Below are 54382 nucleotides of genomic sequence, written 5' to 3'. Positions count from 1 at the left end.
ATGCATCAGCCGAAACGGCGCAGAAACCGCACCACCGCGCGTACCAGAGGCTTGCGTGTCGTCTCCGTGAAATACGTGATCGCGGCCCGTTTGCCAATCTCGGTCATGGTCGGGTAGGGGGAGACATAGCCAGCGATGTCGCGCACGCCGAGTTTTCGGGAGATGGCGAGCGCCCAGAAATTGATCATCTCGCCCGCATTGGCACCGGCGATGGATGCGCCAAGAATGCGGCCCTTGCGGTCGGTTACGAGCTTGATCAGGCCCTCGGTTTTGCGCTCGGCCTGCGCGCGGTCGTTTTCGCAATAGGGCCAGCGCAGAATGCTGATTTTCCGATGGCTTTTGCGGGCCTCTTCCTCATTCAGTCCCACATGCGCGATTTCGGGGTCCGTATAGGTTGCCCAGGGAATGATGTTCCGGTCCTCGCGTGCGGGCAGGCGGAAGAGCAGGGCGCGTATCACCAGCCCGGCATGATACCCCGCCACATGGGTGAACTGCAGCCCGCCCGCCACGTCGCCGATCGCATAGACGCGGCGATTGCTGGTGCGCAGCTTGTCGGAAACCTTAATGCCGCGCCGGTCGTGCTGGATTCCGGCCCTGTCGAGCTCCAGCGATGCGGTATTGGGCGTGCGGCCCGCGGCAATCAAAAGGTGAGAGCCGTCGATGCTGCGGGTCCCATCGGTGTCTTCCACATGAACACGCACGCCCGAACGGCCACGCTTTTCCACCTGTGTGACCTTCGTGTGTTCCAGCACATTCACGCCTTCGGAGCGGATGTTTCGGAGTGCGAAGGCGGTCAGTTCGGGGTCGTCCTTGCCGAGCGCGGCCAGTGCTTCCACCACCGTGACCTCACTGCCCAGGCGGCGGTGCGCCTGCGCCAGCTCCATGCCGATGGGGCCGCCACCGACGACGATCAGATGCGCAGGCCTGCGGGTTTGTGAGAAAATCGTCTCATTGGTGAGGTAAGGAACATCTTCAACGCCCTGTATCGGCGGAACAAGAGGCGATGACCCTGTTGCAATGACGAAGCGGCGGGCGCGGATCTCATAATCTCCGGCGATCACCGTGCGCCCGTCTTTGAAACGCGCTTCCTCCTGGATGACCTGCACGCCGAGCGCGGTAAAGCGTTCGACGGAATCGTTGGGCGCAATGGCTGCAATGGTCGCTTCCACATGCTTCATCACCTGGCGGAAATTGACCTCCGCTTCCGCAGGGGCGATGCCAAAGGCGGCACCGCCCTGCATCAGATGGGCTTGTTTGCCGGCGGCGATCAACGCCTTGGAAGGCACACAGCCATAATTGAGGCAGTCGCCGCCCATCTTGCCGCGCTCGACAAGCACGACGGGAACACCGAAGGCGGCAGCGGCGGCTGCGACGCTTAGGCCGCCGGAGCCGGCGCCAATGACGCAGATGTCGGGAGTTAGAAGGGTCATTGAGGCAGTCTCGCGCTTGTTCGGCAATCAGGTGTCGGGCGACCGGCGCAGTTTCTTCACCGCGACCGGGATGGCGGCAACCAGCGCCAGCGCAGCAAAGGCGAGGGTGAGCTGCGGCGTTATGAGATCGCCGAGCGTCACCGCGCGCCCGGCTTCGGCTGCGGCAACAAGCACGCTGTCCAGCCCGTGGCCGAGATAGGCGTAGGCGAAGGTGCCTGGCAGAATGCCGAGAAAGGTGGCTGTTGCATAGGTACGCAACGGTACATTGAACAGTGCCGGCGCGATGTTGACGACCCAGAACGGAAAAATCGGAGCGAGCCTCAGCACCAGAAGATAGTTGAAGGCATCCTCCTCGAAGCCCTTCGCCATGCGCGAAACGCGCCCGCCGATCTTTTGTGCCAGAACACCTGAAAGCGCGCCGCGTGCCGCCAGAAAGACGGCGGACGCACCGACGGTGGCAGCGACTGCCACGAGCGCACCGCCGAGAAGCCAGCCGAAGAGAAAGCCAGCAAACAGCGTCAATATGGAAGCGGCGGGAAAGGAAAAGGCGACGGCCATGGCGTAGAGAACCGCAAAGCCAAGCGGAGCAAGAAAGGGGTTTTCCGCAACGAAGCCTCGTAAAACATCGCGGCTTTCGGAAAGGAACTCGAGCGACAGATACTGATGCAGTCCGAGCGCATAGCCACCGGCCAGGCCCGCAAGCACGATAAGCAGCGGAAGAAAGCGCTTCAGAGGCGAGCGCCTTGTGTTTTCGAGGCTGCCATTTTCGGTCGTCTGCATCATCATCATCATCTTTCGGGTCTCCGCCGCCAGAGGCTCCATATTGTGCGGCAACAGGCCCGTACATGCGTGTTGCGACCCGTCCGCGCAACGAAAGATATGCGGTCTCACCGCCTTTTGAGAGGCGGTCGCATGGATATCACCGATCCGTGAAGCGCAGGGAGAACGAAAAAAGCCCGCTCGAAAGCGGGCTTTTCGGAGGGATCAGGCGTCTGCGTCAGGCTTTTGCCCGCTCCAGCGAGAGTGCGCCGGGGCCAAAGGCGGCGAGTACGAGAAGGCCGCCGGCCATGGAGATGTTCTTCATGAACATGATGCTCTGCATCTGATCGGCAAAGTCGAAATGGGCGATCAGGCCGGAGGCGACGCTGAACAGCGCCAGAAGCAGCGCGGCAATGCGTGTCTGAAAGCCAACGACGATGGCAAGGCCGCCGACGAGCTCGAGCAGGGCGACGATCCAGGCCGTCACGACCGGCAGGGGCAGGCCCATGCTGCCGAAATAGCCGGCGGTACCGCCAATATTGGTGATTTTTCCGAAACCGGAAACGATGAAGATGACCGCGATCAGAATCCGGCCGATGAGAACGAGTGCATTCTGGGACATTGCTGGGTTTCCTGTGAGAAGTGATATTCTTCGATCAGGCATATACGCCAGTGGATTGTGCAGAAAAACTGCCCCATTGGTTACGCTGTGTTGTCAAGACGAGCGACAATGAGCCGATACTCCCGGCCTGAAGTCAATCCGCTTCAGGCCGGTTGGGTGTGATAGGCGGCGATCAGGCCGGTGCGATCATCTTTTCGGGGCGCACAAGCCGCTTGTAATCTTCTTCGGAGACGAGACCGCTCTTGAGCGCTTCCTCACGCAGCGTGGTGCCATTCTTGTGCGCTGCCTTGGCAATGGCCGCCGCATTGTCGTAACCGATCGCCGGCGCGAGCGCTGTAACCAGCATGAGCGAACGCTGCATCAGGTCCGCGATGCGCGTTTCGTCGGCTTCGATGCCTGTTACGCAATTGTCGGCGAAGGAGCGCATTGCATCGGTGAGGATGCGGATCGACTGCAGCACGGCGTTTGCAACGACCGGCTTGAAAACGTTGAGCTCGAAATGGCCCTGGCTGGCGGCGATGCTGACGGTGGTCTGGTTGCCCATGACCTGTGTGGCGACCATGGTCAGCGCCTCGGCCTGGGTCGGGTTCACCTTGCCCGGCATGATGGAAGAGCCCGGCTCGTTTTCCGGCAGCTTCAGCTCACCCAGGCCCGAGCGCGGGCCGGAGCCTAGGAAGCGGATGTCGTTGGCGATCTTGAAGAGATCGGCGGCGAGCGCGTTCAGCATGCCGTGGAAGGCGTTCAGCGCTCCATGGCTCGCCAGCGCCTCAAACTTGTTCTCAGCGGTGCGGAAGGGCAAGCCGGTGATGGCGGCCACTTTTGCCGCGAACGCCTTGTCGAAGCCGATCGGAGCGTTGAGGCCCGTGCCGACGGCCGTGCCGCCCTGTGCCAGCGCATAGACATCGTTCAGGCTCTCCTCGATGCGCCTGGCACCAAGCTGGAGAGCCGCCACATAGCCGGAAAACTCCTGACCGAGCGTGAGCGGGGTGGCATCCTGCGTATGGGTGCGGCCGATCTTGACGATACCGTCGAATGCCCGGGCTTTCTCTTCGAGCGCTTCGGTCAGATATTGCAGCGCGGGCAGAAGCTCGGCTGCCGCCTCGCGGCCGGCTGCAATATGCATCGCCGTGGGGAAAGTATCGTTCGAGGATTGCCCCATATTGACGTGATCATTGGGGTGGACCGGCTTTTTGGAACCCATCTCGCCGCCCAGGATTTCGATGGCGCGGTTGGAGATCACCTCATTGGTGTTCATGTTCGACTGCGTGCCGGAGCCGGTCTGCCAGACGGAGAGCGGAAAGTGATCGTCGAGCTTGCCCGCGACGACTTCCCTGGCCGCCTCGATCATCGCCTCGCCGATCTTCCGGTCGAGCTTGCCGTTTTCGAGGTTCGCCTCGGCGGCAGCCTGCTTGACGATGCCAAGCGCCCGCACGAGGGGATGGGCATTTTCTCCGTACCGATCTTGAAATTGCCCAGAGACCGTTGTGTTTGCGCGCCCCAGTAACGGTCTGCGGCAACCTCCAGCGGGCCGAATGTATCTGTCTCGGTGCGGGTCTTGGACATGCGATCGTGCTCCATTGTCATTTCGCGCGTCGGGCGGGCGGGTGCGGCTCTACGAGCCCTGCTGCCTCTACCCCAAAAGTGCTGCCGTTTAATGGCGCGGGCGAAGGGATTTGGCAATAGCCCGTGCGGCCCGCGCTACGGTCGCGTCCGCGACTGCCGGCAAACTGTTCATTGCGCTCCTTTCCGGCATTGGATTATCACAGGCGATGTCGCGCGCCGTCAGCCAGACGGCTCTCGTATGCATTGAAGGTTTCTGGGGGGAATGTGTTTAGACATATTGCGAATGCGCAGGCGATGCGGACCTCCGGTCCCCCTTTTGCCGCGGCCCTGCTGATCGCGGCAGAGCATCTTGGGTTTCTTGAAGAAACCGGCATTGTCTTTTCTGTCCTGGCTGGGCTGTTCCTGGTCGCCACCGTCTTTTCATCGGTTCATTTTGCCGAGGTCATATCCGTTCGCATCGGGCAGCCTTTCGGCTCGGTTCTGCTGGCAATTGCCGTCACCGTGATCGAGGCCTCGCTGATCATTTCCATGATGCTGTCGCCATCGGAAGGAGATCCGACCGTGGCGCGCGACACGGTGTTTGCCACGGTCATGCTGGTTCTGAACGGCGTGGTCGGACTTTGCCTGCTGGCCGGAGGTCTGCGCCATCGCGAGCAGTCTTTTCAGAGCCATGGCGCTGTGGCGGCATTCAGTGTGCTTGGCACGCTGGCAACGCTCACACTGATCCTGCCCAACTTCACGCTGGCCGTTGAGGGGCCGTACTATTCGATCGTGCAGCTGGTCTTCGTGACGGTTGTATCGCTTCTGCTCTACGGGCTGTTCCTGTTTGTGCAGACCGTGCGTCACCGTGGCGACTTTCTCGACATTGCAGCAGCCGATGCGGCCGTCCATGTGAAACCCGGCGGGGGAGAAACGGCGTGGAGCGGCCTGATGCTCGCCGTGTCGCTTCTCATGGTCATCGTTCTGGCGGAAGCACTGGCGCCTGCCATAGAGGAGGGGGTGTCCGTCCTCGGGCTGGCGGAATCCTTTGTCGGACTGATCATCGCGGCTGTGGTCTTGCTGCCGGAGGGCATGACGGCCCTGCGTGCTGCAGCCTCGAACCGTCTCCAGACGAGCATGAATGTGGCCACCGGCTCGGCACTTGCCAGTGTCGGCCTGTCGATCCCGACCATCGCCATTGCATCGCTGCTTCTTGGTGAACCGATCACGCTCGGGCTCGATCCGGAACACATCGTGCTTCTGGTCCTGTCGCTCTTCGTTGGCATGCTCACCCTGGCGACGGGGCGCACCACGATCATGCAGGGCGCGGTGCATCTGGTCGTGTTTTTCTGCTTTCTTCTGCTGGCCGCGGTGCATGATCATTCGCTGAACCGCCCATGAAAAAGGGCGCTCCAAAAAGGAGCGCCCTCGATATTCAAGCGATGCGTGGCTGGCTTAGAAGCCCATGCCACCCATACCGCCCATGCCGCCCATGTCGCCGCCGGGCATGGCCGGAGCAGCGTCCTTCTTGGGCAGTTCGGCAACCATTGCCTCGGTGGTGACGAGCAGGCCGGCAACCGAAGCGGCGTCCTGCAGCGCGGTGCGGACAACCTTCATCGGGTCGACGATGCCCATGGCGATCATGTCGCCATACTCACCGGTCTGGGCGTTGTAGCCGAAGGTGACGCCTTCGTTCTCCAGAATCTTGCCCGCAACGATGGAGGATTCTGCACCAGCGTTTGCGGCGATCTGGCGAACCGGAGCCTGAACGGCACGGCGCACGATGTTGATGCCGGCTTCCTGGTCGGCATTGTCGCCCTTCGCCTTGATCTGCGTGGAAGCGCGCAGAAGCGCGGTGCCGCCGCCGGGAACGATGCCCTCTTCAACAGCGGCGCGGGTCGCGTTGAGCGCGTCGTCGACGCGGTCCTTGCGCTCCTTCACCTCGACCTCGGTCGAGCCGCCAACGCGGATCACGGCAACACCGCCTGCGAGCTTTGCAAGGCGCTCCTGCAGCTTCTCGCGGTCGTAATCGGAAGAGGTCTCTTCGATCTGCTGCTTGATCTGGGCAACGCGGCCCTCGATCTCGGACTTCTGACCGGCACCGTCGACGATGGTCGTGTTCTCCTTGGAGATCGCAACCTTCTTCGCACGGCCCAGCATGTCGAGCGTGACATTCTCAAGCTTGATGCCGAGGTCTTCGGAGATGACCTGGCCGCCGGTGAGGATCGCGATGTCCTCGAGCATGGCCTTGCGGCGGTCGCCGAAGCCCGGAGCCTTGACGGCAGCGATCTTCAGACCACCGCGCAGCTTGTTGACGACGAGCGTGGCCAGAGCCTCGCCTTCCACGTCCTCGGCAATGATGAGGAGCGGCTTGGAGGACTGAACGACCGATTCCAGAACCGGCAGCATGGCCTGCAGGTTGGAGAGCTTCTTCTCGTGGAGCAGGATGTAAGCATCCTCGAGCTCGGCAACCATCTTCTCCGGGTTCGTTACGAAATACGGGGAGAGGTAGCCGCGATCAAACTGCATGCCCTCGACCACTTCGAGCTCGGTCTCGGCGGTCTTGGCTTCCTCGACGGTGATGACACCCTCGTTGCCGACCTTCTGCATGGCCTCGGCGATCATGTCGCCGATTTCCTTCTCACCATTCGCGGAGATCGTGCCGACCTGGGCAACCTCTGCGGAGGTGTTGATCTTCTTGGTCGAGTTGCCGAGATAGTCGATGACGTCGGCAACGGCCTTGTCGATGCCGCGCTTCAGGTCCATCGGGTTCATGCCGGCGGCAACTGCCTTGGCGCCTTCCTGAACGATCGCCTGAGCGAGGACCGTGGCGGTCGTCGTGCCGTCACCAGCGATGTCGTTGGTCTTGGAAGCGACCTCACGCACCATCTGTGCGCCCATGTTCTCGAACTTGTCCTCAAGCTCGATTTCCTTGGCAACCGTCACGCCGTCCTTGGTGATGCGCGGTGCGCCGAAGGACTTGTCGATGACGACGTTGCGGCCTTTCGGGCCGAGGGTCACCTTCACCGCGTCGGCGAGGATGTTAACGCCGCGCAGCATGCGCTCGCGTGCGTCGCGGGAGAATTTTACGTCTTTTGCAGCCATATTTCTCTAGCTCCTGAGCTTCTTCGAGAAACTCTGTTACCGTTTTGATGTGGTGGCGTGGATTAGCCGATGACGCCCATGATGTCGGATTCCTTCATGATCAGGAGATCCTCGCCATTGAGCTTGACTTCGGTGCCCGACCACTTGCCGAAGAGCACGCGGTCGCCAGCCTTGACGTCCAGCGGGACAAGCTTGCCCGCCTCGTCGCGCGCGCCGGAACCGACTGCAACGATTTCGCCTTCCTGCGGCTTCTCCTTGGCGGTGTCGGGAATGATGATGCCACCTGCCGTCTTTTCTTCAGACTCGACCCGGCGGACGACCACGCGGTCATGAAGCGGGCGAAAGTTCGTGTTGGCCATGTTCTCTGAACCCTTGATTCGGATGATGAATTAGGCTTTTCCTCCGTCCGGCGGACGCCGGACCTCTCGTTAGCACTCCCTTGGTAAGAGTGCTAACGCGGCTTTGAGATAGTAAGCCCCAAATTCGGAGTCAAGATTTTCGTGCGCGGAATCTGGTACAAATTTCGCAGCCGCCGACCGGTTTTTCGATCTGGTGCGGAAAACCCTGCCCGGCTCAGGCGGGTCTCTTGAACGCTTCGCGCTTCCTCTCCACCGCTGCCCGGCAGCAGCACCCCTCGATATGATCATTGACCAGCCCCATGGCCTGCATGAAGGCATAGACGGTGGTGGGGCCGACAAAGGACCAGCCACGTTTTTTCAGGTCCTTTGAGATGCGGGTGGATATCTCCGTCGTCGGATTGGCCGTCAGCGTTTTGTAGTCGACGGGATCAGGGCGTTCATGCGGCTGTGGCTCGTGGCGCCAGAAATAGTGGGCAAGAGACCCTTCCTGCTCGCACAGTTCGATCGCGCGCTGCGCATTGTTGATGGTGGAGCGGATCTTGCCGCCGTGACGAACGATGCCGGCATTGCCCAGGAGGCGCTCCACATCCATTTTGGTAAAGCGCGCGACGCGCTCGAAGTCGAAACCCTCGAAGGCTTCACGAAAATTCTCGCGCTTGCGCAGGATCGTCAGCCATGAAAGCCCGGACTGAAACCCTTCCAGGCAGATTTTCTCGAACAGCCGGTGATCGTCGGAAACGGGGTGCCCCCATTCATTGTCGTGATAGTCGAGATAGTCCGGCAGGTCGCCCGGCCAGAAGCATCGGGTCTTGCCGTCGGCGCCAAGGATCAGGCCGGTCTTTTCTTCGCTCATGTGTGTGGAATTCCCTGGTTAATGTGAAATCAGCCCGGTTTAGCGATATGTTCACCAGCTTTTTGAACGCGCCGGTAACCATGCCAAATGGTATTTTCAATACATCGCATTTTACGAGTATCGATTCACCATTCGGTTGCAGCTTCGAGTCAGCATCCTGACACGGACAGGCGCATAGGGTGCGTTTGCCCTTCGCCGCCACCCGTTTTCGAGCCTATTTTCGAGGACGCGTGGTCTGTTTAATCTGTGACGAATGGTAGAGAGAAGTTTGTCATGAAGTCGATGTTGTTTGCGGCCGGCCTTGCGACCGTGCTGCTATTTTCCTGGGGGGCGCAGGCCCAGGATCGATATGTGGAGCCGCCGCCGGTTCTCGTCAGTCCTGATCTTTCCGCTCCCTGGGTGATGCAGCTACGCAGTTCGCCCGTGCTGGCGCAGCAACGCACCGAGCAGGCTGTGGAGTACCGCACCTACCAGCGTGCCCGCAATGCACGTGAACGCAACAGCGCGCGCCGCGATTACCGGCCGCGTCATCAAATGCCGGTCAGTGGCACCCAACCGGCAAAGCCCCCGCAGAGGGTGGCGTTTATACCACGTGCGAGCGAGCCCTTTCCCCTGAACGAACGCTCCTGGCGGATGAGCGATCCCAAATGGCTGCCACAGGTCGTGGAGTACGAGACCGACCAGTCTCCAGGAACCATTGTTGTCGACACCAGGCAGCGTTTCCTCTTCCTGGTGCTGAAGGGTGGCAAGGCGAAACGCTATGGCGTTGGCGTCGGCAAGGAAGGTTTCAACTGGACTGGTACTGAAAAGATATCCAACAAGCGCAAATGGCCGGACTGGCATCCGCCGGCTGAGATGATCGAACGCGAAAAAGCGAAGGGCAGGATCCTGCCGGTGAAAATGGAAGGCGGCCCGGCCAATCCCCTCGGCGCGCGCGCGCTGTATCTCGGGTCGACGCTGTATCGCATTCACGGCACCAACGCGCCCTGGACCATCGGCCGTGCGGTGTCTTCCGGCTGCATCCGCATGCGCAACGAGGATGTGGTCGACCTTTATAACCGCATTCCGGTCGGCACCAATGTGGTGGTGAAGTGACTGGATAAGCGGGGGATGCCCGGCAAGGGGACTGCCGGGTAGATGGAGAAGGGCGATGCTTGGGGGAGCATCGCCCTTTTCTCATTCCGCTGCAGTCAGCGCCGCCTCTCGTTGTTCCCGGCTCACGATTGCGTCGGGCAGAGCTGCCGGCTTCGGCCCGCCATAGGCCCAGTCGAGGAGCTCCACTGTGTGCACGACCGGCATTTCCGTGCCCGAACCGATCTGGGTCATGCAGCCGATATTTCCGGTGGCGATGAGCGCCGCACCCGTCGCTTCGATGTTCCGGACCTTGCGGTCGCGCAATCGCGCGGCGATGTCTGGCTGGAGAATGTTGTATGTGCCGGCGGAGCCACAGCACAGATGTCCTTCGCGCGGTTCCTGGACCACGAAGCCCGCCCTGCGCAGGAGCGCGCGGGGTTCGCGGCTGATCTTCTGCCCGTGCTGCATGGAGCACGCGGAGTGATAGGCGACGGTGAGACCGGGTTCGACAATCGGCTCGGGGAGGCTCAGCGTTTCCAGATATTCGGTGATGTCTCTGGCAAGCGCCGCCACGCGGGCAGCCTTTTCGGCATAGGCAGGGTCGAGCCGCAGCATGTGCCCGTAATCCTTGACGGTCGTACCGCAGCCGGACGCCGTGATGACGATCGCGTCGAGCCCGCCGGTCTCGATTTCACGTGTCCAGGCATCCACATTGCGCCGCGCGGCGGCCAGAGCATCCTCTTCGCGGCCCATGTGATGCACCAGCGCGCCGCAGCACCCTTCACCTTCCGGGTGCTGCACCACTTCCACGCCGAGCCGCGCAAGCAGCCGGACGGTCGCGGCGTTGATACCAGGATCGAGAACCGATTGCGCGCAGCCTGTCAGAAGCGCGACACGTCCACGCTTTTCCACCGAAAGGCGCTGGCTGTCTTCAGGCTTTCTAGGCAATGTTCGCGGGGCGAGGTCCAGCATGGCTGCGACGGGCTTCATGCCCGGCAGATTTCGGAAGAGCCCCGCGAAGGGCCGGCCGAAGCGGGCTAGCTTCAAGGCGGCGCGAAAACGCGACGGATAGGGCAGGATCTGCGCCAGGACCGACCGCATCAGCCGGTCGAGCACCGGCCTGCGATAGGTTTTTTCGATGTGCGCGCGGGCGTGATCCACCAGGTGCATGTAGTTCACGCCCGAGGGGCAGGTGGTCATGCAGGCAAGGCAGGAAAGGCAGCGATCGATATGGGTGACGATTTCCCTGTCGGCCGGCCTGCCGTTCTCCAGCATGTCCTTGATCAGATAAATGCGCCCGCGCGGGCTGTCGAGCTCGTTGCCGAGCGTGACATAGGTCGGGCAGGTGGCCGTGCAGAAGCCGCAATGCACGCATTTGCGCAGGATCGATTCCGCCTCCGCGACATGCGGATCGGAAAGCTGCTCGGGAGTGAAATTGGTCTGCACGGCGCTTCTTCTATATCAGCCAGCTTTGCGGGTTCTTGATCGGCTCGTTCCGGCCCACGGCCTGCAGGCCGATCACGCAGCGCACCACGACCCAGATCGCAACCGCAATCATCAAAAGAAAACCGATGCCGACGACCATCAAGAGGGCCGAGACGAAACCGAACAGAACACCGATCCAGAATGTGCGAATGGCCCAGGTGTAGTGCGTTTCGAGCCACCCGCTGGCCTTGCCGCGGTTCATATAGGCAATCACGATGCCCACCAGAGCCGAAATACCAATGACGAAGCCGACCAGATAAAGAATATAGATGACCTGAATGTTGGTTGGTCCGGGTTCCAGCCAGCGGTCCGTCTTGCGGGTTTCATCTGGGGTCTGCTGCATGTCACTCATGGGTTCGCCCTCCATTGTTTCGGCGGCAATCTATCACGGCTTCAGGTGAACGCCATGCGTCCCGGATTGAGGATGCCCTTGGGGTCGAACTGCTCCTTCAGGCGGGCGGAGAGGGCGGCAAGGGCCGGCGATTGCGGCTCGAAGACGGGCGTCGCCGCACGCACCGCGAGCGGTGCACGCACCAGCGTGGCGTGCCCGCCACCGAAATGTGCAATCATTTTCCGCAGAATATCCGCCTCGGGATCGGCCTCCATGCGCATCCAGATCAGGCCGCCCTGCCAGTCGTAATAGACATTGGCACCGGCGGCTCGGCGGTAGGCGTCAACCAGTTCGTGACCGCGCGACGGCGTGACGGAAACACGCCAGACGGGCGCGGGCGTCCCGTCCGCAAAAGGCTGGCAATCGCGGACTTCGCGCCACAGCCGGCGTGAGGCATCTCCTTCCAGCGTGCCGATGGTGCCATACCCACCCAGAAGCCGGGCTAGAAGGTCAATCCGATAGGCAACGGAAGGTCCAAATCCTTCCACCCGCAGCACGGTCTGCCCGCCGCCCGAAAACGCACCGTCAATGAAACGGCCGACCACCCCTTCGGCAGATGCGCTGCGCCCGAAACCTCGGCACTCGACCCCATGGCGGTCGCCATGGCTTCGGTCGCAACTGCGTCTTCCAGCCCGGCAATGCACAATGTGGTCTCGGTTTCCGCCGCCGGCAGAACCTTCATCGTAATGTCGGTGGCAACGGCAAGTGTGCCCCAGGAGCCGGCAAGCCCCTTGGAAAGGTCGTACCCGGTCACGTTCTTCACAACGCGCCCACCCGACTTGAAGCCTTCGCCACGGCCTGAAACCGCGTGAACGCCGGGCACATGGTCGCGCGCGGCCCCTGCCTTCAGCCGGCGTGGGCCCGAGAGATTGGCCGCAAGCAGCCCGCCCAGCGTGCCGCGTCCGGCCTCGCCGCCGAGAAGCGGGCCGTAGTCCATCGGCTCGAAGGCGAGTTCCTGATTGTGCTCGCGCAGCGCCGCCTCGATCTCGGCAACCGGTGTGCCGGCTTTCGCTGAAAGCACCAGTTCCTCCGGTTCATAAAGTGTGATGCCGGCCAGTCTCGACAGATCGAGCGTGTGCTCGCTCTGGAGTGGTTGACCGATGCCGCGCTTCGAACCATGGCCGAGAATTTCGAGCGGGGATTCTTCAGAAACCGCCCACTGGATGGTTTCCAGAACCTCTTCGGCACTGTTGGGAAGGAATTCGGTCACGATGTCTCATTCTCATTAAGGAAGCTGTGCCCGCGCGGGGAGAGCCGGTATCCGACATCCAGGCTTTCGGTAAGGCCAAGTTCTTTCAGTTTGCGTACATCACGCTTGAAGCTGAGCTTCTCCATATCCAGTTTGGCGGCGAGCGCGGCGGCTGCAGTCGCGGGGTTTTCTGCGATCAGGGAGAGGACGTGAAGATGATACCCTTCGTGCCGGGCGGCCCGGTCCCAGCGCCGGAACCGATCCTGAATGGCCTGGCGTTCGTGGGCAGAGATTTTGGACGCGGTGCGCAGTGCAACTCTGCGGTCGGCCTCGATCCCGTTAAGCTCAATGCGGAAAAGCAGGCGTTCCGCGCTGCCGTGCAAGCTGCCCTTCAGTTCGGAAAGCGAGGTGAAGCCGGCACGGCGTGCGCTTTCATCATCTAGCGAGGCTTCATCGAAAGCTTCGACGCGCCCGATCGAGAGTTCGCCGAGAGCCGTGCGCAGGCGGGTTCCAGCTTTCACCGTGGGGCGCTTCCAGCGGCGAAAGGCGAGGGTAACCTCACCTCGCGCGATGCCTTCGAGTATGGCGCGTTTGAACAGCACGCTCAAAACCGCTCCAGTTCCGGGAAGGGCACCTGCCCGCGGTGAATATGCATGCGGCCAAGCTCGGCGCAGCGGTGCAATTGCGGAAAAACCTTGCCGGGATTCAGAAGATGGCCCGGATCGAACGCGCATTTGACGCGGATCTGCTGGTTCAGATCGTCCTCGGTGAACATTTCGGGCATCAGGTCGCGTTTCTCCACGCCGACACCGTGCTCCCCGGTCAGAACGCCGCCCACCTCCACACACAGACGCAGAATGTCGGCGCCGAAATCCTCGGCTTTCTCCAGTTCGCCCGGCTTGTTGGCGTCATAAAGAATGAGCGGGTGGAGGTTGCCGTCGCCCGCATGAAATACATTGGCGACTCGCAGCCCGTATTTTTCAGACAGTGCGCGCATGCCTGCCAGAACCCGCGGCAACTGCTTGCGGGGGATCGTGCCGTCCATACAGTAATAATCGGGCGAAATGCGGCCTACGGCGGGGAAAGCGGCCTTACGCCCGGCCCAGAACACCGCGCGTTCCTCATCTGATGTCGAGGCGCGGCTCGTGGTCGCGCCGTTCTCTCTGGCAATCGCTTCCACCCGGTCGATCAGATGGTCGACCTCCGCCTGCGGCCCATCGAGCTCGACGATCAGAAGCGCTTCCACGTCCAGTGGATAGCCCGCATGAACGAAATCCTCCGCAGCCCGGATCGCAGGCCCGTCCATCATTTCCATGCCGCCTGGAATGATGCCCGCACCGATGATCTCGGCCACGCACTGGCCCGCCTGTTCACTTGATGGAAAGCCGATCAGAAGCGCGCGCGCCGTTTCCGGCTTCTGCAAAATGCGAACCGTCACCTCGGTCACGACGCCGAGCAGGCCCTCCGAGCCCGTCATGAGGCCGAGCAGGTCATAGCCCTCGGCATCAAGATGCCTGCCGCCGAGCCGGATGACATCGCCGTTCATCAGCACCATTTCGATGCCCAGCACATTGTTGGCTGTCAGCCCGTATTTCAGGCAATGCACACCGCCGGAGTTCTCCGCCACATTGCCGCCGATGGAGCAGGCGATCTGCGATGAGGGGTCCGGCGCATAATAAAAGCCCTCTTCCTCGACCGCATGCGTGATGCCCAGATTGGTGACCCCGGGCTGCGCGACAACCGCACGGTTGGGAAAATCGATGTCGAGAATGCGGTTGAAGCGGCTCATCACCAGAAGCACCGCATCCTCAAGCGGCAGCGCCCCGCCGGAAAGCGAGGTGCCGGAGCCGCGCGGCACGACACGAATGTCGCGCTCGTGGCAATATTTCAGGATGCGCGACACCTGCGCGGTCGTTTCCGGCAGCACCACCACGAGCGGCATCTGGCGATAGGCGGTCAGCCCATCGCTTTCAAAGGCGCGCATCTCGTTTTCCGTGTCCACCACGCCCTCACCGGGCACGATGATGCGCATGTCGGCGACGATTTCCGCGCGCTTCTTCAGGGTTGCCGCATTGGCCTGCGGCATTTTCAGGCCGGACATCAGAACTCCCTCACTGGTTCATTCAATTTACCAGTGTGTTGACGGTTCTGTAAATGCTGCGTGGAAAGCGTGCCTGCGTCAATCCGCCCCGGTGCCGATATTGGCATCTTCGCGGGCGTGGTGGCGGCGTATGCGCCGCACCAGAAGCCAGATGCACAAAACGGCCATGGGAACGGAGGCGGCGGTGATCATTTCGCTCGACAGGCCGGGCAGGGCGGGTTTTGCGCCCTTGGCAACATAGCCCACCAGCCCCACCACATAGTAGGAGATGGCGGCAACGGAGAGGCCTTCGACTGTCTGCTGCAGGCGCAATTGCAACTGCGCACGACGGTTCATGGAGGCCAGCAGGTCGCGGTTCTGTCGCTCCACTTCAACATCCACCCAGCTTCTCAGCAGGTTTGCCGCACGCGTAAGCTTGCGCGAAAGATTGGCCTGGCGCTCTTCCACCGAGCGACAGGTGCGCATGGCGGGTGCCACACGCCGTTGCAGGAAGGCGGCCCAGGTCTCGTAGCCGGCCATCGGTGCTTCGTTCAGCGTTTCCAGCCGCTCCTCGACTATGCCGTGGTAGGCGCGGCTAGCGCCAAAGCGGTAGAGGCTGGCGGCGGCATCGGCTTCCAGATCAGCGGCAAGCTCCGTCAGCTCGCTCAAAAGCGCGTGGCTGTCGTGCTTTTCACGCTGGCGCATGCGTGCCGTCAGGGCCGCGAGCTGATCCTCCATGCGCCGCAGGCGCGGAGAAAGCGACTGCGCCAGCGGCAGGCCCAGCATGGCAAGCGTGCGGTAGGTTTCGATGTCGATCAGGCGCTGCGAAAGCGCGCCGATGCGGGCCGGCGCCAGATCCTTTTCAAGGATGAGGATGCGGGTCAGCCCGTCGCCATCCTGCCGGAAATCCGTGGCGACGGCGGCGCGTCCGCCCTCCACCACCGAATAGCCGAGGCTTGCCGGATCGAACGCACCGACCAGCTTTTCCGTCGCGCTCGTCCATTTGCGGATTTCCACCCGCGTGCCCGATATGGCGGTGCCGGGCGGGCTGAAGCCGTTTCCAAACGGAGATTCCTCAAGCGGCTTTCCGGTGCGCGGCGAGATCGGACAGTCCCACTGATAGCTCGAAAATTCCGTGTGCCGCTCCCAGCGCAGCGTGCCCTTGCCCCACTTCATCGCGTGGTGGCGCGCATTGGTTTGTGGCGGGGCGACACCAAGGCGGCGCGAAAGATCGGCCAACACTGCCTGATCCACAGCAGAGCCACCCTCGGTCATGAAGGAGAGCTGTATGATGAGGCGCGGCGCTTCAAGCAGCGCGTGCGGTCGCGCATGCACTTCGCCCAGCGCCCCGGCGCGCCCGCCATGGGCGGGAAGCCAGAACGCTGCCTGTCACCAGTGTCTCCGTGGATGAAGCCTCGGGCCTGTCGGTGCCGATTACGACCAGCTGTTCCCCGTCTTGTTGGCTCATTGTGCTTTGCCGTCTGTCTCAGGATGGACCTTCTGCAAGTATGCTATTGCCTTTGTGCGGGGCGCAATGCGTGTCTGCCAGCGCCCGTCGACGGCGGAATTGGGCAAATTAATTGACCAGTCGTGTTCGGTCGCGTTAATCTGGGCCAACAAAGCGAGTGGATAGCGAGACGGCGAAGCCGGTGGACGCGGTTTTTTCCAGAATTGAGCATGCCCGCACGGCGGATGGCGTCATCCGGCAGATCGAGACGCTGATTCTCGAGGGCGTGCTGCGCGATGGCGACCGGCTGCCGGGCGAGCGCGAGCTTGCGCGCCAGCTCGATGTATCCCGTCCGATCCTGCGCGACGCACTGAAAACGCTGGAAGAGCGGGGCCTGATCCTCACGCGCCACGGCGGCGGCACCTATGTGGCCGACATTATCGGCCAGGTGTTCACAAAGCCGGTGCGTGAACTGATCGCCACGCATCACAAGGCAACCGCCGATTATCTGGAATACCGCCGCGAGATGGAGGCCGTCGCCGCCGAATTCGCGGCAAAACGCGCAACGCCCGAAGACCTGGTGCTCCTTGCGGCGATCATGACGCGGATGGATGAAGCGCATGCCGCAGAGGATTTCGAGGCGGAAGCAGCCTGCGACGTGGAGTTTCACAATGCAGTGGGCGAATGCGCGCACAACATTGTGCTCCTGCACACGCTGCGCGCCTGCTACCGGCTCCTCGCCGATGGCGTTTTCCTGAACCGCGCCCGCATCTATGAACTGCCCGATGCGCGCGACACGCTCCTTGCTCAGCACCGCGCGATCCATGCGGCAATCGCCGCCGGCGATCCTGAAGCGGCACGGGCGGCTGCGATTGCGCATATCGATTTCGTCGAGAAGGCCACCTTTCACGCCGAACGCACGGATGACTGGCAGCGCATATCGCGGCTCCGGCTCCAGCAGCGCGGCGGCGAGGCGGCACAAGCATGAGCAAGCGAACCTGAGCCAGCGAAAGAAGAACCATTGAAAGAAGACAAGACCCAACCGAAGCGCGTCGGCCTTTTCGTCACCTGCCTGGTGGACCTGTTCCGGCCCACCGTCGGGTTTGCCGCCGTCAAGCTTCTGGAAGAGGCAGGCTGCACCGTCGAGGTGCCCATGGCGCAGACCTGCTGCGGCCAGCCGGCCTATAATTCCGGCGATCGGGAAGATGCCGCGGCCATCGCGCGCCAGACCATCGAGGCCTTCGAGGAGTTCGATTATGTCGTTGCGCCATCGGGCTCCTGCGCGGGCATGCTCAAAAAGCATTACCCGTCGCTTCTCAAGGGCACGCCCCATGAAGCGCGCGCCGAGGCCTTTTCCGGTCGTGTGCACGAGCTGGTGAGCTTTCTGGTCGATGTGCTAGGCGTCAGGCAAGTGCCGGCCCGCCACGAGGGGAGTGTCACCTATCACGATTCCTGCTCGGGCCTGCGTGAGCTCGGCATCCAGCAACAGCCACGCGCGCTCCTGTCTTCAGTTGAGGGGCTGGAGCTCAAGGAAATGCAGAATTCCGATGTCTGCTGCGGCTTCGGCGGCACGTTCTGTGTCAAATATCCCGACATTTCCAACAAGATCGTCGAGGAAAAGACGGCGAGTATCGAGGGTGCCGGCGCCGATACGCTGCTTGCCGGGGATCTTGGCTGTCTCATGAACATGGCCGGCAAGCTGCATCGGCAGGGCAGCAGGGTTGAGGTCCGCCATGTGGCGGAGGTTCTGGCCGGCATGACAGACAAGCCGGCAATCGGCGGGGGAGGACGCTGATGGAAATCCAGTCTCCACAGTTCAAGCAGAAGGCGCGCAAGGCGATTGCGGACGAGCAATTGCAGCGTGCCATGGGCAAGGCGAAAATCGGTTTCGTCGGCAAGCGCAAGAAGGCGGTCGACGCGCTGCCGGAGTTCGACGATCTTCGCTCTTCCGCCCGCGCGATCAAGGATCACACGCTCGAACATCTCGATCTCTATCTGGAAGCCTATGAGCGTAAGGTCATTGCCTCGGGCGGCCGGGTGCACTGGGCCGAGACGGCGGAAGATGCCCGCCAGGCTGTGCTCGACATCTGCCGCGCCGCTGGCGCGCGCACCGTCACCAAGGGCAAGTCGATGATCACCGAGGAGATCGCGCTTAACGATTTCCTTGAGAAGGAAGGTGTCCGACCGGTCGAGACCGATCTTGGCGAATACATCATCCAGCTGCGCGGCGAACATCCAAGCCACATCATCGGTCCCGCACTTCATCTCAACAAGGAACAGGTGGAAGAGGATTTCCGCCGCGTTCACACCGAGCTACCGTCCGGGCGCGATCTTTCGCAGCCGGAGTCCTTGCTTGGCGAGGCGCGGCAGATCCTGCGCCCGCAATATTTTCAGGCGGATGTGGGCATTACCGGCGCGAATTTCCTTGTCGCCGAAACCGGCACCTCCATCATTGTCACCAATGAAGGCAATGGCGATCTCACGCAGACGCTGCCGCGCGTCCACATCGTCGTTGCCTCCATCGAAAAGGTCGTGCCGACGCTGGAGGATGCGAGCCAGATCCTGCGCGTTCTGGCCCGCTCGGCCACGGGTCAGGACATGAGCGTCTACACCACGCTCTCCACCGGCCCGCGCCGCCCGGACGATCCCGACGGTCCGGACGAATATCACGTCATCCTGCTCGACAATGGCCGCTCATCCATGCTCGGCACGGAATTTCACGAGATGCTGCGCTGCATCCGCTGCGGCGCGTGCATGAACCATTGTCCCGTCTATCACGCGGTCGGCGGCCATGCCTATGGCTGGGTCTATCCGGGGCCGATGGGCTCGGTGCTCACGCCCTCGTTGGTCGGCGTCGACAAGGCGGGGCATCTGCCCAACGCCTCCACCTTCTGCGGGCGCTGTGAATCCGTCTGTCCCATGCAGATTCCGCTGCCGCGCATGATGCGCAACTGGCGCGAGCGCGAGTTCGAGCGGGGGCTCAACCCAGCGGCGCAGCGCTTCGGCCTCGGTTTCTGGGCGTTCTTCGCCCGCCGACCAGGGCTTTATCGTCTTGCCACCTCCATGGCGATTCCGACCCTCTCAGGTCTCGCCGGGCGTCGCCGCTGGTTCCGTTCGCTGCCCTTTGCCGGTGGCTGGACGCGGCACCGCGATCTTCCAGCGCCCGAGAGCCGCACCTTCATGCAGCAATGGCGCGACCGCGAGACCTTGAAGCAGGGAGGGACATCAGCATGAGCACGCGCGAGGCCATTCTTGGCAAGCTGCGGGCGGCAGCGTCCGTTTCCACCGATGATGCTGCACGGCGCGAAGCCGTCGAAAAGCGCCTTGCAAAGACACCGCGCGGGCTCATTCCGGCCCGCGGGCAGGTGGATGGCGAAGAGCGCGTCGCTCTGTTCTGCCGCATGGCCGAGGCCGTCACGGCCACGGTGGAGCGCGTGAAAAAGTCAGATGATGTGCCGAAGGCCGTGACCCACTATCTGCGCTCCAAGAATCTGGCGCCCTCCGTTCGCATGGGCGATGACAGGCGTCTCAAGCGCATGGATTGGGCGAGCCAGAAATCGCTTGAGGTGAAGCTTGGACGAGCTGACCCCGCGGACGAAGTCGGTGTGAGTCACGCATTTGCCGCCGTCGCGGAAACCGGCACGGTCGCCCTGCCTTCGGGCAAGGACAATCCGACCACGGTCAACTTCGTGCCCGATCACCACATCATTGTCATTGACGCAAAGGACATTGCCGGTGATCTTGAAACGGTGATTTCGCGCCTCAGGCGCAAATATGGCAGAGGTGACATGCCAAGACTGCTGAACCTCATTACCGGTCCATCGCGCTCCGGCGACATCGAGCAGACCATGCTGCTTGGTGCACATGGGCCGCGCGCGCTGCACCTCATCGTCGTCGACGAGTGAAGAATGGCCGCCGGAGTCTCATATGATGAGGCTTCGACGCCCCATGGCCTGCGCCTCTACGCGGTTGGAGACATTCACGGCCGGCACGATCTGCTGGCCGCGATGCATGCGCGGCTCATGGAGGAAATCCTTCATGATCGCCCCGCCGACTGGCGCATCGTCTACCTGGGTGACTATGTTGATCGCGGTGCCAATTCACGCGGCGTGATCGAGTATCTCGCCAATCTGCGCGAGCGCGACCCGCGCGTCATAACGCTTGCCGGAAATCACGATCTGGGCTTTCTCGATTTCCTGTCGAATCCCGACCCGTTCGGCCTGTTCGCGTGCAATGGCGGTTTCGAGACTGCGCTTTCCTACGGTGTCGAGATTGATCTCACATCGCATGAGAGGATGATGCCGGGCCACACCGCGCTCGTTCGCGCAGTGCCGCGGCGCCACAGGGCGTTTCTGGCGACGCTGCCCTATTCAGTCTCGTTCGGGGATTTCTTCTTCTGCCACGCAGGCATCCGGCCGGGCGTCGCCCTGGATGCCCAGTCGGCGGACGATCTCATCTGGATCAGGCGCGAGTTCCACGCATTCGAAGGGCTTCATCCCAAATTGATCGTGCATGGCCACACGCCCGTGCGCGCGGCGGAACTCTGTAAAAACCGCATCAACCTTGATACTGGCGCATGGCACAGTGGCCGGCTGACGGCGCTCAGAATGGAAGGTCGGGAAAAGACCTTGATCGAGGCTGCCTGCTAAGAGCGGATGGCAGCGCCCGAGCTAGGGTCAGGACCTTAGTCGATTGCGGCAGAAATGCCGTAGCCGTCTACGGGATGATGGTCCCCGGTGGCTCCAGCCGAAAGCAGCCTGGCCCCGATCAGCGTGAAAGCAGAAACAGTGATGAGAAACACGACAGTCGCACGCCCGATGGTCATCCGGCCCAAGTCCCCTTGAAGGTCAATAAAACACGGCTCCCCGTGCCGCGCAGGCTGCAATAAACATAAACAGCTTAAGATTGAAACAATTTATATGCCAATACCCACATAGATTATGACAGGCTCCGGAAAACGGGGAAAAGCCCATGCCGCTGCAAAACCGCGTTACTCCATTTGGACGCATTGATACAACTCCCGCGCGCGGGCTTTTCACCGGCAATCGCGGCGTGATCCATGATCCTGAAACGAAAACGCTCCTGCGCCGCCGCTGGACGACAAGGGCCTGGATCATCTGTGTCTGCGATTTCAGGGGGCGCCGCCGTGAGGTGATGGGGAGGAACAGCCCGACAGGCACGGCGGGATGGACGGAGCTCTTTTTTCTCGATGAGGTGACAGCCCTTGCCGCGGGCCACCGCCCCTGTTTCTTCTGCCGGCGTGAGGCGGCGACGCGCTTCCTGGCATGCGCGCGTGCGGCGGAGAACGATCAGATGCTGAAGGCTCCCCGTCTCGACTCAGCTCTTCATGGACAAAGGCTAGCGGTCACGGGCAGAGCACAACCCATCGCTGCAGAGGCGTTGCAGGATCTGCCCGACGGCTCCATGATCGCATTTGGAGAGCGGGCATATGCACTTCGCGGTGGCGCGCTGTATGAGTGGCGTTTTGAGGCTACCGAAGCGCCCCCTCACCGGACAGACCCCCGCCGGTTGTTCAACTGCTTACGCCAGCCTTGACCGTCTCAGCGCTGCGCGAGGGGTATTCCCCGGTCTGGCACGCAAGCATCGGCTCTTGACGTGGCATCGTCGATCCACCATCAGACCGACATGCGAGCGAACTATAAACTGCAGCGGCTTTTCATCGATGCCGTCCTCACTGCCGGTGCCGAGGTGGAAACCAGCCGGGAACAGGCTCACTACCTGACGAACGTGCTGCGCATGCGCGAAGGCGGCGAAGTGCTCGTTTTCAACGGGCGGGACGGCGAGTGGCATGCCGAAGTGATCGAGACCGCCCGCAAGGCGGTGCGCCTGCGGATGACCAGCCAGGCCCGCCCCCAGACGCCTCATCCCGACCTCCTTTATTGCTTTGCCCCATTGAAAAAAGGCCGCCTCGACTATCTTGTGCAAAAGGCTGTCGAAATGGGCGCAGGGCGTCTTCAGCCCGTAATCACCCAGCACACGCAGGTGGCAAAACCCGGTACCCAGCGGCTCGAGGCAAATGTCATGGAGGCGGCCGAGCAGTGCGGCATATTGGCCGTGCCGGAGGTTCTCGAACCGGTAAAACTCGACCGTCTTCTGGCCGACTGGGAGCCGGACCGCCGCCTGATTTTCTGTGACGAGGATGCCGCAACGAACAATCCAGTGCCGGCGCTTTCGGCTGTGCGCGAGAAGAAACTGGCGCTTCTGGTCGGCCCGGAAGGCGGGTTTTCCGAGGCCGAACGCGCTCAGTTGCGCGCGCTGCCCTTCGTGACACCCATCCCGCTCGGCCCCCGCATCCTGCGGGCCGACACGGCAGCCGTGGCCGCCCTTGCCGTCATTCAGGCGAGCGTGGGTGACTGGGAATAGGTGGAGCGGTAAAGCGCTTGTGAAGAGAGGTTGACGCTCCTGTCAGCACTTTTTACTTGAAGCGGATTGTCAGCATGGTCCATCAGATCGCTGATGGTTTGCCAGGAGAGCAGTTATGGCCCGTGACACCACCGATAACCGGCCGATCGAACGGGTCGAGGAACTTGCCGCCGATCTCGCAATGGGTTGCAAGCCCCGCGAAAAATGGCGCATCGGCACCGAGCACGAGAAGTTCCCTTTTTATGTCGATGGCAACCGGCCCGTTCCCTATGAGGGCGAGCGCGGCATCAAGGCCGTGCTGGAAGGCATGCAGCGCATTCTCGGATGGGACGCCATCAACGATGACGGAAAAATAATCGGCCTCGTCGAGCCGACGGGGCAGGGCGCCATCTCGCTGGAGCCGGGCGGCCAGTTCGAGCTCTCGGGTGCCCCATTGGAAACGCTCCACCAGACCTGCCGCGAGGGCAACGCCCATCTGGCGCAGCTGCGCGAGATCGCCGAACCGCTCGGCATTCGCTTTCTGGGTCTCGGCGGCAGCCCGAAATGGTCGCTTGCCGAAACGCCGCAAATGCCGAAATCGCGCTACAAAATCATGACCGCCTACATGCCGAAGGTCGGCACACAGGGCCTCGACATGATGTACCGCACCTGCACGATCCAGGTGAACCTCGATTTCGAGACGGAAGCCGATATGCGCCGCAAGATGCAGGTTGCCCAGCGCCTGCAGCCGCTCTCCACCGCGCTCTTTGCCAATTCGCCTTTCACGGAGGGACGGCTCAACGGGCTCCAGTCCTGGCGCGGCGATATCTGGCGCGACACGGACAACCAGCGTGCCGGTCTTCTGCCCTTCGTCTTCTCCGAGCGCTTCGGCTTTGCCGATTATGTGGAATGGGCGCTCGATGTGCCGATGTATTTCATCCTCCGCGACGGGCGCTATCATGACTGCACCCACATCACCTTCCGCCAGTTCATGGAAGGCGCTCTGAAGGATGAGGTGACCGACGGCCTGCCGACCATCGGTGACTGGTCGAACCATCTTTCCACGCTCTTTCCCGATGTGCGTCTCAAGCGATTTCTTGAAATGCGCGGCGCTGATGGCGGCCCGTGGCGGCGCATCTGTGCGCTGCCGGCTTTCTGGGTGGGGCTGCTCTATGATCAGGCGGCACTCGACGCCGCCCACGACCTCACGGCCGACTGGTCGTTCGAGGAGGTGGATGCCATGCGCAACGCAGTGCCGAAGGAGGGGCTTGCCACGCGGTTCCGCAATCACGAGCTGCGCGACATTGCCCGCGAGGTTCTGGCCATTTCGCGCAAGGGGCTCTCCGCCCGCAGGCGTCTCAATCCGGAAGGCTATGATGAGGCAAGCTTCCTGAGCCCGCTGGACGAGATCGTTGCGCGCGGCACCACCAGCGCGGAAGAACTCGCCAATGCCTTCAACACCCGCTGGGACGGTTCCATTGAGCCGGTGTTTCTCGAACAGGCTTATTAGACTTCCATTCAAGGCGGCAAAGACAAAGCCGCTTTGTCGGGTTATCTTCCTGAAACAATGGTCCGATAGGTGCTCGGCACCGATTGATTGAAGGAGAAAACCCATGCTTCCGTCTTCGAGATGCTTAACAATGCCGGTCAGGGGCAAGGCGTGGATCAACTCGCCAGGCAGTTTGGCATTTCGCAGGCACAGGCGCAGGAGGCCATGGAGGCGCTCCTGCCGGCATTCAGCCAGGGGCTGAAGCGCAACGCGGCCGATCCCTACGGTGCCGGCAATTTTCTCGGTGCGCTCGCCTCCGGCCAGCACGCAAAATATTTCGAGGATGCCGCCAACGCCTTCTCGCCGCAGGGCGTGGCCGAGGGGAATGGCATTCTGGGGCATCTGTTCGGATCCAAGGATGTGAGCCGCGCCGTGGCAAGCCACGCCGCGCAGGCCACCGGGCTCGGTCAGGACATGCTCAAGCAGATGCTTCCCGTGCTCGCTTCCATGCTCATGGGCGGCCTGTTCAAACAGTCCACCGGTCAGATGCAGGGCGCGCAGCCGCGCCAGGCACAGGCTGGCGGCGGTGGCATGCTCGGTGACCTCATGGAGCAGATGATGCGCCAGATGGGCCAGCAGCAGCCGGGCGCTCAGCCGCGGGGTCGGGGCCCCTCTGGTATGAGCCCGTCCGACAACCCGCTCGGCCAGATACTGGAAGGCATGTTTGGTGGTGGTTCCACCAGGCGCGGCGCTCCCTCTGGCGGCCAGGGCAACAACCCTCTGGGGGATATTTTCGACCAGTTCCTGCGTGGCGGGCAGGGTGCCGGGCAACCTGAACCGCAGAGCCGCCGTGCACCGCAGCCCGAGCCGGAAGCCAACCCGAGTGGCCGCCCCCGCAATCCCTATGACGACCTGTTCGGCCAGATGTTCGAGACCGGCCGCAAGACGCGCGATGACTATGAGCGCGGCGTGGAAAACATCTTCGAGCAGTTCCGGCAGGGGATGGAACGCCGCCGATAGGCCTTTGCGCCACAGGGGTTTTCCTGTTGTGCAAGGCGGATCCCGTTCTTTTCCCGACCCGGTGGGCGCGCTAGATTTGCGCGATCTTCAGGGAGACGAACCGAAATGTATTGCCCACCCGCCTTTCGAGAGGAAGAGCTGCCCGCGCTTCATGATCTGATGCGGGCGGCGCGGCTTGCCAATGTGGTGACATCCGGTTCGAATGGCCTCCATGCGAGCCCTCTGCCACTCTTCCTTGACGAGACAGAGGGGCCATTCGGTACCCTGTATGGGCATCTCGCACGCGCCAACGAGCAGTGGAAGGATACGCCCGTTGGCGATGCGCTGGCCATCTTCATGGGCCCTGACGCGTACGTGACCCCGTCCTGGTATGCCTCCAAGAAGGAGCACGGGAAGGTCGTTCCCACCTGGAACTACAGTGTGGTTCAGGCGCGGGGAGCGATCGAGTTCTTCGATGACGAAACCCGGCTCCGCAGCGTGGTTGAGCGCCTGACGGCCCTGCATGAAGCGGGTCGCCCGGAAATCTGGTCCGTCTCGGATGCGCCTGAAAAGTTCATCAGAGGCCAGCTACGCGGCATTGTTGGCCTCCGCCTTCCCATCACGAGCCTTGAGGGCAAGCGCAAGATGAGCCAGAATCGCAGCGCCGCCGACAGGGCGGGTGTTGCTGCCGGGCTGGCCGCGAGCGCGCATCCGGACGAACGGCTTGCGGCAGCGCAGATACCGCAGGACTGATGCCCGCCTCCCGGTCAGGGTGAGACCCCTTGCCGCGATGGCTGCGCATTCGCGCCGTTTTGATTGACTCTGCGCATCCATGCTCCTATAAGCCCGGCCACGCTTGGGCCTCGCGTCCGGCGGCGCGTATTCGTGCCCTCGGTCCAGCCCTGAAAGCAAAGCTCCTGTTCATTGAAACAGAACTAAGAAGGGCCGCACTCCGCGGTATTAAAACAAATGAAGCGTACATATCAGCCTTCCAAGATCGTCCGTAAACGCCGGCACGGTTTCCGTGCGCGCATGGCCACCAAGGGCGGCCGTCGCGTGATCGCAGCCCGCCGCAACCGCGGCCGCAAGCGGCTGTCCGCATAAGGTTCGGAGGCGAGGCCGGAAAGATGACGGACCGGCCAGCCGTCCCACCCCCGGCGCGCCTTAAAAAGCGCGCCGAGTTTCTGGCCGTCCGTCGCGGTGAAAAGCGACGCGGGCGGCTTTTTCTGCTGGAAGTGCTCGATCGCGGCGATCAGGACCCGCCACGGCTGGGCATTACAGTAACGAAGAAAGTCGGCAACGCGGTCGTTCGAAACCGCGTGCGCCGGCGGCTCAAGGAAGCCTGCCGCCTCCATGCGGTTCACGACATGGCCGCCGGCAAGGATTATGTGATCGTGGCGCGGCGTTCTGTGCTTGACGCGCCGTTCGCCTCCCTGAAAGACGAGCTTTCCCGTCGCATCGGAGAAACCGGTGCCGGGCGTGGAAAGGGCAAGGACATCGATGGATAACAATCGCAATTTCCTCATCACGATCGCGCTGTCCGTGTTGATCCTGACGCTCTGGCAGGTTTTCTACATGAACCCGCGCATCGAGGCGCAGCGCGAGACGGCCCAGATCGAAGAGCGACAGGCCGCTGAAACGGCCCCGGCCGGAACGGCTTCAAGTGGTGAGAACAGCGATATACCGTCGCCTTCGGGCGGTGATGGCGCCGTGCCCGGCACGGCCAGTCAAGCCGCCGCTCCGCTCGACCGGGCCGCAGCCGTAGCCGGCAGTGAGCGCGTGAAGATCGATACGCCGCGCATTTCCGGTTCGATCAATCTGGCCGGCGCGCGTCTTGATGATCTGCTCCTCAAGGATTACCGGGTCACGGTCAAGAAGGATTCGCCCAACATTCAGCTGCTCAACCCCTCGACCGGCCCCGACGGCTATTACGTCGAGACTGGCTATGTGGGCGGTGAGGCGGCAGGAACGCTGCCTGGTCCTTCGACCGAGTGGACGCTTTCCGAAGGCGAGACGCTCACCCCGTCGAGCCCCATCACGCTCTCCTACACCAATGAGAAGGGGCTGACCTTCAAGCGCACCTTCTCGGTCGACGAGAACTACATGTTCACGGTTTCCGACACGGTGGAAAACGCCTCAGGTGCGGCCGTCGCACTGCGCAACTACGGCCGCACCACCCGCATCGGAACGCCAAAGACCTCCGGCATCTACATCCTGCACGAAGGCCTGATCGGCGTGACCGGCGAGGAAGGCCTGCAGGAAATCGATTATTCGGATGTCGAAGAGGAAAAGCGGATCACGCCGGCGAAATCCTCTGACGGCTGGCTCGGCATCACCGACAAATACTGGGCGGTGACCATGGTCCCGCAGAACGGCCGCGAATTCCAGCCGCGCTACACCTATTCGGGCGACGGCAAGCCGCGCTACCAGGCCGACTATCTGACCGACGAAATCACGGTCGCCGATGGCGCTTCCGCCACCAGCGAGCTCATGGTCTTCGCCGGTGCCAAGGAGGTCAATGTCGTCGACGCTTATGAAGACGACCGGGGCATCCGTCAGTTCGAGCTTCTGATCGACTGGGGCTGGTTCTATTTCATCACCAAGCCGATGTTTTATCTCATCGACTGGCTGTTCAAGCTGCTCGGCAATTTCGGCGTCGCCATTCTGGCCACCACGGTTGTCGTCAAGCTCATCTTCTTCCCGCTCGCCAACAAGTCCTACAAGTCCATGGCGAACATGAAGAAGGTCCAGCCTGCTATGATGGAAATCCGCGAGAAATACGCGGACGACAAGATGAAGCAGCAGCAGGCGATGATGGAGCTCTACAAGAAAGAGAAGATCAATCCGATTGCCGGCTGCTGGCCGATCCTGATCCAGATCCCGGTCTTCTTCGCGCTCTACAAGGTTCTCTACGTCACCATCGAGATGCGCCATGCGCCCTTCTTCGGCTGGATACAGGACCTTTCGGCGCCCGATCCCACGTCTATCTTCAACCTGTTCGGCCTGCTGCCTTACGACGTGCCGGCCTTCCTGCTGATCGGTGTCTGGCCGCTGATCATGGGCGTCACCATGTTCCTGCAGATGCGCATGAACCCGACGCCCCCCGACCCGACACAGGCCATGATCTTCAACTGGATGCCGGTGATCTTCACCTTCATGCTGGCCACGTTCCCGGCTGGTCTGGTGATCTACTGGGCCTGGAACAACTTCCTGTCCATTGTCCAGCAGGGCGTGATCATGAAGCGCCAGGGCGCCAAGATCGAACTCTGGGACAATCTGGCAGGTCTGTTCAAGAAAAAGCCGAAACCGGCCGAATAGCCAAACAAACGAAAAGGCTCGCGAAAGCGGGCCTTTTCCATTTCAGATGTTCAGATGTGCTTCTACCCCAGCATTTCGCGCAGGGCGATGCGCTTGTAATCCTCCACCAGCTGTCGCCCCTCTGCTTCGCCCACCTGAATGGCAAGCCGCATGGTGCTTCGCCCAGATGGATGATCAGCAGGGCGGTCGAGGCGGCGGAATCGGGATCGCGTTCGGGTGACGCGCGCAGCATTGCCTGCGCCAGTTCCTGCGCATTGGCTCTCGCATCTTCAAGGTCGAGCAAAGACAGCGTCTTGTCTGCCTGCGTGCCCGACCAGATATCGCGCATGACCGGCTCGGACAGGAACATCGCGTAATACTCGTCGATCAGCGCGGTGAATTCCTTCCTGAGGCTCGCCAGATCATGAACCTCTTCCAGCCCTTCGCAGATGCACGCCCTGCCGAGCGCGTTGTAGTGTTCCGCAAGCGTGCGAATGATCGCCGCCTTGTCGGGAAAATACTGGTAGAGCGAGCCGATTGAAATGCCGGCACGCTGTGCCACCTCACTCATCTTCATCGCCTCGCTGCCGCTCTCGGCAATGATGCTCCGCGCGACGTCAAGAATGTGTTCCACACGCTCCCGCGCGCGCTTTTGCGTGGGCGTTCTGCGTGCCGCGATGGCGCCGGGCGTCTCTGTCTCCGTCATGCCTGATCCATTTTATGAGTGTTTCTCATATTTCTGTTGACATACATAATATGAGGATTTATCACTTTTACAAATGTGAGAGTTTGTCACTTTATGGAGAGTGAAATGATCAGGCACGATTCCGACCGCAGCAAACCCGTTCTCGTCACCGGCGGCACGGGCAAGACGGGCCGCCGCCTTGCCGAGCGACTGAAAAACGCAGGCGTACCCGTACGTATCGGTTCGCGCGGGGCTGCGATCCCGTTCGACTGGGAAAACCCGAGCACCTGGGGTGCCGCACTCGATGGCGTTGAGGCGGCCTATGTGGCTTACTATCCAGACCTTGCCGTGCCGGGCGCTGCCGAAACCGTGGAGGCCTTTGCAAGGCTGGCTGTGAAAATGGGTGTCACCCGGCTGGTACTTCTGTCCGGTCGCGGCGAGGAGAGTGCGGAAAGGGCCGAAGAACTCTTCAGGCAAAGCGGCGCTGAGTGGACAATCCTGCGTGCCGACTGGTTTTTTCAGAACTTTAGCGAGGCCTTCTTCCTCGATGCGATCAGAGCCGGCGAGCTCGCCCTTCCGGTGGGCGATGTACGCGAACCTTTCGTCGATGCGGACGACATCGCCGATGTCGCGTTCGCGGCCCTGACCGAAAAGGGCCACGAACGGAAGCTCTACACCCTCACGGGCCCGCGCCTGATAAGCTTTCCCGAGATGGTGCGCGAGATCGGCGCGGCATGCGGGCGGGACATCCGCTTCACGCGCATCCCGGTCGATGCATTCGTTGAGGGTGCACGCAACGAGGGGCTCGATGAACCGCTGGTCGATCTTATGCGCGAACTTTTCACCGAGGTGCTTGACGGTCGCAACGAAAGCGTGGCCGACGGTGTCGAGCAGGCTCTCGGCCGCCCGCCGGCGGACTTCTCGGATTACGTGCGCCGCACGGTGGCAACAGGTGTCTGGAACACAGCGCCCGCCGCTGACACGATCTGAAGAAATCCCGTAATCTCAAGAAAACGGAGAACCGCCATGGCTGACGGACTTGTCCTCGCGCTCGCGCTACTCGCCACGCTCGGCGCCGGTGTTATGGCGGGCTTCTTCTTCACATTTTCAAACACGGTGATGCAGGCGCTGGCACGCATTCCGGTTCCGGCAGGCATTCAGGCCATGCAGGAGATCAATGTCACCGTACTCAACCCCGTCTTTTTCGCGGCGTTCTTTGGCACCGGGCTCCTGGGAATTCTGCTTGGTGTTCTCGCACTGCTCGGGCTGGTGCCGTCCGGCGGCATCTGGCTCGTTGCCGGCGGGCTTTTTTATGTGGTGGGCACGTTTCTCGTCACCGTTGTTTTCAACGTTCCCATGAACGAGGCTCTGGCAAAGGTCGATCCGGCGTCGACTCAGGGCGCCGATCTCTGGCGCGATTATCTCTCCCGATGGGTCATGTGGAACCATGTGCGCACATTGGCTTCGCTGGTCGCGCTCGCAAGCTTTGTCGTGGCGCTGATGCAGCAGGCATGATTGTCTGGCCGGAAGATTTCCTCTAAAAGATGCTCCTGCAATGAAGGAGAGGCTTCGATGATCAGCTAAGGGGACCGAAGAACACGCCGCCGGGACTTGAGGTCCGGCCCTTTGCCGTTTGACGGAGGCGGTGGTCATTTCCCCTTTTGATCAAGGAGGTCTGCATGCACGGACCAGATCCTGCTACGCCATATCCGATGGCGGGCTTTCCCCGAACCGTTTTTCTCAAGAATGTCATCACCCGGCCCAACATCGAAGTGGGTGACTTTTCCTATTATGACGATCCCTGCGGCGCCGAGCGTTTCGAGGAACGGAACGTCCTCTATCACTTCGACTTTCTCGGCGATCGGCTGGTTATCGGCAAGTTCGTGGCCATCGCCCACGGCGCCACATTCGTGATGAATGGAGCAAACCATCTCATGACGGGCTTCTCCACCTTCCCGTTCAATATCTTCGGCAATGGCTGGGAGGAGGGGTTTGATGGCAAGGCCTATGTGGAGCACAGCCGGGGTGACACGATCGTCGGCAATGATGTGTGGATCGGGCGGCAGGTGCAGATCATGCCGGGTGTCACGGTTGGCGACGGGGCGGTGATCGGAGCCCACGCTGTCGTCGCCTCAGATATTCCCCCCTACGCCATCGCCGTGGGCAATCCGGCGCGGGTCCTGCGTGTGCGTTTTGCGCCCGAGACCGTTGCCGCCCTCGTTGAGATCGCCTGGTGGAACTGGCCTGCGGAGAAGATTAGCCGCAACCTTGCTGCCATCCGCGGTGCAGACCTTGATGCTCTTGCGGCAGCCGTCTGAACCCGCACCGCCGGCCGCATCATTAAACTTGACATTTTTAGTATAGTATTGTGTCTGTGTCTCCGGCCGCTCTGTTCATCAGAGGCGGCCGGAGGCTGAAAGGTGAGCGACATGATGCATTTGAGCCCAATCGACGATTTTGCATCCCATCATGCCTTTGAAGCGGAAGAGCTTGAGCGCTACCGCGGCAAATATCTGCGCGTGGAGCGGCTGCGTTCCAAGGTTCAGGCCGCCAAGCGGGCTGCCGCCGAAAGCCTGGCGCGTGCGAATGACGCACCGGAGCCGCATGACGGCAGCAACACGATCTTCGTTGCCCTGTTCGACGCCCACTGCCGGGACCGCGAAACGCTCTTCCAGACGATGCGTGAACTGGACGAGGCCTGTGGCGAATTGCACGTGATGGCCGGCGGAATGCAGGCCGCCGAGGGATTTTCGCGCAGAAACTCTGCGCACTTAGAAGGACAGACTGGCACCAATGAGTGGATTTGAACACCGCCGCCAGGAGGCGGAAGCGCATCTCAAGATGCAGATGATGAAGGAAATGAGCGAGCTGATGCGCCGGACCGGCCTGCCGCCAATGGTCGTCATGCGCGAGGCGGTGCGCGCCATAGGTCTTATTTACCGCGAGACAGCCGCAGCACATCGGGAGCCGGCCTGTTGCCCGTGTGGATGGCGCCCGCAGGAAGCCTGCGATCTTGAATACCTCGGCCAGGCGTTGCTTGAGGCGAGCCGCAGGCCCCGCGCACGCGATCTGGGCGGAATGCAGGTTCTCGGCACCGCCTGAATGACCTGCAAAATACGGTTTCAGCAACAGCGCAGTTGACAAATGCCCCGTCAGTCTTGATGCCGTGATCTGAACGGCAATGGAGATGATGGCGTGAACGCATCACAGGATGGCGCAGCCGCCGGCAGGGCGCAGATTGATCGCGGGACCTTCCTGCGTCCGTGGGTTTTCCTGCGTGGTGCGCCGGCGATGAAGTTTCTGCCCCCGGAAGGGCCGCCTGAAGTGGCCTTTGCCGGCCGCTCGAATGTCGGCAAGTCATCGCTTATAAACGCGTTGATTGTCCAGCGTGGTCTCGCCCGCACATCCAACACGCCCGGTCGCACGCAGGAACTGAACTTTTTTGTTCCCGACGGTTATTCCGGTGCGGATGGCGACCTGCCGCCCATGGCCATCATCGACATGCCCGGCTACGGTTTCGCCAAGGCACCCAAGGCGCAGGTCGACGCCTGGACCGAAATGGTTTTCGACTATCTCAGGGGACGCGTCACGCTGAAGCGTGTTTTCCTGCTGATCGATTCCCGCCACGGCATCAAGAAGAATGACGAGGAGGTGATGGACCTGCTCGACAAAGCCGCAGTCTCCTATCAGGTGGTGTTGACCAAGATCGACAAGATCAAGCCGCCGGCGGTGGAAAAGCTGCTCGCCGCCACCGAGGCCCAACTCCGGAAACGCGCCGCGGCGTTCCCGGAAATCGTCGCCACTTCTTCGGAAAAGGGCCACGGCATGGACGAACTGCGTGACGCCATCGCCCGCGCCGTGACCGACGGCTGAGCGCAGGAACTTCAGCTCGGCATTGTTGCACCCGGTTTGAACGTCAAAGCTATGCCATTGATGCAGTGGCGCTTGCCGGTCGGCGGCGGGCCGTCGTCAAAGATGTGGCCCTGATGGCCGCCACAGCGCCGGCAATGGCACTCGGTGCGGGTCATGAAGAGGGAATTGTCCGGCCTTGTGCCGATGGCATCGGGCAGCGCTTCCCAGAAGCTCGGCCATCCCGTGCCCGAATCATACTTCACCTCGGATGAATAGAGCGGCAGATCGCAGCCGGCGCAGTGAAAAAGGCCGGCACGCTTCTCATTGTTGAGCGGGCTCGTAAAGGCGCGTTCCGTTGCCTCCTGCCGCAGCACGGCGAATTGCTGTTCCGTCAGGATCGCGCGCCACTCTTCCTCGGTTCTGGTGATTTCGAAGGTTTCAGCCATGGCGCTACCGCCGGGCCGGTCGCGCAGTACGAAAGCTCCGCCCGTCAATGCAGCCAGGGCGCCAGCCGTGCCATAGAGAAATTTGCGGCGTTTCATCGTCAAGCTCCTTTGCGCTTCTGGTGCGCATCAAATTCCGGCGGACCGTAAGCCGGATGGGCCTTCACCTCAAAGTCAAGTCGGTGTGAGGTGCGAAGGGCGGCAATGCGCCGCCCTTCGCGGTTCCGAAAGCCCCGTTCGGAACCTGCCTGTCCTTCTGCAGGATCCCAATCAGCCCTTCGGCAGAAGAACCGTGTCGATCACGTGGATGACGCCGTTGGACTGATCCACATCCGCGATGGTTACGGTCGCCACATTCCCGTTCTCGTCGGTCAGCGTGATGCTGTCGCCGTCCATCTTGGCTTCCAGCATGCAGCCGCCGACAGTCTTGACCGGATGGTTGCCACCATCGTCGGAAATCATTTTGCCAATGGCGTCGGACATGGCCTCGGTCGCCACGACGTGGCAGGTCAGCACCGTCGCGAGCGTTTCCTTGTTCTCGGGCTTCAGAAGCGTGTCGACAGTGCCATCGGGCAGCTTCTCAAAAGCGGCGTTGGTCGGTGCGAAAACGGTGAAAGGGCCTTCGCCCGAAAGCGTCTCGACCAGACCGGCAGCTTTCACGGCCGCGACCAGCGTGGTGTGGTCCTTCGAGTTGACCGCGTTTTCGACAATGTTCTTGTCCGCATACATGGCTGCGCCGCCGACCATCGGGTTTTCGGCCAGAGCCGATCCCGTGAAAGCGAGAGCGAGCGAGCCGGCGAGAAGGGAAGCAGTGATCTTACGCATGTTTAAACTCCTCAGGTTCGTTTGCGGGACCGCCTTCGTGGTCGGCCCGTTTTGGGGAACATGAGGAAACACGGAGGGACGCTCCGGGAAGTTTCAAAAAAGTCTGGATTTTTTTTCGAAGTCCGAAATCAGATGTCGCGCAGGTCGCCGAGTGCAACCACCGGGCCGGTTGGCTCACCCGAAGGCGAACCGCCCAACGGTTCGGTCGTAATGGCGAAAACGGCACCGGCATCGATGGCCGCTCCGAGCGCCTCACTGAGTGCCACATGCACGCTCGAGCCGACCGGAATCACGCCCAGAGAGACCGGCGGTCTGTCGCCCTCGATGGCCCAGAGCTCGAAATCGCGCCCATCGGGCCGTGCACCCGAAACATGGGAGAGCGCCACGTCGCGTTTGGTGCTGTCATAGATTGCGAGATAGCGCACGTCGGTATCGTCATGGGCGAGTGAGGCAACGAAGCGCTGTTCTTCAAGCGGCTGGCTGCCGAAGGGCAGGCTCGTATAGGTGAGGGCGACATAGGTGCCGAACGCAAGGAGTGCCGCCACCGCGACACCGCGCCAGAAGGCAAGGCTCGACCACAGGCCGGCTTTTTCTTGCGCTGCCGGCTCGGTACCAAAAAGCCGCGCGTCGATGACCGACTTCGCGTTTACCGGAGGCTCCACCGCTTCATAGGCGCCCGCCATGGGAGCGAGATGGGCTTCCCAGTGCTCCACGAGATGCGCGAAGTCCGGTTCGGTTTCGATGCGGCGCGCAGCAGCGGCGCGCTCTTCGGCTGCGAGCACGCCGAGCACATATTCGGCCGCAACGAGATCGTCGTCGCTCCTCTCGGGTCCGTGTTCGTCTGCCACTGTCATCGTTCCAGGCATTCCCTGAGCTTCAAAAGGCTGCGCCGCAGCCAGGTTCGCATCGTATTGAGCGGCACATCGAAACGTGCTGCAAGTTCGGCGTAGCTGTCACCGTTGAGATAGGCCCCGCGCACTGCCGTGGCTCGGTCGGTTTCAAGCTCGCCGAGGCAGGCATCGATCCGCCGGCGCTCGCTGCCGGCCTCGGCCATGCTTTCCGGGTTTGGCATGGGGTCGGCAACCGCCTGGGCCTCATCCAGTTCCGCCGCCGGGGCCTTGCGTGCCCGCAGCTTGTCGATCGCGTGATTGCGCGCCACCGCGACCAGCCAGGTTATCGGGCTGAGATCCGTCGCGGCAAACCGGTCAGCCTTGGTCCAGATTTTCACATAAACGTCCTGCAGGGCCTCTTCGGCCTCCGCCCTGTCTTTCAAGACACGCAGACAGACGCCAAAGAGTTTCGCACTGGTGTGCCGATAAAGAAGATCGAATGCCGCACGCTCCCTGAGCGCGGTTCGAAAGATCAGCTTCGTTATCTCGTCTGGTGTCATGTAGGGGAGATTAGGTGCAAAACTCACGATGGGAAAGGCTGGCTCGCAACAGAGTTAGCGCACGTCCGCGCAAAGGCAAGCATGCCTGCGGGGCTCGAACGCAGCTTTTTATCTGCTGATCCGCAAGATCGTTTCACTTGCCGCGAAAAATGCTTTAAGAAACCGCCGTTTTGACTTTGGGGAACAACGCGATGACGGACATGACGGAAACTGCTGAAGCCCAGGCCCGCTTTCTCTCGGCGGCACTGCCTTACATGCAGCGTTATGAAAACAAGACCATCGTCGTGAAGTATGGCGGCCACGCTATGGGCGATGCGGAGCTTGGTCAGGCGTTCGCCCGCGACATCGCACTCCTGAAGCAGTCCGGCGTCAGCCCCATCGTCGTTCATGGCGGCGGACCGCAGATCGCCGCCATGCTCAAGAAAATGGGCATCGAATCGAAATTCGAGGGCGGCCTGCGTGTTACCGACGAAAAGACCGTCGAGATCGTGGAGATGGTGCTGGCCGGCTCCATCAACAAGGAAATCGTTGCGCTCATCAACGCCGAGGGCGAGTGGGCCATCGGCCTGTGCGGCAAGGACGGCAACATGGTCTTCGCCGAAAAAGCGCACAAGACCGTGGTCGATCCCGATTCCAACATCGAGCGCGTGCTCGATCTCGGTTTCGTCGGCGAGCCGGTCGAGGTCGACCGAACGCTGCTCGATCTGCTCGCCCATTCCGAGATGATCCCCGTCATCGCCCCGGTGGCGCCGGGCCGCGACGGCCACACCTACAACATCAATGCCGACACCTTTGCCGGCGCCATCGCCGGCGCCGTGCGCGCCACGCGCCTCCTGTTCCTCACCGACGTGCCCGGCGTTCTCGATCGGAACAAGAACCTGATCGACGAGCTGACCGTCTCCGAGGCGCGCGCGCTCATCAAGGATGGCACCATCTCCGGCGGTATGATCCCCAAGGTGGAAACCTGCATCGAAGCCATCGAGCGCGGGGTGGAAGGCGTCGTCATCCTGAACGGCAAGACCCCGCATTCCGTCCTGCTCGAACTCTTCACCGAGCATGGTGCGGGCACGCTGATCGTTCCGTGAGGGCACGGACGATAAAATCGCCAGAAACCGCTTGACCTGGAGTTCACTCCAGAAAGTAGATGCATATGTGCACACTATGGAGATGCACATATGCATGAGCAGAACATCATCGAGAAATTCCTTGCGGCGCTGAAAGCGGGCGATGTCGATGCGGCCTGCGCCTTCGTGGCCGCGGATGCCGTATTCATTGGCGTTCGAGCAGAAGCGAAACCGTCCGTCCCGCCCTACGGAGCGCGCAGAGGGCATGAAGGATTTCGCGCCTTTCTCGCCGCGCTCGGCAACACCTTCAGCAATCAGTCGCTCACCGTGGAGCACCTTGGAGCGGGCGAGGGCGTGGCCTTCGCCAGCGGTCAGCTCGACCACACCGTCGCTTCCACCGGAAAGCGCTTCTTCAGCGAATGGGTTTTGCGTTGCCGCGTGCGCGACGGAAAGATCGCGCACTATCAGTTCTGTGAGGACAGTGCCCGGCTTGAAGAAGCGCTTTCAGCCCATATGGAGGCCGCATGAAAATAGGCGAAGTCGCGCGGCGCACGGGCCTGAGCATCGATACGCTACGCTATTACGAAAAGCTGGGGCTCATCGACCCGCCCTGGCGACAGGGCGGGCAGCGGGCCTATGATGATGCCATCGTCCCCTGGCTCGGTTTCATCAAGATGCTGAAGGCAACAGGCATGCCGCTTGCCGATGTGGAGACCTATGCAAGCCTGCGTCGAAAGGGCGATGACACGTCGGCCGAACGCCGCGGCATGCTTGAGCGTCAACGCGCGGCGGTTCTGGCAAAAATTGCCGAGCTCCAGGAATGCGTCGAACTGCTCGACTACAAGATCATGAATTATGCCGAAATCGAAGCGCGCCATCGCGCCGAGGGCGGCAGGAAGGAAGACGAGAGTGACCGACCTGACAAATGAGATGGGATCGCCCGCCAGCGCACTTGAGAAGGGACGTGCGATCGCGGAAACGCTCAATCCCGATCTGGAGGCCATCCTGGCCGGACGCTACGATGCGGCGCTTCCGGGGTTTTCCGAAACGCTGATAGAGGGGGCTTATGGGCGCTTCTATGCCCGGGAAGGTCTCGATCTCAAAACGCGGCAACTCGCCACCGTGGCGGCGCTGACGGCGCTTGGTGGACAAACCGCACCTCAGCTCAGGGTGAACATCGAGCATACGCTCGCAGTCGGGGCAAGCGAACGCGAAATCCTGGAAGTGATCCTGCAAATGGCCGCCTATGGTGGCTGGCCTGCCGCCATCAACGGCATCAATGCGGCTTTGGAGCTGTTCTCCGAAAGGACAAACGCGCAGTCTGCGTCGGCCTGGGACGGTATCTGATGCAACGGGCAGCCCGCGAGCTTGCAGCGCGACTGGGTGCTTCGGCCACGTCTGCCGGGCACCGGGTCACGCTTGCCCAGTCCGGGCGGCTGCGAACAGGTGAGCAAAGCCGCTGGATGCGCTTTACGGCGCACCAGTGGATCGCCCTTGGAAGCCCTGCATTCAGTTGGGTCGCAAGAACAGGTCCTTTCGGCGCTCTGACCGTCAGGGACGGTTTTATTAACGGGAAGCCGGAAGCGGGTCTCTTCCTGTTCGGGGTTGTGCCCCTGAATCGCTCCCATGTTTCCGATGCGCTCACAAAGGGCGAGCTCATGCGCTATCTGGCGGAGTTACCCTGGGCCCCAGATGCGATCCTGCACAACAGCCAACTGCGCTGGGAGGACCTGCCGAATGGCGGTCTGCGGGTGACGGCAAATATCGGGTCTGTCGATGCATCGGTGATCTTCACGCTGGATGCCAATGGCCACGTTGCAACCGTCACGGCTCACGACCGGCCTCGGCAGGAGGAGACAGGCCTGCGGGAGCGCCCGTGGCATGGTGCTTTCAGCGACTATCGCCGGGTCGGTAGTCGCTGGATCCCACACGCCGCCGAAGTCGGCTGGGAGGTGAATGGCAGGTGCTTCTGCGTCTGGCAGGGGCGTCTGGAACGCTGGAAGATTGCCGTGCCAGTTGAGATACGGCGCTGATCCTGCAAGAGGCTTCCGTAAGGTGGCTTCACCGAGATCGCATGTATGCGGAATACCAAGCAAATGGCCGGCACAGCGTTCCAGGAAACGGTGAACCATTCCGGCAACCCCCGACTTCCATAGCCCAACGCTGCTCAAGCCCGCCGAACCGCACGCCCGGGTGCAGAATGCGCGCATTGCGCTCCATTCGCATACGCAGTGCCGTCGGTGCCAGAGCGCGCTCCTCATCCTCACGCAACCGTCTGGCAAAACCATCCTGTCGCTGACGCCTCGACCAGATCGGCAAGCGCCCTGCAGGCAGGCCTCTAATTTGCCTTGACTCCATCATTCAATTGTATAATTGAATGATGGATAAAGCCGGAAAGCTACGGCGGCTCTGTGCGCTCAACGCGTGCGCCGTCTCGGGTCGGCTTCAGGTCCCTCAACAGCTGCAGGACAATCATGGCTCCCAAGCACCACGCTCCCCCAACCGCCGGTTCGCTCGCATTTGTCATTCTGGCCACCGTGCAGGCGACACTTATCTTCACCATCGCGCTCATCACTGTGCCGCTGCCCATCATCGCCGGTGAGTTCGGCCTCACCGCAGCGGACCTGCTTCTTGTGCTCGCAGCCTATGGGTTGCCATTCAGCGGCCTGCTTCTTTTCGGTGGCAGGCTTGCCGACCGTTTCGGCGGCCGGCGCATGTTTGCCATCGGTCTCATCGTCTTCGGTGTGGCGTCGGCCATCGCGGCGCTGGCGCCCAGCTATCGTGTTCTTGTGGCGATGCGCCTCCTTCAGGGCGTTGGCGGCGCCATGGTGGCGCCCTCTGCCATGGCCGTTCTTCGAGCCCTCTTTCCGGAGCCGGCGGCATTCGGCCGCGCCATGGTCACCTGGGGCGGTGTCTCCGTTCTGGGCGCGGTGCTCGGCTTCATCGTATCGGGCGTTTTGACGAGCTGGATTTCATGGCGCTGGATGTTCGCTGTGCCGGTGGCGGTTTCCCTGCTCGGCTTGAGCGCCTCGGCGGGGCTTCTGCCGCGCGGCGTCAGCGAAAGCACGGAGCGCAGACCGGGCCTCGATCCCCTAGGCGCGGTGTTCGCCACATTGGGCATATCCCTTTCGAGCTTTGCGCTCATCGCGACTGATGATCATGGCTGGCGTTCCACCATGGTGCTTGCCCCCCTGCTGACGGGCCTCGTCCTGCTCGCCGCATTCTTTGCGATCGAGCGCCGGGTTCGCGATCCGCTTCTCCCGCCGGGGTTCATTCTGGAGCCCGTGCGCCTGACCGGCCTTTTCGGCATGTTTCTGGCGGCAGCGGGCTCGGGCGTCGTCAATTTCGTGCTGTCGCTCTATCTGCAACAGATACTCGGCTGGTCGCCCTTCATGACGGCGATGGCCTTCGTGCCCTTCGCAGTGGCCCTCATCGTCATGGGGCGGGCAGCGGGTCCGCTGGTCGGCCGTTTCGGGCCGGCCCGCATGACCGGCATCGGCTTGCTGATCGCCGCCGTCGGGCTCGCGCTGCTCACGCAGATTACGCCCGATACGCGCTATCTTCCGGGCCTTCTGCCGGGGATTGTCCTTGTGGCGGTTGGCATCTCGTTCGCCTTTTCCGGCTCGGCAGTGCTTTCCACCGCAAACGTTCCCCAGAACCGGGCAGGCCTCGCCGGCGGCGTCATGAACACCGCGATGGAACTCGGTCCCACCGTTGGGCTTGCGATCCTGATGGCGGTGGCGGCCACGCAGATCGACACCATCGCAGGCTATGCCTGGGCGTTCGGCACGGCAGCGGTTGCCTATCTGGTGGCGGCACTTCTGTCCTTTGCGTCAGGCCGGCGCATCGCGGCCCCCGCAACGCATCCCGCCGAGTAAAGCGATTTCAGGAAAAGCGGGAACGCTTCAACTGCGATCATCGCGTCAGGCCTCATTCTTGGAGTCTGACGCACACTGCCGCCCTTCCGGATTGAAAACGCTCAATAGATTGATTGACAAAGCTGTTTTTCCTATATGTTGCAAATGGATATCGAACGCGCCCAGCTTGCTCTTCTCACCGAACTCGCGGAGATCGCGCGCACATTGGGCAGTCCCCAGCGCCTGATGCTTCTTCAGCATGTGTCGCAGGGTGCGCGCTCGGTCGAGCGGCTTGCGGAGCTGACGGGCCTTTCGGTCGCCAACACGTCGCAGCATCTGCAACATTTGAAGCGCAGCGATCTTGTGGTGGCAAGGCGCGATGGCAAGCGCATTCTCTACGATCTTGCGAGCGGCCCCATCAACGAACTCCTCGCATCCCTCACATATCTTGCAGAGCATCGGCGGGCCGAAATCCAGTCGGTCATCTCCGACAGCGTGAACCAGACCGAACGGCTGGAGGGCATTTCGCGGGACGAACTTCTGGAGCGCCTTCGCGATTCCTCCGTGACGCTGCTCGATGTCAGGCCGCGCGAGGAGTTTGCCATCGGCCATCTGCCGGGGGCGATAAACATTCCGGTGGAAGAGCTGGAAGAGCGCCTTTCAGCATTGCCCGTGGAGCATGAAGTGATTGCCTATTGCCGTGGGCCCCATTGCGTTCTCTCGGTCACTGCGGTCGCTTTGCTCCGCCGAAAGGGCATCAGGACACGCCTCCTGAACGCCGGCTTCCCCGACTGGAAAGCCGCCGGCCTTTCCGTCGAGACCGGTGCCTGATCTTTTGAGCCAGTAACACCGGCCCGAAAACGCAAGCGGGTTCCCGATTTCGTGGCAACAGCGTCGTGCGTGGTTCGACGGGCTCACCATGAGGGAGGGATGTGCCTGGCGGGAAACCTATCCATAGTGTGCCTCAGGGGCGGCAGCCTATACGCCCCTCATGGTGAGCCTGTCGAACCACGCACCACATCTAAAGCAGCACCAGAAGCACGATGCCCGCGACGATCAGAAAGCATCCCGCCACTTCCGTGCGGTTGATGTGCTCGCGGAAGAAGAACACGGATGAAGCGAAGGTGAAGATCATCTCGATCTGCGCCAGCGCCTTCACCACCGCTGCCTGTTGCAGCGTCATGGCCGTGAACCAGCCGAGCGAGGCGGCAGCGCCGACAAAACCCACGAAAAGCGAAGGCTTCCACGCTTTTGCGATGCGTCCCACCTCGCGCGGTCGCGCCAGAGCATCCATGCAAGCATGATGACGGTCTGGAACGTGATGGTAACGGCCAGCGTCGTGGTCGCCTGCATCAGATAGTTCGGCCCGCCGAGAGAAAGCGAGGCGGCCCGATAGGCCACGGCCGTCACGCCGAAAAGCGTGCCGGAGGCAAGGCCGATCAGCGCTGTGCGGCTGATGAGCGAGCGGAACAGATTGCTCCAGCTCATCGGCACGCGGGCGACCGAGATCAGCATCACGCCGATCACCGTGACCGCGATGGCAATGAGCGCGCCGAAGCCTGCCATTTCGCCAAGCAGCACAAGGCCAAAGATGGCCGCCTGCGCCGGTTCGGTGCGCGAATAGGCCGTGCCGACCGCAAAATTGCGGAAGGAAAATAGATAGATCAGCAGAAACTGCGCGGAAATCTGCCCCAGTCCACCGAGCAGCGTCCAGGCGAGAAACGTGCCGTGGATTTCCGGAAACTCGTAACCGGCGGCCGAGTGCAGCAGAAGCCACAGGACAAGAACGAACGGCATGCCGAAGCCGAAGCGCACAAAGGTTGCGCCCGTCGTGCCCATCACGCCTTTGAGGTGTTTTTGGCCAACGGAGCGCAGGTTTTGCAGGAAGGCTGCGGCGATGGTGATCGGGATCCAGATTTCCATGCCGCGCCTTTTGCTATCCCGATGCAAAATGCGCAAGGCGCACACGCAACAAATCGGTATACCAATCTGGCTACCGTCCGAGCCGACACGAATGCTCTGCAAAAGCCGGTTGTGCAGATTGTCGTGCAAGGCACGTGTCTGCCATAAGGAATGTATGACAAACCAGCTCTCAGCCCACCGCATCACCGCAGATCGCTTTTCCCATGTCACCGACTGGGTGTTCGATCTCGACAACACGCTCTATCCGCATCACAGCAATCTGTTTTCGCAGATCGACGTGAAGATGACGGCTTATGTGTCCGAACTCCTGCAGATGGAGCGCGACGAAGCCAGAACGCTCCAGAAAAACCTCTACCGGGAATACGGAACGACGCTCAACGGGCTGATGGAGCGCTACAGCATCGACCCGGATGATTTTCTCGAGAAGGTGCACGACATCGATTACTCCTGGCTCGATCCCGACCCGAGGCTTGGTGATGCGATCCGGGCCCTGCCGGGCCGCAAGTTCATTTTCACCAATGGTGATCGCGGTCATGCCGAGCGTGCGGCGCGCCAGCTCGGCGTGCTCGACCATTTCGACGACATTTTCGACATCGTTGCGGCCGGTCTTCTTCCGAAGCCGGCTGCGGCCACCTATGACAAGTTCGTCGCCCTGCATCGGGTGGTGGGCGAAAACGCGGTCATGTTCGAGGATCTGGCGCGCAATCTGGCGGTGCCGAAGAAGCTTGGCATGACCACGGTTCTGGTCGTGCCCAACAATTTCGAGCCGACCTTCACCGAGATATGGGAGCAGGACGCGAACGAGGAAGACGATGTCGACTTCGTCACAGACAACCTCGCGGACTTCCTTGAAACGGCGATGAAGGCCTGACGCCGATGCGGCGTTTCACGACTTTTGAAGCGCGCATCGACGCACTCGCGCATCGCGTGCTCGACAGGTTGCCTGCGCACGGTCTGGCGGGCGCTCTGGTTGAGTTCGTCGTATTTGGGCTGAAGCAGGCATGGGCCTGCCTTTTCGGCGGAGTGCTCCTCGCCCTGATCATCGCAACACACTACCTGTGGCCACAAAACGCCTTTCTGGCGCGCTACGATTTCCTGTTTCTGGCAGCGCTTGCCATACAGATGGTCATGCTGGTCGCCGGCCTCGAACAACCGTCTGAGGCGAAGGTCATCCTTATTTTCCATGTGGTCGGCACGGTGATGGAGCTATTCAAGACTTCGGCGGGCTCGTGGGTCTACCCGGAAGAGAGTTTCTTCCGCATCGCCGCTGTGCCGCTCTTCTCAGGCTTCATGTATGCCGCCGTGGGGTCCTACCTCGCCCGCATCAGCCGTATTTTTGACATGCGCTATACCCGTTATCCGGCTTTCTGGATGACATTGGCTCTGGCGGCAGCGATCTATGTGAATTTTTTCGCCCATCATTATACGGTCGATGTGCGCTATGGGCTCTTTGCGGCCACTGCGCTGCTTTTCGCGCGCACGTCGGTGCACTACCGTGTATTCCGGTTTCGCCATCGGATGCCGCTCTTGCTCGGGTTTCTGCTGGTGGCGCTGTTCATCTGGTTTGCAGAGAACATCGGCACCTGGTCGCGTGCCTGGATCTACCCGGATCAGTCCGGTGGATGGACGCCGGTTTCTATTTCCAAACTGGGCTCGTGGTATCTCCTGATGATCATCTCGTTCGTTCTGGTGACTGTGGTTCACCGTCCTCGAACGCCCGACGACGCCCCCCTGTAGAGCATTTCGCAGTCAGGTGAAATCACCCGACGTTCGCGCAAACGCGGAAAAACAGGCAGATGGAGCGGAGCGGCGCTTCCATGAGACGGTGAACCGTTTTAGCGGGAGGCCGCTCCCGGCGTCAGTGGCTGTGCCCCGTATCGGACGCGCTGCCGCGTGCGGGGCCTGCGGTTAGCTCCAGATCGACCTTTCCAGCCTTTTCGAATTCGAGTGTCAGCGGTATGGATTCGCCCTCCTGAAAGCCCTTTTCCACCTGCATGAACATGACGTGCAGGCCGCCGGGTTCCAGCGTCACCGTTTCGCCGGCGGGGATCGTCAGGCCGCCCTTCACCGGGCGCATGACCATCACGTCATTGTTCATTTCCATGGTGTGGACCTCCACCTTGCCGGCGCGTGGCGAGGTCAGGGTCAACAGCCGGTCATCGTCGGAGCCGGTGTTCTCGATGACCATGTATCCGCCGCCAGACGGCTGACCGGGCAGCATGGCCCGCACCCGGGGGTGTGCGATTCTCAGATCGCCGGCCTCAACGGCGTGGTGGTCCGCGGTCGTTTCCGTGACCTCTTGATTGGAGGCGTGATGGTCGGCACTCGTTCCGTGAGCCACTGCTCCCGTTGTGATTAGCGGGAACGCAGCCGCTGCCGCGATAAGGATGTTTGAACGCATGGTTCTGCCTTTCATGTCTGAGCTTTGAATTGCCGGAAACCCGGGCTTTAAAAGATCAGGCAGGGGCAGGGGGCGCGCGGATGCCGTGTGCCGTGTCGCTCGCAGTTGGTACGTGGTCCGTCGCCCCAATGGGATACAGCGGCACCGTTCTCCTGCGGTATTGGCAGCACCAGTGCCAGGAGCTGCGGCGTGGCGGGCGAAAACTGGAAACCACAGGTGTGCCCGCTCAGACACAGAGGGCATTCGGTCGTGCGGGGATGTTCACGGCTGTCATCGGAGGCTGTGCCAATCCCGTAAGTCGTGCAGATGACGAAGCCGTAGGACGCCGGTGCAGCCGAAGCCAGGGCCAGCGGCTGCAGCAGCCCCATGAGCAGAGAAAGACACCCGACCGCCGCGAAAAGCTTCGCATCGCGGCGCAGGCTTCCAAACCAGCTTGTGTTGCCTCGGCAGGAGATCATCCTCAAATGCCTAGCCGATTGTTGTCCATGCCGCCAGTGCCGCGGACTGCGGCATGACGGCATTCGGGATCAGAATTCGTAGAACTCGGCGATCTTCGCCCAGGCTTCCTCGGCCGTGTCGACGAAAGTGATCAGCTCATCGTCTCCGGGCGAGATCGTGCCCTGTTCGGCCAGGAAGGCAAGATTGATCGCGCCTTCCCAGAAATCCTTGCCGAACAGCACCACCGGCAAACGCTCCATGCGTCCGGTCTGGATCAGGGTCAGCGTCTCGAACAGTTCGTCCATTGTCCCGAAACCGCCGGGGAACACGGCGACCGCCTTCGCACGCATCATGAAATGCATCTTGCGGATCGCGAAATAGTGGAAGTTGAAGCAGAGCTCGGGCGTCACATAGAGGTTCGGTGCCTGCTCATGCGGCAGCACGATGTTGAGGCCTATGGAGGGGGCGCCGCAATCGGCAGCACCGCGATTGCCGGCTTCCATCACGCCGGGTCCGCCGCCCGTCACCACCACATATTCGCGGTAGTAGGACTTGGCCGATTCTTCCGAGCAGAGCCGCGCGAATTTGCGGGCTTCCTGATAGTAGCGGCTGTTCTTTTCGAGATTTTTCTTCTGCGTCTCGTTCTTGGCGGCCCAGGCCTCTCCACCGGGCTCGGGCAGGCGCGCGCCACCGAACAGGATCACCGTCGATCGGATGCCACGTTCTGCAAGTGCCATTTCCGGTTTGAGGAGTTCGAGCTGCAGGCGCACCGGCCGCAGTTCGCGTCGGGTCATGAAGTCCTCGTCGTCCCAGGCAAGACGGTAGGTTTCCGCGCGCGTCTGCGGTGTATCGGGCACCTGTCTTGCACGACGCAGGTCTTCATCGGAATGCGGTAGAGGTGTCCAGCCGTTCTCGTCTTTTGAATCCATCGTCATTTATCCGTCCGTTGGCGCGTCCCCGCGCGATCCCGAGATTGACCCCTAGTGACGCTTCGCATAGTTTCCGCGCCGATCTGGGTCCTTCTCCCAAACTATGGCTGAGCCCTTAACAGCTTGTTCAATGGAGCCGCAAGCATGACGAACACCGATGCCGCCGCGCTGGAAAAGACAATTGAAAAGGCATTCGACGAGCGCGACGGCGTTTCGACAGACACACGCGGCGAGATTCGCGATGCGGTGGAAACCTCGCTTCATTTGCTCGACAGCGGCAAGGCGCGTGTTGCAGAGCGTCTGGAGGACGGCTCCTGGAAGGTGAACCAGTGGCTCAAGAAGGCAGTGCTGCTTTCGTTCCGGCTGAACCCGATGCAGGTCATCAAGGGCGGGCCCGGCGATGCCGTCTGGTGGGACAAGGTCGCTTCCAAATTCGACGGCTGGAGCGCCAACGAGTTCGAGAAGGCCGGCTTCCGCGCTGTTCCCAATGCAGTTGTGCGCCACTCGGCCTATGTCGCGCCCGGCGTCGTGCTGATGCCCTCCTTCGTCAATCTCGGCGCCTATGTGGGCGAGGGCACCATGGTCGACACCTGGGCCACCGTCGGCTCCTGCGCGCAGATCGGCAAGAATGTTCATCTTTCGGGCGGAGTCGGCATTGGCGGCGTTCTGGAGCCCATGCAGGCCGGCCCCACCATCATCGAGGATCATTGCTTCATCGGTGCGCGCTCGGAGGTGGTCGAAGGCTGCATCGTGCGTGAAGGCTCGGTGCTCGGCATGGGCGTCTATATCGGCAAGTCGACCAAGATCGTCGACCGCGCCACCGGCGAAGTGTTCTACGGCGAAGTTCCGCCCTATTCGGTGGTCGTCGCAGGCACCATGCCTGGTAAAAACGTACCTGGCGAGAATTGGGGTCCGAGCCTCTACTGCGCCGTGATCGTCAAGCGCGTCGATGAAAAGACCCGCTCCAAGACGTCGATCAACGAACTCCTGCGCGATTGACCGGCCTGCGGAGAAGCACAATGCCCAAGGGACAGATGGCCTGGCTGTTTTTCGGATTTTCCGGACGGGTGAGCCGTGCCGCCTTTTTCCTGGGGGGCATGCTTCTCATTGTCCTGCAGATCTTTGTGCTCTATCGCTTCACCCTGGCGCCGGAAGGGAGCGGCGCCAGCGGCTTATGGGCCCTGCTTTTCTGGGGTCTGGCTGTGGTTTCGATTTTCGCGTCCGTCGCGCTGGGCGTCAAGCGTCTGCATGATTTCGGCAAGCCGGGCATTTTTGCCGTTTCGCTCTTCATCCCGATGGTGTCGATCCTCGCTTTTGTCGTGCTTTGCCTCTATCCGGGCGATGCGGGCGCCAACGAATATGGTGATCGGACAAACGCGCCGAAGCAGTAGCCGAAAGGCTGGGCCGCTTGTTGCGTGACAGCGGCCTGATGTTGGATTATCCCTTGCGCATGACACTGCCGACCGATCCCGCCGCGAATCTCGCCGAACTCATCCGTTGCCCCTCCGTCACGCCGGCTGAAGGCCGGGCGCTTTCCGTGCTTCAGGGCATGCTGAAGGCGCTCGACTGCACGGTTGAACGCCCGGTCTTCTCCGAAGAGGGCACGCCCGATATCGAAAATCTTTACGGCAGGCTCGCCGGCGAGGGGCCGCACCTCATGTTCGCCGGTCACACAGATGTGGTGCCGCCCGGCGATGAAGGCGCATGGAAGCATCCGCCCTTTGCCGCCGCCATCGCCGACGGCCAGATGTATGGCCGCGGCGCGGTCGACATGAAGGGCGGCATTGCCTGCTTCGTGGCCGCACTCGCCCGCTATGTGAAGACCCACGGAAGGCCGAAAGGCTCCGTCTCTTTCCTCATCACTGGCGACGAGGAAGGCCCCGCCATCAACGGCACGGTCAAGCTTCTTGAATGGGCCGTGAAACGCGGCGAAAAGTGGGACGCATCGATCGTCGGCGAGCCCACCAATCCGGACCGGCTCGGCGACATGATCAAGATCGGCCGGCGCGGTTCGCTCACCGGGCGCATCACCGTCAATGGTCGCCAGGGCCATGTGGCTTATCCGCACCGGGCAGACAATCCGGTGCCCGGCCTCATGCAGCTGCTTGGCGCACTCCTTGAAAAGCCCTTCGATGAAGGCACAGCCGATTTCCAGCCGAGTAATCTGGAAGTCACCACGATTGACGTGGACAACACGGCGACAAACGTCATTCCTGCAAAGGCGATAGCGGTCTTCAACATCCGCTTTAACGATACGTGGAGCGTGGAAAGCCTGCAGGCCGAAATCCACAACCGGCTCGACCGCGCCGCAGAGGAAAACCGCCTGCGCAAAGGCGCCGAGCAGCCAGTCGATTTCGACATTGACTGGCTTGGCCGCCCGAGCCCCGTCTTCCTGACGCGGGACGAGAAACTGGTCGAAACCCTGTCGCGTCGGTTGAGGCCGTAGTCGGTGTACGCCCGGAACTCTCCACCTCCGGCGGCACCTCGGATGCACGCTTCATCAAAGATTACTGCCCCGTGGTCGAGTTCGGCCTTGTCGGCCAGACCATGCACATGGTCGATGAGCGTGTGGCGCTGACAGACCTTGAAACCCTGACGCAGATCTATCTGCGTTTTCTTGAAGACTGGTTTGCCTGAATGCCCTCCTTCGCCGAGATCCAGCAATATTTTGCCGGTGTCTGGCGCATGATGATGGGGCGTTCGGAGGGGCTGCGCCTGCTTGATCTGTCGGCGGACGGTTTCTGGAATTCGTTTTTCGCTATTCTCGTCGCTGTTCCGCCCATGGTGGTGGGATGGGTGACGATTTCCAACGAACTGGCGGGTGCAGATGTTTTCAGCTCCCGCTTCTCACTGTTCGCGCGGTTGCTGCTGACGGACCTGGCGACCTGGGTCCTGCCCTACGTCATTCTGGCGCTCGCCGCGCGCCCAGCCGGCGTGGCCGATCGTTTCGTGCATTACGTGGTGGCCAGCAACTGGGCCTCTGCGCTGTTTTCCTGGGTCATGCTTCCTGTCATGCTCCTCCAGCTGCTTCTGCCGGAGGCTGCCGATCTCACGGGCTCTTTGACCTTCCTCGTTTTCATCGGCACGATGATCCTGTCGTGGCGGCTCACAAATGTCGCCATCGGCAAGGGGCCAGCCGTCGCCACGGCTGTGTTCGCCGCCATGTTTGCGGCGTCCCTCGCAGTGCTTTTCACGGCCGAGGGGCTGCTTGGCCTGTCGCGCGGAGTGGGTTAGGGGCAGGGCCCAAGCAAGTCTCTCAGCGCGCGGCCGATAGAGCGGCAACCAGCGTCAGGAGGGCTGCCATTGCCGCAGCCGCCGGCAGTCCGAGCCCGGCATAAACCGGGCCGAAGCCCAGCGTGCCGGCAAAGGCGGCGATATAAGTGGTGGCGCTGTTCAGCCCCATGATCGCGCCGCGTCTGGCGGGCGCGATGCCGCTCAGCCGTACGATCAGCATGTTGAGACCGAGATGGTTTGCCAGACCCCACACAAAGGCCACGGCAAGCAGGACGCCAAAGCTATGCGCGCCCCACATCATGAAGAGGTAGATTGCAGCCACGAAGGCAAAGGCGAAGGGCAGAAGATTGTGAGCGCCGAGGCGCTGAACGGGTCTGTCGAGCAGCACCGCTCCGCCAAATCCGAGCCCGTAGACCAGTGTCAAAAGTCCGTTCGCGCTAACGGGTTTGCCAAGTGCACCGGCAAGATGGGCGCCGATATAGCCATAAACGCCGTAGAACGAGGCCATAAAAGCACCGCAGGCCAGCAGCAGCGGAAGAAGACCCGGCGTGCGAAGGGCTGCCAGCGGCGCCATGGCGGGCTCGTCGGATGGCGTGTCGCGCCGCCCGTTGAGAGCCAGTATCAGAAAGGCGCCCACGGCCAGCAGACATACAAGGGCAAACACGGCGCGCCAGTGCAATATGTCTGCCAGCACCGCTGAAAGAGAGACACCGGCGACAAGACTGAGCGTCCAGCCTGTCAGAACGATGCCCACGGTTTCCGTCTCGCGCCCGGCAGGGGCAACCGTGGCGGCATTGGTGTAAATCGCCGGCAGGGCGACGCCCGCAGCAAGCCCCGCGACAAGCTGCGCGGCCACCAGCATCGCCAGAACCGGGGCGAGCGCGCTGACACCGAGTGCGGCTGCAAGCGCTGCAAAGGCCAGCCGCAGCATGCGCCATGCGCCGAGACGGTCGATATGGCGCGCCAGAAAAGGGCGCTGCCGGCCGTGCCCAGGCCGAAAGCGGCCGAGGCGATCATCACACCTTGAACCGAAGCGTCGAGCGAACGCGAAACCTCCGGTGCGATCGGGGACAGAACGAGCGAGTTGCAGCCGATCACGGCGACGCATCCCGTCAGCAGAAAGACGGCCGGCGGAATGCGGCCGTCGAGCGCAAGCGCCAGAGGCTCTTCGATTGGAGTTTGATTGATCTTCGACATAAAGGCATACTGACCGAATGAAATTAAGCATCAATCGGAAAATGCCGAACCATGAAAGAAACAGATGATATTCGCTCGCTGGCTGCCGCGGCACAGCAGCTGGACCCGATGGACCGAAAAATATTAGCCGTTCTGGTCGAGGATGCGACAGTCAGCTACGCCGAGCTGGGCAAGCGGGTGGGCCTTTCTGCACCCGCCGCCCATGAACGGGTCAAGCGGCTCAAGAAAAGCGGTGCGATTCGCCGCATGGCGGCGTTGATCGATCCGGGCGCGGTGGGCAAGGGGTTGCTCGCCTTCATCCATGTGGACACGAGCGGCTGGGGCAAGACGCCGGCATTGATGGCAATCGCCGAGTGTCCCGAGGTGGAAGAGGTCCATTCGGTGGCGGGCGATGCCTGCATGTTGCTGAAAGTGCGCGCAGCTTCGACCCGTGCGCTGGAAGGTCTTCTTGCCCGTCTCTATGACACGCCGGGCGTCAAGGCCACACGCAGCTATGTGGTGCTCTCCACCTATCTGGAGCGCCCACCGCAGCCGGGTGTAACCTTGTCATGGCCGGTGCCGAAGGCCGCGCGGCCGGCGGAGATCGTTCAGTAGTCCACACGCGTGAGGTAGAGCCCATGCGGTGGCGCGACCGGGCCGCAGGCCTTGCGGTCGCGGGCTTCGAGCGCCCGGGTCACATCATCTGCGCTCCAGCCGCCTTCGCCCACACGCTTCAGCGTTCCTGCGAAGGACCGCACCTGATTGTGCAGGAAGGAGCGGGCCGAGGCGCGGATCTCCACGAATTCGCCATTGCGGGTCACGTCCAGCTTCTCGAGCGTCTTGATCGGGCTTTTTGCCTGACACTGGGCCGCGCGGAACGTTGTGAAATCATGGGTTCCGACCAGCCGCTGCGCGGCCTCGTGCATCGCCTCCGCATCGAGCGGGGCCGCCACATGCCAGGCATGAGCGCGGTCCACTGTCAGTGGCGGACGGCGATTGTGAATGCGGTAGAGATAGTGTCGGGCCTTGGCGGAAAAGCGTGCATCGAAATCGTCCGGCACCTGCGCAGCCTCAATCACGGCAACCGTCTCCTCGGCCATGGCGAGATGCGCATTGATTGCGTTCTGCACGGTGCGAGCCGTCCATTCGCGCGAAAGGTTGAAATGCGCCACCTGCGCCAGCGCGTGCACGCCGGTGTCCGTGCGTCCGGCGCCGAAAAGCGTCACCTCTTCGCCTGAAAAGGCGGCGATGGCGGTCTCCAGCGCGGCCTGCACGGAGTGATGGGTAGCCTGCCGCTGCCAGCCGAAATAGGGCCCGCCATCATATTCGATGTCGATGCGAAAACGCGCCATGCTCAAAGCCCGCCAAAGGCTGGAGCATAAACGAGTTTACCTGTGCTCGGTGCATCATTGCCCCATTGCACGGCCTGCAGTGCCTCGCACTGATAGTCGCTCTCAAAATTTGTGGCATTCTCATGCCGATAGCCGAAACGGCCGTAATAGGCTGGTTCGCCCAGGACAACAGACAGAGTTTCGCCGCCGGTGATCAGGCGCTGGTGAGCTTCCTCGACAAGCCGCGCGGCAATCCCCTGCCTTTGGAGGGCAGGCGAAACGGCAAGCGGCGCGAGCGCTACGGCGGGGAAGCGAGCGTCGCCGTTTATGACATGAAGGCGCGAGAAGAGCACATGGCCGCACACCGTGCCTTCAGTTTCAGCCACGAGCGAAAGAACCACGTCGCCATCGGCATGAAGCGACTGAACAAGCCTCGCCTCGTCATCGCCGTCAAAGGCGGTGCGCAGCAGGGCATGGACCGCGTCGCGGTCGGCAACGGTTTCGGTACGAATATTCATTGCGTTCATGGAAGCACGGTTCCTTTTCCGAGCTTCGCCCCGCGCAGGAAGTCCAGGGCCTGCATCGGCTTGCCGCCGGCACGTTGCACTTCGGTCAGTCGTACCGCGCCTTCGTCACAGGCAATCGTCAGGGCGTCGTCCAGAACTTGACCGGGCGCGCCATTGCCGTCGGCGCGTTCTGCCCGCAAAAGCTTGACGCGCTCCGGCTTGCTGCCGAAGGGCATTTCGCACCAGGCGCCGGGAAAGGGCGAAAGCCCGCGAATGTGATCGTGAACCGCGCGGGCAGGGCTGTTCCAGTCGACGCGGGTTTCGTCCTTCAGGATTTTCTTGGCATAGGTCGCACCCTCATCGGGCTGCGGTGTCAGCGTAAGCGCCCCTTTTTCGAGCGCATCCATGGCTTCGACCATGAGGGAAGCGCCCGTTTCCTTCAGCACATCGTGCAGTTCGCCGCCGGTCATGTCCAGGGTGATGGCAACGCGGGATGTCATGGCCACGGGTCCGGTGTCGAGCCCTTCATCCATCTTCATCACCATCATGCCGGTTTCTGTGTCACCGGCCATGATCGCGCGCTGGATAGGCGCAGCCCCCCGCCAGCGAGGCAGAAGCGAGGCGTGACCGTTGAAACAGCCAAGCCGTGTGCCTTCCAGAATGGGCTTTGGAAGAAGAAGCCCGTAAGCCACCACGATGGCCGCATCCGCTTCTAGCGCGGCAAACGCGGCCTGCTCATCCTCGCCCTTGAGCGATTTCGGCGTCCGCACCTCGACACCGAGCGCTTCTGCAGCCTGATGAACGGGCGACTTGGTGAGCTCAAGTCCGCGTCGTCCGGCAGGTCGCGGCGGCTGCGAATAGACGGCGACGATCTCGTGCCCGGCCCCAGCCAGCGCCTGCAATGTGCCGACGGAGAAATCCGGAGTGCCCATGAAGATGAGACGAAGTGCCATGCCGCGTGTCCGATGCGTTCAGTCAGTCAAACGAGCGCACCCGCGCTCCTGCGGTGCTTGAAGCGGATTTATCCGCTTCTGGTCAAGCCCTGCAGGGCCAATTGCCTCACATGGCAGGATTGGGTCAGCCGACCATGCGCGCGGGCGGGCGGTCCTTGGCGAGTTTCCTGAACTTGCGCACCACCATGTCGCGCTTGAGCTTCGACAGATAGTCGATGAACAGAACACCGTTCAGATGGTCGATCTCGTGCTGCAGGCAGGTGGCGAGCAGGCCGTCGGCCTCCACGGTCTGCTGCTTGCCGTCCAGATCGAGATAGTTGACCGTCACGCCGGCAGGCCGCTCCACTTCCGCATAGTAATCGGGAATGGAAAGGCATCCTTCCTCATGCACATTGCGCTGATCGGTGCTGGCAACGATCTGCGGGTTGATCACCACCATCGGCGCCGGCTCTTCGTCCTTCTCCGAAACGTCGATCACCAGCATGCGCAACGGCTCGCCCACCTGAATGGCGGCGAGGCCTATACCCGGCGCGTCATACATGGTTGCCAGCATGTCGTCGGCAAATGTGCGTAGCTGATCGTCAAAGCGCTCGATCGGTTTGGAAGTTTCGCGCAGGATCGGGTCAGGAAGAAGAACAAGTGGTTTAATCGTCATGGCAGTCAGGTAAGCCCTGCCCGCGGGAACGTCAATACGGAACGCGTGTTCACGTTTTGGTCTTATGATGCGATTGCGAATCGTCTAGAGTGCCGCGCATGAACGAGATGTCCGACATTTTCTCCACGCCCGTGGCGCAGCTTGGCGCGAGCACATTTACACTTGGCCAGCTCTTGCTTGCCGGCGGCGTCCTGCTGTTTGTGCTGATGGCCGTGCTTGTCACCGGCCTGTGGCGC

General features: G+C 61.8%; 57 protein-coding genes and 6 pseudogenes. 35 read left to right on the top strand and 28 right to left on the bottom strand.

Features of this window, described 5'->3' with window-relative positions; genetic code table 11:
- Window positions 1-5: 5 nt before the first annotated feature.
- The 4 genes and pseudogenes from JCM21793_RS08010 to fumC all read right to left on the bottom strand — a co-directional run bounded on the left by JCM21793_RS08010 (window position 6) and on the right by fumC (window position 4374).
- Window positions 6-1430 carry a dihydrolipoyl dehydrogenase family protein gene (locus JCM21793_RS08010; RefSeq protein ID WP_025030034.1) on the bottom strand — a complete coding sequence of 475 codons (1425 nt, stop codon included), beginning with the start codon at window positions 1428-1430 and terminating at the stop codon, window positions 6-8.
- Window positions 1431-1457: 27 nt separating this feature from the next.
- Window positions 1458-2219: a TVP38/TMEM64 family protein gene (locus JCM21793_RS08005; protein WP_025030033.1), complete on the bottom strand. Its 762-nt coding sequence runs from the start codon at window positions 2217-2219 to the stop codon at window positions 1458-1460.
- Between the two features lie 208 nt (window positions 2220-2427).
- Entirely contained in the window at window positions 2428-2811 is a 384-nt protein-coding gene (locus tag JCM21793_RS08000) for a DoxX family protein (RefSeq protein WP_007010583.1), read from the bottom strand.
- A gap of 172 nt (window positions 2812-2983) precedes the next feature.
- Window positions 2984-4374, bottom strand: a pseudogene (fumC, locus tag JCM21793_RS24800) (class II fumarate hydratase).
- Between the two features lie 294 nt (window positions 4375-4668).
- Here fumC and JCM21793_RS07990 point away from each other — a divergent pair.
- Window positions 4669-5754, top strand: a complete 1086-nt coding sequence (locus JCM21793_RS07990) for a calcium:cation antiporter (RefSeq protein WP_025030032.1) — start codon at window positions 4669-4671, stop codon at window positions 5752-5754.
- Between the two features lie 54 nt (window positions 5755-5808).
- Here JCM21793_RS07990 and groL read toward each other — a convergent pair whose 3' ends face one another.
- The 3 genes from groL to JCM21793_RS07975 form a co-directional block, all read right to left on the bottom strand.
- Window positions 5809-7458 (bottom strand): chaperonin GroEL, encoded by a 1650-nt coding sequence (gene groL / locus JCM21793_RS07985; protein ID WP_025030031.1) that lies wholly within the window; start codon window positions 7456-7458, stop codon window positions 5809-5811.
- Between the two features lie 62 nt (window positions 7459-7520).
- Window positions 7521-7817 (bottom strand): co-chaperone GroES, encoded by a 297-nt coding sequence (groES, locus tag JCM21793_RS07980; RefSeq protein ID WP_007009707.1) that lies wholly within the window; start codon window positions 7815-7817, stop codon window positions 7521-7523.
- 214 nt (window positions 7818-8031) lie between these two features.
- The gene (locus JCM21793_RS07975) at window positions 8032-8670 is read right to left on the bottom strand and encodes a DNA-3-methyladenine glycosylase I (protein WP_025030030.1); all 639 of its coding nucleotides are present in this window, start codon (window positions 8668-8670) and stop codon (window positions 8032-8034) included.
- 273 nt (window positions 8671-8943) lie between these two features.
- Between JCM21793_RS07975 and JCM21793_RS07970 the strand changes: the two genes are divergently transcribed.
- Complete coding sequence (locus JCM21793_RS07970) at window positions 8944-9765, top strand: L,D-transpeptidase (protein ID WP_025030029.1); 822 nt, start codon at window positions 8944-8946, stop codon at window positions 9763-9765.
- 81 nt (window positions 9766-9846) lie between these two features.
- Here JCM21793_RS07970 and glcF read toward each other — a convergent pair whose 3' ends face one another.
- From glcF to JCM21793_RS24790, 6 genes and pseudogenes are all read right to left on the bottom strand, one after another.
- Window positions 9847-11190 (bottom strand): glycolate oxidase subunit GlcF, encoded by a 1344-nt coding sequence (glcF, locus tag JCM21793_RS07965; protein WP_025030028.1) that lies wholly within the window; start codon window positions 11188-11190, stop codon window positions 9847-9849.
- 10 nt (window positions 11191-11200) lie between these two features.
- A complete protein-coding gene (locus JCM21793_RS07960) occupies window positions 11201-11581 on the bottom strand; it encodes a DUF4870 family protein (protein ID WP_007009703.1) in 381 nt (126 codons plus the stop codon).
- A gap of 41 nt (window positions 11582-11622) precedes the next feature.
- Window positions 11623-12830: pseudogene (locus JCM21793_RS24795) on the bottom strand (FAD-binding protein).
- Entirely contained in the window at window positions 12827-13411 is a 585-nt protein-coding gene (locus JCM21793_RS07950) for an ASCH domain-containing protein (protein ID WP_025030027.1), read from the bottom strand. The pseudogene JCM21793_RS24795 and the gene JCM21793_RS07950 overlap by 4 nt, the downstream one beginning before the upstream one ends.
- A gap of 2 nt (window positions 13412-13413) precedes the next feature.
- Complete coding sequence (locus tag JCM21793_RS07945; protein ID WP_025030026.1) at window positions 13414-14910, bottom strand: FAD-linked oxidase C-terminal domain-containing protein; 1497 nt, start codon at window positions 14908-14910, stop codon at window positions 13414-13416.
- A gap of 78 nt (window positions 14911-14988) precedes the next feature.
- Window positions 14989-16357: pseudogene (locus tag JCM21793_RS24790) on the bottom strand (DUF3422 family protein).
- A gap of 181 nt (window positions 16358-16538) precedes the next feature.
- Between JCM21793_RS24790 and JCM21793_RS07935 the strand changes: the two are divergent.
- From JCM21793_RS07935 to JCM21793_RS07915, 5 genes are read left to right on the top strand one after another with little or no spacing between them, the layout of a single operon-like run.
- A complete protein-coding gene (locus JCM21793_RS07935; RefSeq protein WP_007009698.1) occupies window positions 16539-17324 on the top strand; it encodes an FCD domain-containing protein in 786 nt (261 codons plus the stop codon).
- Window positions 17325-17357: 33 nt separating this feature from the next.
- Window positions 17358-18131 (top strand): (Fe-S)-binding protein, encoded by a 774-nt coding sequence (locus tag JCM21793_RS07930; protein ID WP_025030025.1) that lies wholly within the window; start codon window positions 17358-17360, stop codon window positions 18129-18131.
- A complete protein-coding gene (locus JCM21793_RS07925) occupies window positions 18131-19570 on the top strand; it encodes a LutB/LldF family L-lactate oxidation iron-sulfur protein (protein ID WP_007009696.1) in 1440 nt (479 codons plus the stop codon). Before JCM21793_RS07930 ends, JCM21793_RS07925 begins: the two co-directional genes overlap by 1 nt.
- Entirely contained in the window at window positions 19567-20241 is a 675-nt protein-coding gene (locus tag JCM21793_RS07920) for a LutC/YkgG family protein (RefSeq protein ID WP_007009695.1), read from the top strand. The genes JCM21793_RS07925 and JCM21793_RS07920 overlap by 4 nt, the downstream gene beginning before the upstream one ends.
- A 3-nt stretch (window positions 20242-20244) precedes the next feature.
- The gene (locus JCM21793_RS07915; RefSeq protein WP_007009694.1) at window positions 20245-20985 is read left to right on the top strand and encodes a metallophosphoesterase; all 741 of its coding nucleotides are present in this window, start codon (window positions 20245-20247) and stop codon (window positions 20983-20985) included.
- Between the two features lie 35 nt (window positions 20986-21020).
- Here the strand turns inward: JCM21793_RS07915 and JCM21793_RS29165 are convergent, their stop codons facing one another.
- Window positions 21021-21161: a hypothetical protein gene (locus JCM21793_RS29165; protein WP_086008158.1), complete on the bottom strand. Its 141-nt coding sequence runs from the start codon at window positions 21159-21161 to the stop codon at window positions 21021-21023.
- Window positions 21162-21307: 146 nt separating this feature from the next.
- On the opposite strand from JCM21793_RS29165, the gene JCM21793_RS07905 reads away from it, so the two are divergent.
- From JCM21793_RS07905 to yidC, 8 genes are all read left to right on the top strand, one after another.
- Window positions 21308-21892, top strand: a complete 585-nt coding sequence (locus tag JCM21793_RS07905) for a hypothetical protein (RefSeq protein ID WP_025030024.1) — start codon at window positions 21308-21310, stop codon at window positions 21890-21892.
- Between the two features lie 90 nt (window positions 21893-21982).
- Window positions 21983-22720, top strand: a complete 738-nt coding sequence (locus JCM21793_RS07900; protein WP_025030023.1) for a 16S rRNA (uracil(1498)-N(3))-methyltransferase — start codon at window positions 21983-21985, stop codon at window positions 22718-22720.
- 115 nt (window positions 22721-22835) lie between these two features.
- The gene (locus tag JCM21793_RS07895; RefSeq protein ID WP_025030022.1) at window positions 22836-24209 is read left to right on the top strand and encodes a glutamate--cysteine ligase; all 1374 of its coding nucleotides are present in this window, start codon (window positions 22836-22838) and stop codon (window positions 24207-24209) included.
- 120 nt (window positions 24210-24329) lie between these two features.
- A complete protein-coding gene (locus tag JCM21793_RS07890; protein ID WP_036539921.1) occupies window positions 24330-25208 on the top strand; it encodes a DUF937 domain-containing protein in 879 nt (292 codons plus the stop codon).
- A gap of 105 nt (window positions 25209-25313) precedes the next feature.
- The gene (locus JCM21793_RS07885; protein ID WP_025030020.1) at window positions 25314-25940 is read left to right on the top strand and encodes an FMN-binding negative transcriptional regulator; all 627 of its coding nucleotides are present in this window, start codon (window positions 25314-25316) and stop codon (window positions 25938-25940) included.
- A 216-nt stretch (window positions 25941-26156) separates the two neighbouring features.
- Window positions 26157-26291 carry a 50S ribosomal protein L34 gene (gene rpmH / locus JCM21793_RS07880; RefSeq protein ID WP_007009688.1) on the top strand — a complete coding sequence of 45 codons (135 nt, stop codon included), beginning with the start codon at window positions 26157-26159 and terminating at the stop codon, window positions 26289-26291.
- Between the two features lie 23 nt (window positions 26292-26314).
- Window positions 26315-26695: a ribonuclease P protein component gene (gene rnpA / locus JCM21793_RS07875; protein WP_007009687.1), complete on the top strand. Its 381-nt coding sequence runs from the start codon at window positions 26315-26317 to the stop codon at window positions 26693-26695.
- Window positions 26688-28505: a membrane protein insertase YidC gene (yidC, locus tag JCM21793_RS07870; protein ID WP_025030019.1), complete on the top strand. Its 1818-nt coding sequence runs from the start codon at window positions 26688-26690 to the stop codon at window positions 28503-28505. Before rnpA ends, yidC begins: the two co-directional genes overlap by 8 nt.
- Here yidC and JCM21793_RS24785 read toward each other — a convergent pair.
- A complete protein-coding gene (locus JCM21793_RS24785) occupies window positions 28477-29190 on the bottom strand; it encodes a TetR/AcrR family transcriptional regulator (RefSeq protein ID WP_306306736.1) in 714 nt (237 codons plus the stop codon). The two genes, yidC and JCM21793_RS24785, sit on opposite strands and share 29 nt — an antisense overlap.
- Window positions 29191-29295: 105 nt before the next feature.
- On the opposite strand from JCM21793_RS24785, the gene JCM21793_RS07860 reads away from it, so the two are divergent.
- The 6 genes from JCM21793_RS07860 (at window position 29296) to yihA (ending at window position 33042) form a co-directional block, all read left to right on the top strand.
- Window positions 29296-30159 carry an NAD(P)H-binding protein gene (locus JCM21793_RS07860; protein WP_036539919.1) on the top strand — a complete coding sequence of 288 codons (864 nt, stop codon included), beginning with the start codon at window positions 29296-29298 and terminating at the stop codon, window positions 30157-30159.
- A 36-nt stretch (window positions 30160-30195) separates the two neighbouring features.
- Complete coding sequence (locus tag JCM21793_RS07855; protein WP_025030017.1) at window positions 30196-30684, top strand: anthrone oxygenase family protein; 489 nt, start codon at window positions 30196-30198, stop codon at window positions 30682-30684.
- Window positions 30685-30848: 164 nt separating this feature from the next.
- Window positions 30849-31487: a CatB-related O-acetyltransferase gene (locus JCM21793_RS07850; protein ID WP_025030016.1), complete on the top strand. Its 639-nt coding sequence runs from the start codon at window positions 30849-30851 to the stop codon at window positions 31485-31487.
- Between the two features lie 111 nt (window positions 31488-31598).
- Window positions 31599-31976 (top strand): hypothetical protein, encoded by a 378-nt coding sequence (locus JCM21793_RS24780; RefSeq protein ID WP_025030015.1) that lies wholly within the window; start codon window positions 31599-31601, stop codon window positions 31974-31976.
- Entirely contained in the window at window positions 31963-32271 is a 309-nt protein-coding gene (locus JCM21793_RS07840; protein ID WP_025030014.1) for a hypothetical protein, read from the top strand. The genes JCM21793_RS24780 and JCM21793_RS07840 overlap by 14 nt, the downstream gene beginning before the upstream one ends.
- A gap of 93 nt (window positions 32272-32364) precedes the next feature.
- Complete coding sequence (gene yihA / locus JCM21793_RS07835) at window positions 32365-33042, top strand: ribosome biogenesis GTP-binding protein YihA/YsxC (protein ID WP_025030013.1); 678 nt, start codon at window positions 32365-32367, stop codon at window positions 33040-33042.
- A gap of 11 nt (window positions 33043-33053) precedes the next feature.
- On the opposite strand, the gene msrB is transcribed toward yihA, so the two are convergent.
- The 4 genes from msrB to JCM21793_RS07815 all read right to left on the bottom strand — a co-directional run bounded on the left by msrB (window position 33054) and on the right by JCM21793_RS07815 (window position 35679).
- Window positions 33054-33563: a peptide-methionine (R)-S-oxide reductase MsrB gene (gene msrB, locus JCM21793_RS07830; protein ID WP_025030012.1), complete on the bottom strand. Its 510-nt coding sequence runs from the start codon at window positions 33561-33563 to the stop codon at window positions 33054-33056.
- 171 nt (window positions 33564-33734) lie between these two features.
- Window positions 33735-34289, bottom strand: coding sequence for a fasciclin domain-containing protein (locus tag JCM21793_RS07825; protein WP_007009676.1), 555 nt, complete (start codon window positions 34287-34289; stop codon window positions 33735-33737).
- A 128-nt stretch (window positions 34290-34417) separates the two neighbouring features.
- On the bottom strand, window positions 34418-35143 hold the full coding sequence (locus tag JCM21793_RS07820) for an anti-sigma factor (protein ID WP_007009675.1): 726 nt from the start codon (window positions 35141-35143) through the stop codon (window positions 34418-34420).
- Window positions 35140-35679 carry a sigma-70 family RNA polymerase sigma factor gene (locus JCM21793_RS07815; protein ID WP_007009674.1) on the bottom strand — a complete coding sequence of 180 codons (540 nt, stop codon included), beginning with the start codon at window positions 35677-35679 and terminating at the stop codon, window positions 35140-35142. The genes JCM21793_RS07820 and JCM21793_RS07815 overlap by 4 nt, the downstream gene beginning before the upstream one ends.
- Window positions 35680-35870: 191 nt before the next feature.
- Here JCM21793_RS07815 and argB point away from each other — a divergent pair, with 191 nt between their 5' ends.
- From argB to JCM21793_RS07780, 7 genes are all read left to right on the top strand, one after another.
- Window positions 35871-36764 carry an acetylglutamate kinase gene (argB, locus tag JCM21793_RS07810; protein WP_025030011.1) on the top strand — a complete coding sequence of 298 codons (894 nt, stop codon included), beginning with the start codon at window positions 35871-35873 and terminating at the stop codon, window positions 36762-36764.
- A gap of 90 nt (window positions 36765-36854) precedes the next feature.
- A complete protein-coding gene (locus JCM21793_RS28165; protein WP_007009672.1) occupies window positions 36855-37271 on the top strand; it encodes a nuclear transport factor 2 family protein in 417 nt (138 codons plus the stop codon).
- Window positions 37268-37672 carry a MerR family transcriptional regulator gene (locus JCM21793_RS07800; RefSeq protein WP_025030010.1) on the top strand — a complete coding sequence of 135 codons (405 nt, stop codon included), beginning with the start codon at window positions 37268-37270 and terminating at the stop codon, window positions 37670-37672. The genes JCM21793_RS28165 and JCM21793_RS07800 overlap by 4 nt, the downstream gene beginning before the upstream one ends.
- On the top strand, window positions 37653-38090 hold the full coding sequence (locus JCM21793_RS07795; RefSeq protein WP_202901408.1) for a carboxymuconolactone decarboxylase family protein: 438 nt from the start codon (window positions 37653-37655) through the stop codon (window positions 38088-38090). The genes JCM21793_RS07800 and JCM21793_RS07795 overlap by 20 nt, the downstream gene beginning before the upstream one ends.
- Window positions 38090-38776, top strand: coding sequence for a DUF6544 family protein (locus JCM21793_RS28160; protein WP_025030008.1), 687 nt, complete (start codon window positions 38090-38092; stop codon window positions 38774-38776). Before JCM21793_RS07795 ends, JCM21793_RS28160 begins: the two co-directional genes overlap by 1 nt.
- Before the next feature lie 441 nt (window positions 38777-39217).
- On the top strand, window positions 39218-40621 hold the full coding sequence (locus tag JCM21793_RS07785; RefSeq protein ID WP_025030007.1) for an MFS transporter: 1404 nt from the start codon (window positions 39218-39220) through the stop codon (window positions 40619-40621).
- A gap of 144 nt (window positions 40622-40765) precedes the next feature.
- A complete protein-coding gene (locus JCM21793_RS07780) occupies window positions 40766-41431 on the top strand; it encodes an ArsR/SmtB family transcription factor (protein WP_025030006.1) in 666 nt (221 codons plus the stop codon).
- 190 nt (window positions 41432-41621) lie between these two features.
- Here JCM21793_RS07780 and JCM21793_RS24765 read toward each other — a convergent pair.
- A pseudogene (locus JCM21793_RS24765) lies at window positions 41622-42523 on the bottom strand (EamA family transporter).
- Between the two features lie 154 nt (window positions 42524-42677).
- On the opposite strand from JCM21793_RS24765, the gene JCM21793_RS07770 reads away from it, so the two are divergent.
- Together JCM21793_RS07770 and JCM21793_RS24760 are read left to right on the top strand one after the other, a co-directional pair.
- On the top strand, window positions 42678-43394 hold the full coding sequence (locus tag JCM21793_RS07770; protein ID WP_025030005.1) for a pyrimidine 5'-nucleotidase: 717 nt from the start codon (window positions 42678-42680) through the stop codon (window positions 43392-43394).
- Between the two features lie 5 nt (window positions 43395-43399).
- Window positions 43400-44260, top strand: coding sequence for a DUF817 domain-containing protein (locus JCM21793_RS24760; protein ID WP_036539881.1), 861 nt, complete (start codon window positions 43400-43402; stop codon window positions 44258-44260).
- A 121-nt stretch (window positions 44261-44381) separates the two neighbouring features.
- On the opposite strand, the gene JCM21793_RS24755 is transcribed toward JCM21793_RS24760, so the two are convergent.
- The 3 genes from JCM21793_RS24755 to JCM21793_RS07750 form a co-directional block, all read right to left on the bottom strand.
- On the bottom strand, window positions 44382-44924 hold the full coding sequence (locus JCM21793_RS24755) for a copper chaperone PCu(A)C (RefSeq protein ID WP_244439696.1): 543 nt from the start codon (window positions 44922-44924) through the stop codon (window positions 44382-44384).
- 47 nt (window positions 44925-44971) lie between these two features.
- Complete coding sequence (locus JCM21793_RS30180) at window positions 44972-45382, bottom strand: hypothetical protein (RefSeq protein WP_025030003.1); 411 nt, start codon at window positions 45380-45382, stop codon at window positions 44972-44974.
- A gap of 69 nt (window positions 45383-45451) precedes the next feature.
- Window positions 45452-46291: an LOG family protein gene (locus JCM21793_RS07750; protein ID WP_025030002.1), complete on the bottom strand. Its 840-nt coding sequence runs from the start codon at window positions 46289-46291 to the stop codon at window positions 45452-45454.
- Window positions 46292-46435: 144 nt separating this feature from the next.
- Between JCM21793_RS07750 and dapD the strand changes: the two genes are divergently transcribed.
- The 4 genes and pseudogenes from dapD to JCM21793_RS07730 all read left to right on the top strand — a co-directional run bounded on the left by dapD (window position 46436) and on the right by JCM21793_RS07730 (window position 49525).
- Window positions 46436-47290 carry a 2,3,4,5-tetrahydropyridine-2,6-dicarboxylate N-succinyltransferase gene (gene dapD / locus JCM21793_RS07745; RefSeq protein WP_025030001.1) on the top strand — a complete coding sequence of 285 codons (855 nt, stop codon included), beginning with the start codon at window positions 46436-46438 and terminating at the stop codon, window positions 47288-47290.
- A 20-nt stretch (window positions 47291-47310) separates the two neighbouring features.
- The gene (locus tag JCM21793_RS07740) at window positions 47311-47682 is read left to right on the top strand and encodes a DUF805 domain-containing protein (RefSeq protein ID WP_025030000.1); all 372 of its coding nucleotides are present in this window, start codon (window positions 47311-47313) and stop codon (window positions 47680-47682) included.
- 59 nt (window positions 47683-47741) lie between these two features.
- Window positions 47742-48928 (top strand): annotated as a pseudogene (gene dapE / locus JCM21793_RS24745) (succinyl-diaminopimelate desuccinylase).
- On the top strand, window positions 48929-49525 hold the full coding sequence (locus tag JCM21793_RS07730) for a hypothetical protein (protein ID WP_025029999.1): 597 nt from the start codon (window positions 48929-48931) through the stop codon (window positions 49523-49525). It begins immediately after the preceding pseudogene.
- Between the two features lie 22 nt (window positions 49526-49547).
- Here JCM21793_RS07730 and JCM21793_RS24740 read toward each other — a convergent pair.
- Window positions 49548-50722 (bottom strand): annotated as a pseudogene (locus JCM21793_RS24740) (MFS transporter).
- A 51-nt stretch (window positions 50723-50773) separates the two neighbouring features.
- On the opposite strand from JCM21793_RS24740, the gene JCM21793_RS07720 reads away from it, so the two are divergent.
- Window positions 50774-51316 (top strand): Lrp/AsnC family transcriptional regulator, encoded by a 543-nt coding sequence (locus tag JCM21793_RS07720; protein ID WP_025029998.1) that lies wholly within the window; start codon window positions 50774-50776, stop codon window positions 51314-51316.
- Here JCM21793_RS07720 and truA read toward each other — a convergent pair.
- The 4 genes from truA to def form a co-directional block, all read right to left on the bottom strand.
- The gene (gene truA / locus JCM21793_RS07715; RefSeq protein ID WP_025029997.1) at window positions 51310-52053 is read right to left on the bottom strand and encodes a tRNA pseudouridine(38-40) synthase TruA; all 744 of its coding nucleotides are present in this window, start codon (window positions 52051-52053) and stop codon (window positions 51310-51312) included. The two genes, JCM21793_RS07720 and truA, sit on opposite strands and share 7 nt — an antisense overlap.
- Before the next feature lie 2 nt (window positions 52054-52055).
- A complete protein-coding gene (locus tag JCM21793_RS07710; RefSeq protein WP_025029996.1) occupies window positions 52056-52559 on the bottom strand; it encodes a GNAT family N-acetyltransferase in 504 nt (167 codons plus the stop codon).
- Window positions 52556-53491, bottom strand: a complete 936-nt coding sequence (fmt, locus tag JCM21793_RS07705) for a methionyl-tRNA formyltransferase (RefSeq protein ID WP_025029995.1) — start codon at window positions 53489-53491, stop codon at window positions 52556-52558. Before fmt ends, JCM21793_RS07710 begins: the two co-directional genes overlap by 4 nt.
- Before the next feature lie 124 nt (window positions 53492-53615).
- Window positions 53616-54146: a peptide deformylase gene (gene def / locus JCM21793_RS07700; RefSeq protein ID WP_025029994.1), complete on the bottom strand. Its 531-nt coding sequence runs from the start codon at window positions 54144-54146 to the stop codon at window positions 53616-53618.
- Between the last annotated feature and the right edge of the window lie 236 nt (window positions 54147-54382).

The organism is Nitratireductor aquibiodomus NL21 = JCM 21793, assembly GCF_000615975.1.
Taxonomy (GTDB): domain Bacteria; phylum Pseudomonadota; class Alphaproteobacteria; order Rhizobiales; family Rhizobiaceae; genus Nitratireductor; species Nitratireductor aquibiodomus.
Note: the sequence above shows the minus strand (reverse complement) of the source record. Positions and strands in the feature narration are given on the sequence as shown.

Bases quoted from the DNA above. Each gene is read 5' to 3' on its own strand.
- JCM21793_RS08010 (WP_025030034.1), bottom strand. From the start codon at position 1,430: ATGACCCTTCTAACTCCCGACATCTGCGTCATTGGCGCCGGCTCCGGC.
- JCM21793_RS08005 (WP_025030033.1), bottom strand. From the start codon at position 2,219: ATGATGATGATGCAGACGACCGAAAATGGCAGCCTCGAAAACACAAGG.
- JCM21793_RS08000 (WP_007010583.1), bottom strand. From the start codon at position 2,811: ATGTCCCAGAATGCACTCGTTCTCATCGGCCGGATTCTGATCGCGGTC.
- JCM21793_RS07990 (WP_025030032.1), top strand. From the start codon at position 4,669: ATGCGGACCTCCGGTCCCCCTTTTGCCGCGGCCCTGCTGATCGCGGCA.
- groL (WP_025030031.1), bottom strand. From the start codon at position 7,458: ATGGCTGCAAAAGACGTAAAATTCTCCCGCGACGCACGCGAGCGCATG.
- groES (WP_007009707.1), bottom strand. From the start codon at position 7,817: ATGGCCAACACGAACTTTCGCCCGCTTCATGACCGCGTGGTCGTCCGC.
- JCM21793_RS07975 (WP_025030030.1), bottom strand. From the start codon at position 8,670: ATGAGCGAAGAAAAGACCGGCCTGATCCTTGGCGCCGACGGCAAGACC.
- JCM21793_RS07970 (WP_025030029.1), top strand. From the start codon at position 8,944: ATGAAGTCGATGTTGTTTGCGGCCGGCCTTGCGACCGTGCTGCTATTT.
- JCM21793_RS07960 (WP_007009703.1), bottom strand. From the start codon at position 11,581: ATGAGTGACATGCAGCAGACCCCAGATGAAACCCGCAAGACGGACCGC.
- JCM21793_RS07945 (WP_025030026.1), bottom strand. From the start codon at position 14,910: ATGTCCGGCCTGAAAATGCCGCAGGCCAATGCGGCAACCCTGAAGAAG.
- JCM21793_RS07925 (WP_007009696.1), top strand. From the start codon at position 18,131: ATGGAAATCCAGTCTCCACAGTTCAAGCAGAAGGCGCGCAAGGCGATT.
- JCM21793_RS07920 (WP_007009695.1), top strand. From the start codon at position 19,567: ATGAGCACGCGCGAGGCCATTCTTGGCAAGCTGCGGGCGGCAGCGTCC.
- JCM21793_RS07915 (WP_007009694.1), top strand. From the start codon at position 20,245: ATGGCCGCCGGAGTCTCATATGATGAGGCTTCGACGCCCCATGGCCTG.
- JCM21793_RS29165 (WP_086008158.1), bottom strand. From the start codon at position 21,161: ATGACCATCGGGCGTGCGACTGTCGTGTTTCTCATCACTGTTTCTGCT.
- JCM21793_RS07905 (WP_025030024.1), top strand. From the start codon at position 21,308: ATGCCGCTGCAAAACCGCGTTACTCCATTTGGACGCATTGATACAACT.
- JCM21793_RS07900 (WP_025030023.1), top strand. From the start codon at position 21,983: ATGCGAGCGAACTATAAACTGCAGCGGCTTTTCATCGATGCCGTCCTC.
- JCM21793_RS07895 (WP_025030022.1), top strand. From the start codon at position 22,836: ATGGCCCGTGACACCACCGATAACCGGCCGATCGAACGGGTCGAGGAA.
- JCM21793_RS07890 (WP_036539921.1), top strand. From the start codon at position 24,330: ATGCTTAACAATGCCGGTCAGGGGCAAGGCGTGGATCAACTCGCCAGG.
- JCM21793_RS07885 (WP_025030020.1), top strand. From the start codon at position 25,314: ATGTATTGCCCACCCGCCTTTCGAGAGGAAGAGCTGCCCGCGCTTCAT.
- rpmH (WP_007009688.1), top strand. From the start codon at position 26,157: ATGAAGCGTACATATCAGCCTTCCAAGATCGTCCGTAAACGCCGGCAC.
- rnpA (WP_007009687.1), top strand. From the start codon at position 26,315: ATGACGGACCGGCCAGCCGTCCCACCCCCGGCGCGCCTTAAAAAGCGC.
- yidC (WP_025030019.1), top strand. From the start codon at position 26,688: ATGGATAACAATCGCAATTTCCTCATCACGATCGCGCTGTCCGTGTTG.
- JCM21793_RS24785 (WP_306306736.1), bottom strand. From the start codon at position 29,190: ATGACGGAGACAGAGACGCCCGGCGCCATCGCGGCACGCAGAACGCCC.
- JCM21793_RS07860 (WP_036539919.1), top strand. From the start codon at position 29,296: ATGATCAGGCACGATTCCGACCGCAGCAAACCCGTTCTCGTCACCGGC.
- JCM21793_RS07855 (WP_025030017.1), top strand. From the start codon at position 30,196: ATGGCTGACGGACTTGTCCTCGCGCTCGCGCTACTCGCCACGCTCGGC.
- JCM21793_RS07850 (WP_025030016.1), top strand. From the start codon at position 30,849: ATGCACGGACCAGATCCTGCTACGCCATATCCGATGGCGGGCTTTCCC.
- JCM21793_RS24780 (WP_025030015.1), top strand. From the start codon at position 31,599: ATGATGCATTTGAGCCCAATCGACGATTTTGCATCCCATCATGCCTTT.
- JCM21793_RS07840 (WP_025030014.1), top strand. From the start codon at position 31,963: ATGAGTGGATTTGAACACCGCCGCCAGGAGGCGGAAGCGCATCTCAAG.
- msrB (WP_025030012.1), bottom strand. From the start codon at position 33,563: ATGAAACGCCGCAAATTTCTCTATGGCACGGCTGGCGCCCTGGCTGCA.
- JCM21793_RS07825 (WP_007009676.1), bottom strand. From the start codon at position 34,289: ATGCGTAAGATCACTGCTTCCCTTCTCGCCGGCTCGCTCGCTCTCGCT.
- JCM21793_RS07820 (WP_007009675.1), bottom strand. From the start codon at position 35,143: ATGACAGTGGCAGACGAACACGGACCCGAGAGGAGCGACGACGATCTC.
- JCM21793_RS07815 (WP_007009674.1), bottom strand. From the start codon at position 35,679: ATGACACCAGACGAGATAACGAAGCTGATCTTTCGAACCGCGCTCAGG.
- argB (WP_025030011.1), top strand. From the start codon at position 35,871: ATGACGGACATGACGGAAACTGCTGAAGCCCAGGCCCGCTTTCTCTCG.
- JCM21793_RS28165 (WP_007009672.1), top strand. From the start codon at position 36,855: ATGCATGAGCAGAACATCATCGAGAAATTCCTTGCGGCGCTGAAAGCG.
- JCM21793_RS07800 (WP_025030010.1), top strand. From the start codon at position 37,268: ATGAAAATAGGCGAAGTCGCGCGGCGCACGGGCCTGAGCATCGATACG.
- JCM21793_RS28160 (WP_025030008.1), top strand. From the start codon at position 38,090: ATGCAACGGGCAGCCCGCGAGCTTGCAGCGCGACTGGGTGCTTCGGCC.
- JCM21793_RS07785 (WP_025030007.1), top strand. From the start codon at position 39,218: ATGGCTCCCAAGCACCACGCTCCCCCAACCGCCGGTTCGCTCGCATTT.
- JCM21793_RS07780 (WP_025030006.1), top strand. From the start codon at position 40,766: ATGGATATCGAACGCGCCCAGCTTGCTCTTCTCACCGAACTCGCGGAG.
- JCM21793_RS07770 (WP_025030005.1), top strand. From the start codon at position 42,678: ATGACAAACCAGCTCTCAGCCCACCGCATCACCGCAGATCGCTTTTCC.
- JCM21793_RS24760 (WP_036539881.1), top strand. From the start codon at position 43,400: ATGCGGCGTTTCACGACTTTTGAAGCGCGCATCGACGCACTCGCGCAT.
- JCM21793_RS24755 (WP_244439696.1), bottom strand. From the start codon at position 44,924: ATGCGTTCAAACATCCTTATCGCGGCAGCGGCTGCGTTCCCGCTAATC.
- JCM21793_RS30180 (WP_025030003.1), bottom strand. From the start codon at position 45,382: ATGATCTCCTGCCGAGGCAACACAAGCTGGTTTGGAAGCCTGCGCCGC.
- JCM21793_RS07750 (WP_025030002.1), bottom strand. From the start codon at position 46,291: ATGGATTCAAAAGACGAGAACGGCTGGACACCTCTACCGCATTCCGAT.
- dapD (WP_025030001.1), top strand. From the start codon at position 46,436: ATGACGAACACCGATGCCGCCGCGCTGGAAAAGACAATTGAAAAGGCA.
- JCM21793_RS07740 (WP_025030000.1), top strand. From the start codon at position 47,311: ATGCCCAAGGGACAGATGGCCTGGCTGTTTTTCGGATTTTCCGGACGG.
- JCM21793_RS07730 (WP_025029999.1), top strand. From the start codon at position 48,929: ATGCCCTCCTTCGCCGAGATCCAGCAATATTTTGCCGGTGTCTGGCGC.
- JCM21793_RS07720 (WP_025029998.1), top strand. From the start codon at position 50,774: ATGAAAGAAACAGATGATATTCGCTCGCTGGCTGCCGCGGCACAGCAG.
- truA (WP_025029997.1), bottom strand. From the start codon at position 52,053: ATGGCGCGTTTTCGCATCGACATCGAATATGATGGCGGGCCCTATTTC.
- JCM21793_RS07710 (WP_025029996.1), bottom strand. From the start codon at position 52,559: ATGAACGCAATGAATATTCGTACCGAAACCGTTGCCGACCGCGACGCG.
- fmt (WP_025029995.1), bottom strand. From the start codon at position 53,491: ATGGCACTTCGTCTCATCTTCATGGGCACTCCGGATTTCTCCGTCGGC.
- def (WP_025029994.1), bottom strand. From the start codon at position 54,146: ATGACGATTAAACCACTTGTTCTTCTTCCTGACCCGATCCTGCGCGAA.